Origin of the sequence: Dactylosporangium sp. NBC_01737, assembly GCF_035963215.1 — a bacterium.
Classification (GTDB): domain Bacteria; phylum Actinomycetota; class Actinomycetes; order Mycobacteriales; family Micromonosporaceae; genus Dactylosporangium.
Window position 1 is genome coordinate 10,184,640 of sequence record NZ_CP109153.1, and the last position, 56,908, is coordinate 10,241,547.

General features: G+C 70.4%; 55 protein-coding genes and 4 pseudogenes (1 of these 59 running past the window's edge). 24 read left to right on the plus strand and 35 right to left on the minus strand.

The annotated features are described in order from the left end of the window. The first annotated feature begins 173 nt into the window (after positions 1-173). Both OHA72_RS46710 and OHA72_RS46715 read left to right on the plus strand, forming a co-directional pair. Positions 174-575: a hypothetical protein gene (locus OHA72_RS46710; RefSeq protein WP_327002550.1), complete on the plus strand. Its 402-nt coding sequence runs from the start codon at positions 174-176 to the stop codon at positions 573-575. Positions 576-818: 243 nt separating this feature from the next. Then, positions 819-1,735, plus strand: a pseudogene (locus OHA72_RS46715) (ABC transporter permease); the annotation flags it as partial. A gap of 131 nt (positions 1,736-1,866) precedes the next feature. Here the strand turns inward: OHA72_RS46715 and OHA72_RS46720 are convergent. Further along, complete coding sequence (locus OHA72_RS46720) at positions 1,867-3,051, minus strand: GAF domain-containing sensor histidine kinase (RefSeq protein ID WP_327002551.1); 1,185 nt, start codon at positions 3,049-3,051, stop codon at positions 1,867-1,869. Between the two features lie 162 nt (positions 3,052-3,213). Continuing rightward, on the minus strand, positions 3,214-3,570 hold the full coding sequence (locus OHA72_RS46725; RefSeq protein WP_327002552.1) for a response regulator: 357 nt from the start codon (positions 3,568-3,570) through the stop codon (positions 3,214-3,216). Positions 3,571-4,131: 561 nt separating this feature from the next. Here OHA72_RS46725 and OHA72_RS46730 point away from each other — a divergent pair. From OHA72_RS46730 to OHA72_RS46750, 5 genes and pseudogenes are all read left to right on the plus strand, one after another. Next, on the plus strand, positions 4,132-4,803 hold the full coding sequence (locus OHA72_RS46730; protein WP_327002553.1) for a response regulator transcription factor: 672 nt from the start codon (positions 4,132-4,134) through the stop codon (positions 4,801-4,803). A gap of 46 nt (positions 4,804-4,849) precedes the next feature. Continuing rightward, positions 4,850-8,659 carry a HAMP domain-containing protein gene (locus OHA72_RS46735; RefSeq protein WP_442788390.1) on the plus strand — a complete coding sequence of 1,270 codons (3,810 nt, stop codon included), beginning with the start codon at positions 4,850-4,852 and terminating at the stop codon, positions 8,657-8,659. Between the two features lie 450 nt (positions 8,660-9,109). Continuing rightward, positions 9,110-9,424, plus strand: coding sequence for a hypothetical protein (locus tag OHA72_RS46740; RefSeq protein WP_327002554.1), 315 nt, complete (start codon positions 9,110-9,112; stop codon positions 9,422-9,424). Continuing rightward, positions 9,376-10,245: pseudogene (locus tag OHA72_RS46745) on the plus strand (NAD(P)/FAD-dependent oxidoreductase); the annotation flags it as partial. The gene OHA72_RS46740 and the pseudogene OHA72_RS46745, both read left to right, overlap by 49 nt. Positions 10,246-10,504: 259 nt before the next feature. Then, entirely contained in the window at positions 10,505-10,804 is a 300-nt protein-coding gene (locus OHA72_RS46750; RefSeq protein WP_327002555.1) for a hypothetical protein, read from the plus strand. A gap of 38 nt (positions 10,805-10,842) precedes the next feature. On the opposite strand, the gene OHA72_RS46755 is transcribed toward OHA72_RS46750, so the two are convergent. From OHA72_RS46755 to OHA72_RS65175, 10 genes and pseudogenes are all read right to left on the minus strand, one after another. Continuing rightward, positions 10,843-11,529, minus strand: coding sequence for a phosphoribosyltransferase (locus tag OHA72_RS46755; RefSeq protein ID WP_327002556.1), 687 nt, complete (start codon positions 11,527-11,529; stop codon positions 10,843-10,845). Further along, on the minus strand, positions 11,526-12,179 hold the full coding sequence (locus OHA72_RS46760) for a dienelactone hydrolase family protein (RefSeq protein ID WP_327011794.1): 654 nt from the start codon (positions 12,177-12,179) through the stop codon (positions 11,526-11,528). Before OHA72_RS46760 ends, OHA72_RS46755 begins: the two co-directional genes overlap by 4 nt. A 24-nt stretch (positions 12,180-12,203) precedes the next feature. Next, a complete protein-coding gene (locus tag OHA72_RS46765) occupies positions 12,204-13,514 on the minus strand; it encodes an erythromycin esterase family protein (protein WP_442788391.1) in 1,311 nt (436 codons plus the stop codon). A gap of 312 nt (positions 13,515-13,826) precedes the next feature. Continuing rightward, positions 13,827-14,075, minus strand: a complete 249-nt coding sequence (locus tag OHA72_RS46770) for a phosphatase PAP2 family protein (protein ID WP_327002557.1) — start codon at positions 14,073-14,075, stop codon at positions 13,827-13,829. Beyond that, a complete protein-coding gene (locus tag OHA72_RS46775; RefSeq protein WP_327011972.1) occupies positions 14,003-14,320 on the minus strand; it encodes a phosphatase PAP2 family protein in 318 nt (105 codons plus the stop codon). Before OHA72_RS46775 ends, OHA72_RS46770 begins: the two co-directional genes overlap by 73 nt. A 270-nt stretch (positions 14,321-14,590) precedes the next feature. After that, on the minus strand, positions 14,591-15,265 hold the full coding sequence (locus OHA72_RS46780) for a DUF6766 family protein (protein WP_327002558.1): 675 nt from the start codon (positions 15,263-15,265) through the stop codon (positions 14,591-14,593). A 102-nt stretch (positions 15,266-15,367) separates the two neighbouring features. Continuing rightward, positions 15,368-15,775, minus strand: a complete 408-nt coding sequence (locus OHA72_RS46785) for a hypothetical protein (RefSeq protein ID WP_327002559.1) — start codon at positions 15,773-15,775, stop codon at positions 15,368-15,370. Positions 15,776-15,859: 84 nt separating this feature from the next. Further along, the gene (locus tag OHA72_RS46790) at positions 15,860-16,255 is read right to left on the minus strand and encodes a (R)-mandelonitrile lyase (RefSeq protein ID WP_327002560.1); all 396 of its coding nucleotides are present in this window, start codon (positions 16,253-16,255) and stop codon (positions 15,860-15,862) included. A 12-nt stretch (positions 16,256-16,267) separates the two neighbouring features. Continuing rightward, entirely contained in the window at positions 16,268-17,290 is a 1,023-nt protein-coding gene (locus tag OHA72_RS46795; protein ID WP_327002561.1) for a zinc-dependent alcohol dehydrogenase family protein, read from the minus strand. Between the two features lie 119 nt (positions 17,291-17,409). Continuing rightward, positions 17,410-17,553, minus strand: a pseudogene (locus OHA72_RS65175) (SDR family oxidoreductase); the annotation flags it as partial. 106 nt (positions 17,554-17,659) lie between these two features. Between OHA72_RS65175 and OHA72_RS46800 the strand changes: the two are divergent. Beyond that, positions 17,660-18,589 carry a helix-turn-helix transcriptional regulator gene (locus tag OHA72_RS46800; protein WP_327002562.1) on the plus strand — a complete coding sequence of 310 codons (930 nt, stop codon included), beginning with the start codon at positions 17,660-17,662 and terminating at the stop codon, positions 18,587-18,589. A gap of 175 nt (positions 18,590-18,764) precedes the next feature. Here OHA72_RS46800 and clpB read toward each other — a convergent pair whose 3' ends face one another. The 7 genes from clpB to OHA72_RS46835 all read right to left on the minus strand — a co-directional run bounded on the left by clpB (position 18,765) and on the right by OHA72_RS46835 (position 24,974). After that, the gene (gene clpB, locus OHA72_RS46805) at positions 18,765-21,401 is read right to left on the minus strand and encodes an ATP-dependent chaperone ClpB (protein ID WP_327002563.1); all 2,637 of its coding nucleotides are present in this window, start codon (positions 21,399-21,401) and stop codon (positions 18,765-18,767) included. Beyond that, complete coding sequence (locus OHA72_RS46810) at positions 21,392-21,682, minus strand: chaperone modulator CbpM (RefSeq protein ID WP_327002564.1); 291 nt, start codon at positions 21,680-21,682, stop codon at positions 21,392-21,394. The genes clpB and OHA72_RS46810 overlap by 10 nt, the downstream gene beginning before the upstream one ends. Continuing rightward, a complete protein-coding gene (locus OHA72_RS46815) occupies positions 21,679-22,662 on the minus strand; it encodes a DnaJ C-terminal domain-containing protein (RefSeq protein ID WP_327002565.1) in 984 nt (327 codons plus the stop codon). Before OHA72_RS46815 ends, OHA72_RS46810 begins: the two co-directional genes overlap by 4 nt. Then, positions 22,652-23,230 carry a nucleotide exchange factor GrpE gene (locus tag OHA72_RS46820; RefSeq protein ID WP_327002566.1) on the minus strand — a complete coding sequence of 193 codons (579 nt, stop codon included), beginning with the start codon at positions 23,228-23,230 and terminating at the stop codon, positions 22,652-22,654. Before OHA72_RS46820 ends, OHA72_RS46815 begins: the two co-directional genes overlap by 11 nt. A gap of 3 nt (positions 23,231-23,233) precedes the next feature. Further along, the gene (locus OHA72_RS46825) at positions 23,234-24,145 is read right to left on the minus strand and encodes an Hsp70 family protein (protein WP_327002567.1); all 912 of its coding nucleotides are present in this window, start codon (positions 24,143-24,145) and stop codon (positions 23,234-23,236) included. A 33-nt stretch (positions 24,146-24,178) separates the two neighbouring features. Further along, positions 24,179-24,610 carry a DUF2267 domain-containing protein gene (locus OHA72_RS46830; RefSeq protein ID WP_327002568.1) on the minus strand — a complete coding sequence of 144 codons (432 nt, stop codon included), beginning with the start codon at positions 24,608-24,610 and terminating at the stop codon, positions 24,179-24,181. Positions 24,611-24,740: 130 nt separating this feature from the next. Next, on the minus strand, positions 24,741-24,974 hold the full coding sequence (locus OHA72_RS46835; RefSeq protein ID WP_327002569.1) for a hypothetical protein: 234 nt from the start codon (positions 24,972-24,974) through the stop codon (positions 24,741-24,743). On the opposite strand from OHA72_RS46835, the gene OHA72_RS46840 reads away from it, so the two are divergent. Beyond that, positions 24,961-25,404 carry a hypothetical protein gene (locus OHA72_RS46840; protein ID WP_327002570.1) on the plus strand — a complete coding sequence of 148 codons (444 nt, stop codon included), beginning with the start codon at positions 24,961-24,963 and terminating at the stop codon, positions 25,402-25,404. The genes OHA72_RS46835 and OHA72_RS46840 overlap by 14 nt on opposite strands. A 425-nt stretch (positions 25,405-25,829) precedes the next feature. Here the strand turns inward: OHA72_RS46840 and OHA72_RS46845 are convergent, their stop codons facing one another. The 4 genes from OHA72_RS46845 to OHA72_RS46860 all read right to left on the minus strand — a co-directional run bounded on the left by OHA72_RS46845 (position 25,830) and on the right by OHA72_RS46860 (position 27,927). Beyond that, positions 25,830-26,291, minus strand: a complete 462-nt coding sequence (locus tag OHA72_RS46845) for an SRPBCC family protein (protein WP_327002571.1) — start codon at positions 26,289-26,291, stop codon at positions 25,830-25,832. Further along, on the minus strand, positions 26,284-26,622 hold the full coding sequence (locus tag OHA72_RS46850) for an ArsR/SmtB family transcription factor (protein ID WP_327002572.1): 339 nt from the start codon (positions 26,620-26,622) through the stop codon (positions 26,284-26,286). The genes OHA72_RS46845 and OHA72_RS46850 overlap by 8 nt, the downstream gene beginning before the upstream one ends. Positions 26,623-26,935: 313 nt before the next feature. Then, a complete protein-coding gene (locus OHA72_RS46855; RefSeq protein WP_327002573.1) occupies positions 26,936-27,406 on the minus strand; it encodes a hypothetical protein in 471 nt (156 codons plus the stop codon). Next, a complete protein-coding gene (locus OHA72_RS46860; protein WP_327002574.1) occupies positions 27,403-27,927 on the minus strand; it encodes a DUF1772 domain-containing protein in 525 nt (174 codons plus the stop codon). The genes OHA72_RS46855 and OHA72_RS46860 overlap by 4 nt, the downstream gene beginning before the upstream one ends. 195 nt (positions 27,928-28,122) lie before the next feature. Between OHA72_RS46860 and OHA72_RS46865 the strand changes: the two genes are divergently transcribed. The 6 genes from OHA72_RS46865 (at position 28,123) to OHA72_RS46890 (ending at position 33,653) form a co-directional block, all read left to right on the plus strand. Beyond that, complete coding sequence (locus OHA72_RS46865; protein ID WP_327002575.1) at positions 28,123-29,271, plus strand: sensor histidine kinase; 1,149 nt, start codon at positions 28,123-28,125, stop codon at positions 29,269-29,271. Further along, positions 29,268-29,930, plus strand: a complete 663-nt coding sequence (locus OHA72_RS46870) for a response regulator (protein WP_327002576.1) — start codon at positions 29,268-29,270, stop codon at positions 29,928-29,930. The genes OHA72_RS46865 and OHA72_RS46870 overlap by 4 nt, the downstream gene beginning before the upstream one ends. A gap of 234 nt (positions 29,931-30,164) precedes the next feature. Continuing rightward, positions 30,165-30,302: a hypothetical protein gene (locus OHA72_RS46875; protein ID WP_327002577.1), complete on the plus strand. Its 138-nt coding sequence runs from the start codon at positions 30,165-30,167 to the stop codon at positions 30,300-30,302. A gap of 488 nt (positions 30,303-30,790) precedes the next feature. Further along, the gene (locus tag OHA72_RS46880) at positions 30,791-31,444 is read left to right on the plus strand and encodes a glycosyltransferase family 2 protein (protein ID WP_327011796.1); all 654 of its coding nucleotides are present in this window, start codon (positions 30,791-30,793) and stop codon (positions 31,442-31,444) included. Further along, the gene (locus OHA72_RS46885; RefSeq protein WP_327002578.1) at positions 31,441-32,109 is read left to right on the plus strand and encodes a TIGR04282 family arsenosugar biosynthesis glycosyltransferase; all 669 of its coding nucleotides are present in this window, start codon (positions 31,441-31,443) and stop codon (positions 32,107-32,109) included. Before OHA72_RS46880 ends, OHA72_RS46885 begins: the two co-directional genes overlap by 4 nt. A gap of 122 nt (positions 32,110-32,231) precedes the next feature. Further along, positions 32,232-33,653, plus strand: coding sequence for a glycosyltransferase 87 family protein (locus OHA72_RS46890; protein WP_327002579.1), 1,422 nt, complete (start codon positions 32,232-32,234; stop codon positions 33,651-33,653). Here OHA72_RS46890 and OHA72_RS46895 read toward each other — a convergent pair. The 3 genes from OHA72_RS46895 to OHA72_RS46905 form a co-directional block, all read right to left on the minus strand. Next, a complete protein-coding gene (locus tag OHA72_RS46895) occupies positions 33,580-34,104 on the minus strand; it encodes a hypothetical protein (RefSeq protein ID WP_327002580.1) in 525 nt (174 codons plus the stop codon). The two genes, OHA72_RS46890 and OHA72_RS46895, sit on opposite strands and share 74 nt — an antisense overlap. Positions 34,105-34,106: 2 nt before the next feature. Beyond that, the gene (locus OHA72_RS46900) at positions 34,107-35,294 is read right to left on the minus strand and encodes a molybdopterin-dependent oxidoreductase (protein ID WP_327002581.1); all 1,188 of its coding nucleotides are present in this window, start codon (positions 35,292-35,294) and stop codon (positions 34,107-34,109) included. Between the two features lie 829 nt (positions 35,295-36,123). Further along, a complete protein-coding gene (locus tag OHA72_RS46905; protein ID WP_327002582.1) occupies positions 36,124-39,402 on the minus strand; it encodes a BTAD domain-containing putative transcriptional regulator in 3,279 nt (1,092 codons plus the stop codon). A 161-nt stretch (positions 39,403-39,563) separates the two neighbouring features. On the opposite strand from OHA72_RS46905, the gene OHA72_RS46910 reads away from it, so the two are divergent. Then, a complete protein-coding gene (locus tag OHA72_RS46910; protein WP_327002583.1) occupies positions 39,564-40,094 on the plus strand; it encodes a GNAT family N-acetyltransferase in 531 nt (176 codons plus the stop codon). On the opposite strand, the gene OHA72_RS46915 is transcribed toward OHA72_RS46910, so the two are convergent. Next, positions 40,075-43,086 carry a putative bifunctional diguanylate cyclase/phosphodiesterase gene (locus OHA72_RS46915; protein WP_327002584.1) on the minus strand — a complete coding sequence of 1,004 codons (3,012 nt, stop codon included), beginning with the start codon at positions 43,084-43,086 and terminating at the stop codon, positions 40,075-40,077. The genes OHA72_RS46910 and OHA72_RS46915 overlap by 20 nt on opposite strands. 130 nt (positions 43,087-43,216) lie before the next feature. Here OHA72_RS46915 and OHA72_RS46920 point away from each other — a divergent pair, with 130 nt between their 5' ends. Further along, positions 43,217-43,963 carry an N-acetyltransferase gene (locus OHA72_RS46920; protein WP_327002585.1) on the plus strand — a complete coding sequence of 249 codons (747 nt, stop codon included), beginning with the start codon at positions 43,217-43,219 and terminating at the stop codon, positions 43,961-43,963. A gap of 85 nt (positions 43,964-44,048) precedes the next feature. Here the strand turns inward: OHA72_RS46920 and OHA72_RS46925 are convergent, their stop codons facing one another. The 3 genes from OHA72_RS46925 to OHA72_RS46935 all read right to left on the minus strand — a co-directional run bounded on the left by OHA72_RS46925 (position 44,049) and on the right by OHA72_RS46935 (position 47,314). Beyond that, a complete protein-coding gene (locus OHA72_RS46925; protein ID WP_327002586.1) occupies positions 44,049-44,753 on the minus strand; it encodes a GGDEF domain-containing protein in 705 nt (234 codons plus the stop codon). After that, positions 44,740-45,648, minus strand: a complete 909-nt coding sequence (locus tag OHA72_RS46930; RefSeq protein ID WP_327002587.1) for a serine/threonine-protein kinase — start codon at positions 45,646-45,648, stop codon at positions 44,740-44,742. Before OHA72_RS46930 ends, OHA72_RS46925 begins: the two co-directional genes overlap by 14 nt. Before the next feature lie 886 nt (positions 45,649-46,534). Beyond that, positions 46,535-47,314, minus strand: a complete 780-nt coding sequence (locus tag OHA72_RS46935; protein WP_327002588.1) for a maleylpyruvate isomerase family mycothiol-dependent enzyme — start codon at positions 47,312-47,314, stop codon at positions 46,535-46,537. 69 nt (positions 47,315-47,383) lie between these two features. Between OHA72_RS46935 and OHA72_RS46940 the strand changes: the two genes are divergently transcribed. Continuing rightward, complete coding sequence (locus OHA72_RS46940; protein ID WP_327002589.1) at positions 47,384-47,656, plus strand: hypothetical protein; 273 nt, start codon at positions 47,384-47,386, stop codon at positions 47,654-47,656. Here the strand turns inward: OHA72_RS46940 and OHA72_RS46945 are convergent. From OHA72_RS46945 to OHA72_RS46960, 5 genes are all read right to left on the minus strand, one after another. After that, positions 47,640-49,049, minus strand: a complete 1,410-nt coding sequence (locus OHA72_RS46945; protein WP_327002590.1) for a GTPase family protein — start codon at positions 49,047-49,049, stop codon at positions 47,640-47,642. The two genes, OHA72_RS46940 and OHA72_RS46945, sit on opposite strands and share 17 nt — an antisense overlap. 53 nt (positions 49,050-49,102) lie before the next feature. Further along, the gene (locus OHA72_RS46950) at positions 49,103-49,789 is read right to left on the minus strand and encodes an integrase core domain-containing protein (protein WP_327002591.1); all 687 of its coding nucleotides are present in this window, start codon (positions 49,787-49,789) and stop codon (positions 49,103-49,105) included. 431 nt (positions 49,790-50,220) lie between these two features. After that, a complete protein-coding gene (locus OHA72_RS46955; RefSeq protein WP_327002592.1) occupies positions 50,221-50,643 on the minus strand; it encodes a transposase in 423 nt (140 codons plus the stop codon). 34 nt (positions 50,644-50,677) lie between these two features. Continuing rightward, positions 50,678-50,782 carry a hypothetical protein gene (locus OHA72_RS65180; RefSeq protein WP_442788393.1) on the minus strand — a complete coding sequence of 35 codons (105 nt, stop codon included), beginning with the start codon at positions 50,780-50,782 and terminating at the stop codon, positions 50,678-50,680. 18 nt (positions 50,783-50,800) lie between these two features. Continuing rightward, positions 50,801-50,977, minus strand: a complete 177-nt coding sequence (locus OHA72_RS46960) for a hypothetical protein (protein ID WP_327002593.1) — start codon at positions 50,975-50,977, stop codon at positions 50,801-50,803. Positions 50,978-51,265: 288 nt separating this feature from the next. Between OHA72_RS46960 and OHA72_RS46965 the strand changes: the two genes are divergently transcribed. From OHA72_RS46965 to OHA72_RS46990, 6 genes and pseudogenes are all read left to right on the plus strand, one after another. Further along, positions 51,266-52,402 (plus strand): polysaccharide deacetylase family protein, encoded by a 1,137-nt coding sequence (locus OHA72_RS46965; protein WP_327002594.1) that lies wholly within the window; start codon positions 51,266-51,268, stop codon positions 52,400-52,402. 153 nt (positions 52,403-52,555) lie between these two features. After that, the gene (locus tag OHA72_RS46970) at positions 52,556-52,798 is read left to right on the plus strand and encodes a hypothetical protein (RefSeq protein ID WP_327002595.1); all 243 of its coding nucleotides are present in this window, start codon (positions 52,556-52,558) and stop codon (positions 52,796-52,798) included. 283 nt (positions 52,799-53,081) lie between these two features. Continuing rightward, the gene (locus OHA72_RS46975; protein ID WP_327002596.1) at positions 53,082-53,963 is read left to right on the plus strand and encodes a transcriptional regulator; all 882 of its coding nucleotides are present in this window, start codon (positions 53,082-53,084) and stop codon (positions 53,961-53,963) included. Positions 53,964-54,250: 287 nt separating this feature from the next. Continuing rightward, positions 54,251-54,634 (plus strand): annotated as a pseudogene (locus OHA72_RS46980) (IS1634 family transposase); the annotation flags it as partial. Positions 54,635-55,352: 718 nt separating this feature from the next. Beyond that, entirely contained in the window at positions 55,353-56,447 is a 1,095-nt protein-coding gene (locus OHA72_RS46985) for a CapA family protein (protein WP_327002598.1), read from the plus strand. Between the two features lie 325 nt (positions 56,448-56,772). Next, positions 56,773-56,908 carry the beginning of a 2'-5' RNA ligase family protein gene (locus OHA72_RS46990; protein ID WP_327002599.1) on the plus strand. It continues 389 nt past the right edge of the window, so only the first 136 of its 525 coding nucleotides appear in the window; it begins with the start codon at positions 56,773-56,775; its stop codon lies beyond the right edge, outside the window.

Sequence of the window (56,908 nt, forward strand, 5' to 3'; positions counted from 1 at the left end):
ACGTCTTCAAGGCGCCACTGACGCGGCGCACCGTGGCGCCACGGGGTCGCTCCGCGCCCAGCCCGCTCCGGCTTCAGCTGCGCGCAGGCAGGCCCCGGCGCCCGCACCGGTGTCAGCGGCACAAGATCAACCAGCCGACACCGTGGAGGTACTGTTGCTGAGGAGACCACGACATGACTGCATCGAACACCGCCAGCGGCGCGACCAAGAGCGCCCCCGTGGCGACGAGCCTCGCACCTGCGCTGAGTGACCTGCGAGAAGCCGCCCTGCGGTACGCCGCTGCGAAGGCGTCGCGGAAGGTGGAGGACTGGGCCGACGATCTGAACGATTTTGTGGCAAGCCGAGGGCCCACCACGCAGGCGGTCTTCGAGGGGCTGAAAGCCAAGCTACGGGGAAAGAACCCTGTCTGGGCTGCAATCAAGGGCGCTTGGTCGGGGGCAAGCCCCGCGCTGAAACTTGCCGTGGTGTTGATCTTGACACTGGCGCTATTGCTGGTTCCTGTTGTACTGCTCGTGCTCGTGCTCGGGCTACTGATTGCCGCGCTCGTCGCAGGCATTCGAGCCGCCACACGGTGATCAGGTTCCGGATCCTCGGACGATCACAGCCAGTCCGCGGTGCTTGCGGTCGGCGGTAGGTTGTGCCGGTGGCCCCACCCGAACCGAACGTCGCCGAGATGTGGCAGGCCCATTGTGGCCGCCGGTTTCCACCTCTTCTGCGGGGCGCCGACGTCGGGGACACCGATGTGGTTCTGCTCGACGCCGATGTTGCCGGCTGCGTCAGTACGTGGCTAGGCAACGACGGTCATCTCGACGCCGAAAGGTCACGTACCCTCGCAGCCGTATAGAGGACCTCGACTCGACACCACCGAGCGCGACCAGCGGCATGACATGCCGGCAGCCCAGACCGGCAGTATCGCGGCGCTGGCCGCCCGGACCGACCTCCTCGACGCTGTCCACGCCACAGTGGCCCGCGGCACCTGGCTCAACGCGGCGACCGAGACCTATCCGGCCGTCGTGCTCGGCGCCACTGCGGCCGGCGGCTCGGCATCATCGCGCCCAGCCCCGAGGTCAAGGTGTGGCTCAACCACCAATGGTTCACCGTGATCGGCCTGCTCGACGCGGTGCCCCTCGCGCCCGAACTGGACAACGCCGCGCTGATCGGCTGGCCGGTGGCGATCGCGCAGCTGGGCTTCGACGGCCACCCGACGACCGTCTACACCCGCACCCGCGACGACGCGGTCGTGCCGGTCCAGGCGATCCTGGCCAGGACGGCGAACCCGGAACACCCGAACGAGGTGAAGGTGTCGCGGCCGTCGGACGCGCTGGCCGCGAAGGCCGCGACCGACAGCACGCTCTCGGGGCTCCTGCTCGGGCTCGGCGCCGTTGCCCTGCTGGTCGGCGGCGTCGGCGTGGCGAACACCATGGTGATCTCAGTACTGGAACGGCGCTCCGAGATCGGCCTGCGCCGGGCCCTGGGCGCGACCCGGGGACACATCCGGCTGCAGTTCCTCACCGAGTCTCAGCTGCTGTCGGCCCTCGGCGGCGTCGGCGGCATCCTGGTGGGCATCGCACTCACCGGCGCCTACGCGGCCTACCAGGGTTGGCCCACAGTCGTGCCGGCCTGGGCAACGGTCGGAGGGGCGCTCGCCACGCTGGTGATCGGCGGCTGCGCCGGCATCTATCCCGCAGGGCGCGCCTCCCGCCTTTCACCGACCGAAGCACTGGCCGCGCCGTAACGTTCACCCTTGATCACCTGGTCCCGGCCCGGAACCCGGGGCGCTGTGCCGCTCGGGGCCGGTCGTCCCGAGCCGTTGAGGTGTGTGTTGGCCCCGACGCCGAGGTGTGCGGCTGGTAGATGGTTGCCGCCCTACGCGACCAGACCCGCCGGCAGGTCGAGTTGTTCGATGGGTAGCTCGGCCTGCAGATGGGTGCCGCGTCCGGGCGGGCTGCTGATCGTAATGGTTCCGCCGAGCGCTTCGACGCGGTCGGTGAGCCCGATGAGGCCGGAGCCGCGTGCCGGATCGGCGCCGCCCACCCCGTCGTCTGCAATGGACAGCCGGAGCCAACCGTCGTGGACTGCCGTCTTGATGCTTACGTGCGTGGCGTGCGCGTGCTTGGTCGCGTTCGCGAGTGCTTCCGCAGCGATGTAGTAGGCCGCCACCTCGACGGGTTCGGGGAGTCGGCCGTCGACGTAGAGGTCGACGTCCACCGGGACGGCGCACCGGCGCGCCAGGGTCTTGAGCGCGGGCCGTAGGCCGCCTTCGGACAGGATCGCAGGATGGATGCCGCGTGAGATCTCCCGTAGGTCGTCCAGCACGCTTGTCAGCCCGCCCGTCACCGCGGACAGCCGCTCCCGGACGTCGGACATCTCAGACGGGATCCGCGGCTCGGTCTCGCGGAGTTGCAGCGCGAGCGCGACAAGATGCTGTTGGATGCCATCGTGCAGGTTGCGTTCAATTTGCCGCCTGGCCTGGTCGGCGGTGACCATGACCCGGGTCCGGGAGGCGGCCAGGTCGGCGTGGGCCTGGGCGCTGGCGATGGCGGCGGCGACGAGGTCGGTGTAGTCCGCGAGCCGGGCTTCGATGTCGCCGGTCAGTGGTGTCGGCTGTGTCGTACAGGCTGCCACGACGCCCCAGAGGCGTTCCTCGACATAGACGGGGGCGCCGATCGCCGAGCGGATGCCGTGCTCGCGCAGCAGCGCGGCGAGCGGTCCGGGGGCGTTCGTGTAGCTGTCGATTCGAGCCGGGCGGCCGGTGTGCCGGACCGTCGCTGATACGTTGCGGCCCTCCAGCGACAGGCTTGTACCGACCGGGATCGGCACATCGTGCCACCAGCCCCAGGCCGCGACCACGGTGGCCGTGCCGTCGTCCTCGTAGCGAACGATGTTCGCGCCGTCGGTTCCGATGAGCTGTCCCAGTTCCGCGGCGACGGCATTGAAGAGCTCAGCCGAGGGGACGCCCCGCGCGATGAGGGTGGCGATGTGCCGCAGCGCGGACAGCGCCTCGGCAACTTGGGTGAGCGCATCGGCGCTCTGCTTACGTAGATCCTCCATGATGACGCTCCGCTTATGTGAGCCCTCCAAGATGCGACATGTTGAATGAGCGTGCCGGCGCCTCACCCACGCCGAACTCGGACGTACGCTGCGAGCACGCGACGTGAACTGACGCGACGGTCGTCATCGGCAGAGGGCTGGACGATGACCCAGGTCGAATACTCACCGACAACGCGGCGCGAGGAGATTCCGGATGGCCTGCGCGGACAGTGCCACCTTCTCCAGGTAACCTGCGGCAGGGCTGTCCTCGACGAGATCCCGCAAGTCCTCCTCGGTGCGGGTGGAGATCAGTATGGTCTCCGTTGGCCACCCGTTCGAGCCGTTGTGGCCTGCGATGCGTTCGGCCAAGTCGAACCCGCTTTCGTCGCCCAGACCGACATCCACCAGGATCACGTCCGGCCGCAGTACGTCCAATTGGGTGAGCGCCTGCGAGCTGTCGAAGGCGACACCAACCACGCCGACCCCCTGTTCGGTGAGCAACTGCTGCGCAACCGTGAGGAACTTGGCCGAGTCGTCCACGATGAGACACCGAATGCCCATCCACCAACCTTTACAACTGGCCATTCAGACCGCGTTGCCGCTACCGGGAAGCGCGTACGGCCGGTAGGACCAAACCGTCCCGGTCGATCACCCAACCGGTACAGCCGAACTGTCATCTGTCCAGGTGCCCGCTTCGCGCTGATTCCCTGCTACCCCCGCGCCGCTCGCTGGTAGGCCGGGACCATGCCCAGTGTGTTGCCGGTCGCTCAGGATGAGGATGTAGAAGTCACTGAAGATGAGGACGTACGGGCCGGAGTTCGGGGCCTGGCGTCAGCATGGTGATGTCTACGTGCTCACGGTGGCGGGTGTTGGTGGTCAAGGTGACGCCGGATCGCGGGCGCAGAGACCCCCTGGATGGCCCTGTGGATCAGCTCGCAGGTGCGGGCAGGAGCAGGCGTCCGCGGGTGAACATGCCGATCAGCGCCCACGCCTCGGTGGGTCGGTTGAACCGGCGTCGCCAGCCCGGCGCGGGAGGCGCGACTGAGTGGCCCCACCCTCGCTGACCTGCTGTTCCATGATCTGGTGGACTAAGCTCTGCGTATGGACCAGACGAGGCACACTCGTGTGTTCTTGGTCGACGACCATGAGGTCACGAGGTATGGCATTGTCGCGCTTCTTGAGACCGCACCCGACCTGGAGGTGGTCGGCGAGGCGTCTTCTGTGCGAGAGGCGCTGGTTCGGGTGCCCGCCGCGTGCCCCGATGTCGCCGTGCTCGACATACGGCTGCCCGATGGCAACGGCATCGAACTGTGCCGCGACCTGCGCGCCCAGCTTCCGGGGTTACGGTGTCTGATGCTGACCTCCTTCGCCGATCACGAAGCTCTGTTCGACGCGATCGTGGCGGGGGCGAACGGATTCACGCTCAAAGAGGCGCTGGCGTCCGACGTGGTCGACGCGATTCGCACAATCGGGGCCGGCGGGTCGCTACTGGATCCGAAGACCACGACAGGGCTGCTGCGATGGCTGTATCGCCAGCAGGAACAGATCGATCCGGTGCATCGGCTAAGCGAGCCGGAGCGGATGGTGCTGGAGCTGATCGGTGAGGGGCTCACGAACCGGCAGATCGCCGAGCGGCTCCACGCCAGGGAGAGGACGGTCAAGTCTCACGTCTCCAAGCTTCTGGAAAAGCTTGACATGCAGCGGCGGACGCAGGCCGCCGCATTCGCCGCGCGGCTTCGCCAGGACGACCACTCCCGCGGCATGCAATTTTGAACCCCTTCTGACAGCCAGGCTCATTCGTACGGCCCCGGGGGACGCCGTGACTCAACAACTGTTCGACCGGGCATCAGCGCAGCGCACGCTCGACCGGATGCTCGTCGCGATGGAGGATCTGCGGGACGGTAACTTCCGCCGCCGCTTGGTGATCGCCGGCGACGGCGTACCGGGCAGGATCGCCGCCGCGTTCAACGAGATTGCCCAGCGTAACCAGGAGCTGGTCGGCGAGCTCGCACGAGTGCGGGCGGAGGCCACGCAAGGGCGGCTTGGCGTGCGGCTCGCGTTGCCCGGCGCCTCTGGCGGCTGGGCGTTCGCCGAGGATTCGGTGAACGGCCTGGTCGAGAGCACGATGCGCCCGACAACCGAGCTCAGCCGTGTGCTGGCGGCTGCGGCCGAGGGTGACCTGTCGCTGCGCATGTCCGTGCCCGGCGACAGCCGGTATAGGGAGTTCCGCGGGCTGGCCACCACCGTCAACGGCCTGCTCGACCAGCTTTCGGCGTTCGCTGCCGAGGTGACCCGGGTGGCCCGCGAGGTGGGCTCGGAGGGCCGCCTGGGTGGTCAGGCGCAGGTGCCGGGTGCGGCCGGCACCTGGAAGGACCTCACCGACAACGTCAACATCATGGCGGAGAACCTGACGGCGCAGGTACGCAACATCGCGCAGGTGACCACGGCGGTGGCCCGCGGCGACCTGAGCCAGAAGATCAACGTCGACGCCCGCGGGGAGATCCTGGAACTGAAAAGCACGATCAACACGATGGTGGATCAGCTGTCGGCGTTCGCTGACGAGGTGACCCGGGTGGCCCGCGAGGTGGGCTCGGAGGGCCGCCTGGGTGGTCAGGCGCAGGTGCCGGGTGCGGCCGGCACCTGGAAGGACCTCACCGACAACGTCAACATCATGGCGGAGAACCTGACGGCGCAGGTACGCAACATCGCGCAGGTGACCACGGCGGTGGCCCGCGGCGACCTGAGCCAGAAGATCAACGTCGACGCCCGCGGGGAGATCCTGGAACTGAAGGCCACGATCAACACGATGGTGGATCAGCTTTCGGCGTTCGCTGACGAGGTGACCCGGGTGGCCCGCGAGGTCGGCACCGACGGCAAGCTCGGCGGCCAGGCCCGCGTCCGCGGCGTCGACGGCACCTGGAAGGACCTCACCGACAACGTCAACATCATGGCGGAGAACCTCACCAACCAGGTCCGTAGCATCGCGACCGTGGCCACCGCGGTCGCCGACGGCAACCTCTCGAAGAAGATCATGGTCGCGGCAAAAGGCGAGGTCGCGGCCCTGACCGACACGATCAACGAGATGGTCGACACGCTGGGCGCGTTCGCCGCCGAGGTCACCCGGGTGGCCCGCGAGGTCGGCACCGAGGGCATCCTCGGCGGCCAGGCCCGCGTCCCCGGAGGCGCGGGCACCTGGAAGGACCTCACCGACAACGTCAACTCGATGGCCCAGAACCTGACCAGCCAGGTCCGCAACATCGCGCAGGTCACCACCGCCGTCGCCCGCGGCGACCTGTCCAAGAAGATCGATGTCGATGCCCGCGGGGAGATCCTGGAGCTGAAGACCACGATCAACACCATGGTCGACCAGCTGTCGGCGTTCGCCGCCGAGGTCACGAGGGTCGCCCGTGAGGTCGGCACCGAGGGCAAGCTCGGGGGCCAAGCCGAGGTCCTCGACGTCTCCGGCACGTGGCATCGGCTCACCGAGAGCGTCAACCACCTCGCCGGCAATCTCACCACCCAGGTACGCGCGATCGCCGCGGTCGCCACCGCGGTCACCATGGGCGACCTCACCCGCCAGATCACCGTGGACGCCTCCGGCGAGGTCGCCGACCTCAAGGACAACATCAACCAGATGATCGCGAACCTGAAGGAAACCACCCACGCCAACCAGGAACAGGACTGGCTGAAGACCAACCTCGCGCGGATCTCCGGCCTCATGCAGGGCCACCGCGACCTCGCCGCGCTGACCTCGCTCATCATGAGCGAGCTGGCGCCGCTCGTCTCAGCGCAGCACGGCACGTTCTTCCTCGCCGTCACCGACGGCCCAGACGGCCCGGTCACGCTCGAGCGCACCGCCAGCTACGGCGCCCAGCCTGGAAGCGATTCGCCCACGCGGTTCCGGCTCGGGGAGTCGCTGATTGGTCAGGCCGCACGGGACAAGAAGACGATCATGATGGCCGGCGGCCCGCCAGGCTACATCAAAATCTCCTCGTCGCTGGGCTCGGCCGACCCGGTGAACGTGATCGTGCTTCCGGTGCTGTTCGAAGGCGAGGTGCTCGGCGTGATCGAGCTGTCGTCGGTCCATGAGTTCGGAGGCGTGTACCGCGATCTGCTCGAACAGCTCAAGGAGACCATCGGCGTCAATGTCAACACGATCCTGGCGACCTCACGCACCGAGGGGCTGCTGACCGAGTCGCAGCGCCTCGCGCAGGAGCTGCGGGCGCAGCGGGAAGAACTGCAGCGCTCCAATACCGAGCTGGCCGAGAAGGCCGAGCTCCTGGCCCAGCAGAACCGCGACATCGAGGCCAAGAACATCAAGATCGAGCAGGCAAGCCAGCTGGAGGAGCGGGCGCGGCAGATCGCCCTCGCCTCTAAGTACAAGTCCGAGTTCCTCGCCAACATGTCGCACGAGCTGCGCACGCCGCTCAACAGCGTTCTGATCATGGCCAAGCTGCTCGCTGACAACCTCGACGGCAACCTGAGCACCAAGCAGGTCGAGCTGGCCAAAACGATCTACCGCGCCGGCAACGACCTGCTCCAACTCATCAACAACGTGCTCGACCTGGCCAAGATCGAGGCCGGGCGGATGGAGGTGCTACCAGTCCCCGTCGAGCTGACCGAGCTGGTCGACTACATCGAGTCGCTGCACCGCCCGCTCGCCGCCGAGAAGGCATTGGACTTCACGGTGGTCATCGAGCCGAACGTCCCGGCCAGCCTGGAGACCGACAAGTACCGCCTCCAGCAGATTCTGCGGAACCTGTTGTCCAACGCGGTCAAATTCACCCACACCGGGGGCGTCGCCCTGCGCATCCGGCTCGCCGACAAGTCGGAAGTGACCCGCTCGTCACTGCGGTCTGCCGGCCGGTGGATCGCGTTCGACGTGGAAGACAGCGGCATCGGCATCCCCGCCGACAAACTCTCCCTCGTTTTCGAGGCATTCCAACAGGCCGACGGCACGACCAGCCGCACGTACGGCGGCAGCGGCCTGGGCCTGTCCATCACCCGCGAGCTGACCCGCCTGCTCGGCGGTGAACTCCAGGTACACAGCGAACCAGACAACGGCAGCACCTTCACCCTTTACCTGCCCACCGACACCAGCACCGCCATGCTGGCCACCGGTCCGGCCCCCGTCCTCCAGGCGCCATCCGAGCCTGACGAGGCCATCGCTTCCACATCGGATGAGCCGGCTGAGCCGCCGACCGAAGCGATGGAGGAGGCTCCCGCGGAGCTGCCTACCACTAAGCAGGTCAAGCGCTTCCACGGGGAGAAGGTGCTCATCGTCGACGACGACACCCGCAACACCCTCGCGCTGGCGACCCTGCTGGAGGCACACGGCCTGCAAGTGGCCCAGGCCGACAGCGGCATCGCCGCCCTGCGCGCGCTGGAACGCACTGGCGACATCGCGTTGGTTCTGATGGACGTGATGATGCCCGAACTGGACGGCAACACCACCACCGCCCGGATCCGCAAGATGCCCGAATACTGCGACCTGCCGATCATCGCCGTCACAGCAAAGGCCATGAATGGCGACCGGGACAGATCCCTGGCCTGCGGAGCCACGGACTACGTCACCAAGCCGGTCGACGTGAACCACCTGCTCCACTTGATCGCCCGACACCTCGGATAGCCAACGGAAGACCAGCCGCGACGAGACCGCGCCCGCCGGGCGGAGCACCTCGATCCGGCCTTCGTTCGTGGCCACCACGCCAACGTGCCGCACCTCGGCCGCGACCAACACAGCCGACATCGCGCCGGACCGATCAACGCCTCCGGCCGGTTCCACCGTGCGCCACAGCGTGCCGGTGCGGTCCCGGTCCGCCAGCGCGGCGTTGACCTCACGCTGCACCCCGGCGACGTCGCCGGGACGGCGATCAGCCGCAGCCGGTGCTGGGCCGGGGCCATGCTCGCTGGCTGGCTGTTCCGCCGCGGCTGCTGCGCTCACCCGAACTCCCTCGATCCGACATGCGGCAAAGACCCCGGCAGGCGGAGGAGGAAGGCAAGGCCCGCCACGACATCGTCGACGGCGCCTGAGCACCACCTACGCCACCTCGCCGGTGCGTGCCGTCGCGGCCGGGGCTTGGACGCGCTGTTCGCCGTCCACCTGGTCAAGGAGAACGACCTGGTGCTGCCACTGCCGGTCAGTGCACCGCATGTCTCCCCGGCCGAGATCCTGGCCGGGATGCACGAATTGCTCGGCGCCGACGACGTCTCCGCGGCGCCCAGCGCCCCGGCCGGGGTGCTCAGAATGGCCGACGACGGTGAGGACCCGGAGCGCGGTCTTTCGTCTGGCTCGACGACGAGCCAAGGGACGCGGAGGGGTCAATATTCGCCCGCCCGTCCGCAGAACTCGCCGACGCCGCCGAGGACCCCGCCGAACGTTCGGCAAGGATGACGTTCGTCGTCGTCGGCGCCGGTTACACCGGCGCCGAGGTCGCCGCGCAAGGCCAGCTGCTCACCGCCGACATCGCCGCCCGCCACCCCCGGCTGCGCGGCACCCGGCCACGGTGGATGCTGCTGGACACCGCCGACCAGGTACTGCCCGGCATGGACGCCCGGATGGCCGCCGATGCGCAGCGCGTGTTGCAGGGTCGTGGCGTCGAGATCCGGCTGGGCACATCGGTCCGGGAGGCCGCCGGCGATGGGCTGCGCCTGACCGACGACCGGTTCGTGCCGTCGCGGACGCTCGTGTGGTGCGTCGGGGTCCGCCCGGACCCGGTCCTGGAGAAGGCGGGACTGCCCACCGAGAAGGGCCGGTTGTGCGTGGACGAGCACCTCACGGTCCGCGGCCATCCGGACGTCTACGCCTGCGGTGACGGCGCCGCGGTGCCGGATCCGCAGCATCCCGGGCAGGCGACACCGATGACCGCGCAGCACGCCGTGCGGCAGGGCAAACTCGCCGCGCACAACATCGCCGCCTCCTACGGCATCGGCACCCGGCGGCCGTACCGGCACCGGGACCTCGGCTTCGTCGTCGACCTCGGCGGTTGGCAGGCTGTCGCCAATCCGCTGCACCTGCCGCTGTCCGGACCTCTCGCCAGGGTCGTCGCCCGCGGCTACCACCTGGCCGCGCTGCCCACGAACCGGCTGCGGACCGCGGCTGACTGGCTGTTCACCGCCACCGGTCGCCGTCAGGGCATCCAGCTCGGTCTCGTGCCCCGCCCGGCGGTGCCGCTGGACACCGACGCACCGGAACTCACGCGTCACGAGCGGTGAAACGGGCTCGACCCCGCCCGTGCGACAGGGGCGGGGCCGGCCGGACATTGTCGGCGCGGCGTGGGCTACCAGGCGCCGGGCTGGTCGCGGTAGCTGGAGGTGTAGTAGTCGCCGACGCGGTCGCGGTACTCCGGAGTGGCCTCGACCTTGTACCCGGCGAGATCCGCGTCCGTTCGATCCATGTTGAGGAGGGGTACGTCAGCGTCATGGACGACCTTGCGCACCCGTCTCGTACCTCGCCCTGCCGACCGGACTGCCGGTGTACGACCGTGACGGCACCCGGATCGGTGTCGTCGAGCACGTGCTGGCCGACGAGGGCAGCGACATCTTCCACGGCCTGGTCGTCCGGGCCGGGTATCTGATGGACCGGCCGGTCTTCGCCGCGCGCGGCCAGGTCGACACCGTCTATGAGCGCGGTGTCACCCTGACCGTCACCGCCGAGAAGCTGCAGGAGCCGGCCGAGGACCCGATCGCCGCCGATGCGACCGACGACTCGGCGGCGGAGCAGGCCCGCGAGGGACTCCGCCGCGCGTGGGAGTGGCTGCAGCGCCCGCGGTGACTCCGCTGTCGATCCGTTCACCGTGCGCGGGTCCGGTTTCACCGAGCGTGGGCGTGGCGGAACTGTTCGAGGATCTGCTCGACGTCGGTGTCGGTGAGCTGGCGGAAGTCGGCGTACCAGGTGCCGACGGCGGTGAACGGCTCCGGCGCACGCAGGCAGATCACGGTGTCGGCGTCGGTGGTCATGGCGTCGCGGGCCGCACGCGAGCAGACGGGGACGGCGAGCAGGACGTGCTGTGGCTGCCGGGTGCGGAGCCAGCGCAGGGCGGCGCGGGCGGTGACGCCGGTGGCGAGGCCGTCATCGACGAGGACGACGGTGCGCCCGGCGGTCTGCGGTGCGGGCCGTTCGCCTCGGTACCGGCGGAGGCGCCGGCTGATCTCGGCGCGTTCGTGGGCGACGGCGCCGGCCAGGTCCTCCTCGACGAGGTCCAGATACTGCAGTGCTTCGGTGTTGAACACGGGCGGCCCGTCCTCAGCCAGCGCGCCGACGCCGTACTCCGGGTGGTGAGGTGCGCCGATCTTGCGGGCGATGACGATGTCGAGGTCGCCGTCGATCACGTCGGCGACGCGGGCGGCGACCGGGACGCCGCCGCGCGGCAGGGCGAGCACCAACGGCCGGCCACCGTCGCCGGTGACACCGGTGAGGTGCCGGGCGACCTCGGCGGCCAACGCCCGGCCGGCGTCGGCCCGGTCGGCGAACATGGCCCGCGCCGCTCCCCAGGTCATCGCCGTGCTCCGAGGTGCTGGCCGAACCAGTCCGAGGCCAGCACCGTCACCTGTTCCAGCGTGCCCGGCTCCTCGAACAGGTGCGTTGCGCCGGGGACGATACGCAGCTGTGTCGGCGCGGTCATCGCCGCGGCGGCCTGCCGGTTGAGCTCGAGCACCGGCGCGTCGAGCGCGCCGACGATGAACAGGGTCGGCGCCGCCACGTCCGGCAGCGCCGCACCGGCGAGGTCCGGCCGGCCGCCGCGGGACACCACCGTCCGCACGTCGGTCGGTCGTTGCGCGGCGGCGACGAGGGCGGCTGCCGCGCCGGTGCTCGCCCCGAACAGCCCGATCGGCAGACCGGTAAGGGTCGGCTCGGCACGGATCCAGTCGATCGTTCCGGCGAGCCGGCCCGCGAGCAGGGCGATGTCGAAGCGCCACTGCCGGGTCAGCGCGTCAAGTCGTTCCTCGTCCGTGGTGAGCAGATCGATCAGGACCGTCGCCAGTCCATGCCGCTGGAACGCCTCGGCGACGGCACGGTTGCGTGGACTGTGTCGGGAACTGCCGCTACCGTGCGCGAACAGCACGACTCCCACAGCCGATTCCGGCACGGTGACGTCACCGGCGAGCTGGACGTCGCCGACGGTGACCAATTGGGCGGTGGCGTTCACAGACACGTCGGACCTCCTACGATCTCAGACGCCGGACGGGAAGGTCTCCGGCTCGAACACGTCGACGGCGCGGGTCAGCAGGGGGCGGACGCCGTGGGACTCGTCGAACCAGCAGAACGCGTCATACCGGTCGCCGAGCACGGTCGGCACGTAGTTGCCCCAATGTTCCCGTTCCGGGTCGTACACCACCCCGATCGCCCGATGGCCGAGCTCGTCGGTGAGCAGGTCCGGGCGATCCCGCGGAGGGAAGACGAACAGCGCCTGCGGCGGCGCCGCGGTGTGCAGGACGTCTTCGACGGAGCCGCGCCGTGCCGGCGGCACCGGCATCAGCTCCATCGGCTCGCCCCACGCCGCCCCGGCCATGACGGTGCCGCGATGTGTGCCGAAGCCGACCAGCACGACCTGGCCGGCGCCGTAGCGCTGCCGGGCGAGCTGACCGATGTTGACCTCGCCGACGTCGGCCATGTCGGTGGCGCGGGCGTCGCCGACGTGCGTGTTGTGCGCCCACACGACCGCCTTCGCGCCGGTGCCGTCTTGGCTTCCGTCTTGGCTTCCGTAATGGCGCAGCAACCGGTCGAGGGTGTCGTCCATGTGCCGGTCGCGGACGTTCCACGACTCCCGGCCACCACGAACCATCGCCCGGTAGTACCGCTCCGCGCCGGCGACGACCTCGGCGTTCTGCCACACCCCGAACCGGCCCGCACCGTCGGCCGCAGCGTGCTGCCGTAGCTGGATCAGCAGGTCGACGACCTCGTTCTCGCAGCTGACCGGCACGAACCGGGTGGCGAGCGCGTAGTTCTGGGCGTCCTCGGCGAACGGCTCGAAGCACCGGTACGCCGCCAGCGCCGCCGGCACCTGCGCCGGGTCGTGCTCACGCAGGTACGTGACGATCTCCCGCAACGACTCCCACAACGAATACACGTCCAGACCGTGGAACCCGACCCGCGCGGCCGGGTCGACCGACGCGTTGTGCGTCCGCAGCCACCGGCAGAAGTCCATGACCTCCTCATTGGCCCACATCCAGGTCGGCCACCGCTCGAACGCCGCCAGCGCCGCACGAGGATCGTCGGGCGCGTCGGTGGCGCACCGGACACTGCGGTCGACCCGGTCGCAGTCGGGCCAGTCGCCCTCGACCGCCACGAACGAGAAGCCCAGCTCCTCGACCAGCCGGCGGGTGAGCGCCGCCCGCCAACGGTAGAACTCATGCGTGCCGTGGCTCGCCTCGCCCAGCATCACGACCCGCGCGGCGCCAACCCGGTCCAGCAGCACGTCAAAGTCACCGGGGACGGTCAGCGGCGCGGCCAGGGCCGCGACCTCGTCGCCGTAGCGTCTCACCACGTCACCGTCCCGCCAGATTCCGCGAACCCGGCGCACCCGGCGCACCCGCCAGGTCCGCCGGTGGCGGGCCGGGTTCCTCTCCCTGCTGGTTCCTCTTCACGGTGCTGCGCCGGCGTCGGCGCAGGGGCCGGCAAGTCGGTGAGGTCGATCGGGCGTTCGATGTCCGGCTGGCCGGCCGGGTCATGCACCGTCATGCTGTTCTCCCGTACCCCAGATCGGGTGCCCAGGCCGCCGGGTCCTGCTGTGACCGGGCAGCGGTCACCACTGTGGTCACCTACCCGGCGCCCTGGCGTCTACCCATCAATTCCGTCAGTCGTGGAGCGTCTCGGACCTGCCGGTGCGCACAGTAACGGGTTTGACAATGCGCCGGGTGCAGGCGAGCCACAGCACGGCGAGCAGGACGCTGCCGGCGATGTCGGTCGGGTGGTGCCCGCCGCGGTACAGGCGCGCAGCGGCCACCGCGGCGGGCAGCAGCACCATCGCGCTCACGGTGAGCCACCGTGCCGCCAGGCGGGTGGTGCCGTACCAGGCGAGGAGCGCGGCGGCGCCGTACGGCACAGCGTGGCGGCGACATGCCCGGACGGAGCGCTGGCCATGGGTGGCAGGTCCGGCTGCAGCGGCTGAAGCTGCGGCCGGGCCCGGCTCACCACGGTAGCGGTGACCAGGAACAGCACCACCTCGCCGGGCACGGCGATCCACAGGAGCAGCACAGGCCGCCAACGACGGAACACGGTCGGCGCCAGGACTCCGGCGGCGATGGCACCGGCGACGATCCACAGGGTGTCACTGGCCCGGTTGGCCACGGTCGCGGTCGCGGTCCAGGCGGGACTGCGATGCTCAGCGAACCAGGCGACGATCGCGCGGTCGGCACGCCCGAGGCCGGTGTCGTCCAGGATTGCCGCCGGTTACGCCACCGCCGGTGTGAGGGCTAATGGTCGTCGGTTTGTGTCGCGGCCCAGCGTCCGGGGTAGCCGACAGGCATGATCACAACGGCACTGCGGCATCCCGACCCAGCCATCAGCCCCCGGCAGATGAACACCCAGTGACCAATACTTGGTCTGCGGGTGGTGTTCTCAACCTTCAACGCCGGTGGACGTGTGCGGGGCCCCGACGGGCTTGGACTCCGGGGATCCGCGTTGACGTAGGTAGATGGCGAGTACGGCCATGGAGAACACGGCCAGGAGCTCGGACTGCCAGTTCTGCAGGGTCCGGTTCCAGAAGTCCGGTTCGGTCAGGTAGTCGAGCCAGGTCACTGGCTCCTGCAGCTGGCTGAGTTGCCGTTCGTTGAACGTGACGACGCCGGCGATGGACTGTGCGAGCCAGGACAGTAGAAAGACTGTGCCCATGACAAGGCCGAGGGAGTTGGACAGCAGGTGCCGCCGCCAGCCGGCGGCCTTCGCCCAGCCCGGGGAGTCGTCGCGGGCATGCGGGCCGACGAGCTGGTCCTCGTCGGATTCGGTGCCGGCCTGGTCCAGAGATTTCGACTCCGGTGAGCCTTTCTGCAGCAGCCAGACGGTGAGCACGATGTAGAGGAAGAACTGCAGGTACTCCGACTGCCAGTTCTCCGCCACATCCACGGCGAAGGACGCCGAGGTGAGGTAGCGGCCCATCGAAACCGTCGGCAGACCGTCGGCGAGCTGCTGCTGGTTGAAGTCCGCGTGCCCGGCGAACGCCTGCCCGGTCAGGGCGAGCAGGAACAACACACCGAACACCAGCCCGAGAGAGTTCTCCCGCACGACCTTGCGCATCGAACCACCTTCGCTGCTCATCGGTGCAGCAACCCGATCGTGATGAAGTAGGCGAGACCGACACCGACGACGACCAGGCACAGCACGAACAACGTCCGCATCTCAGCCTCCCTGGAGCACACAGTCGTACGGGCGTTCGCCCAGCGGCCGGCAGCCGGAGGCGACCCGCCAGCCGCCCCGGAACACCGCCAGGAACAGGGTGTCGTCGTCGAGGACCACCCGAGCCCACTGGCCGTACACGTCGACCCGACGCACTGTGCCCGGCTCGGGCAGATTCTCGTCGAGGATCGCTTCGGCGCAGCCGACGTTCATGGACTGCTCGAGCGCAGCGATGGTGCTCGGCGCGAGGAGCACGCACGCGGCCGTACCGTCACGGTCGTGGACGGCGGTGAGCAGGCCAACCGCCGCGTCGGCGGCCGCATCTCGGCGTGCCCCGCTGTCCCCGCACCCTCCCAACGACACGGCGACGGCCACCAGCACCGCAGCCGGCGACGCCCGCCTGGATCGCATACCGATCATCGTTCCCATCCGCGACACAGGGCACACATGACCCAACCCGCCAGCAGTGGCACAGCGTTTGGTCCTGGCCGTGACTCAGATGGCGTTGTACGCCTCGTCGGTGACGTGTTCGAGCCATTCGACGACCTGTCCGTCGCGGACACTCGTGAGGGCGAGGTGGGTCATCGGGCCGTCGGGGCCGGCACCGTGCCAGTGTCTGACGCCGGGCGGGCACCAGATCACGTCGCCGGCTCGGAGCTCCTCGACCGGTCCGCCCCACTGCTGGGTGCGACCGACGCCGTCGGTGACGACGAGCCGTTGCCCGCCGGGGTGGATGTGCCATGCGGTTCGCGCGCCGGCGGTGAAGGTGACGGCCGCGCCCGTGTACGGCGCGGCGTCCTCCGCTCCGAACAGCGGCTGAATCGTCACGTCGCCGGTGAAGGACTCGGCCGGACCCGGGGTGGAGGGCTGTGCACCACTTCGTGTGATCATCGTTCGGCTCCTTTACGGCCGCAGCAGCACCTTGATCGCGCGGCGCTCGTCCATGGCCCGGTACCCGTCGGGGGCCTGGTCGAGCGGCAGCGTCAGGTCGAACACCTTGCCGGGGTCGATCTCGCGCTTGAGGATGAGCTCGATGAGCTCGGGCAGGAAGCGACGCACCGGGGCGGGGCCGCCGTGCAGGTGGACGTGGGAGAAGAACAGGTCCATGCCGGGCAGGGCGACGTCGTGGGTGACGCCGACGTAGCCGACGTGCCCGCCGGGCCTGGTCGACCGGATCGCCTGCATCATCGACTCCTGGGTGCCGACCGCCTCGATGACCGAGTGCGCGCCGAGCCCGCCGGTGAGGTCCTTGACCCGGGCGACCCCGTCGTCGCCGCGTTCGGTGACGATGTCGGTCGCGCCGTACTCGATGGCGAGTTTCTGCCGGTCGGCGTGGCGGCTCATGGCGATGATCCGCTCCGCGCCGAGCTGCCTGGCGGCCAGGACGCCGAGGAGGCCGACGGCGCCGTCACCGACGACAGCGACGGTCTTGCCCGGGCCGACTTCGGCGGCGACGGCGGCGAACCAGCCGGTGCCCAGCACGTCGGAGGCGGCGAGCAGCCCCGGGACGAGGTCGTCGGCGGGCGGCTCCGGAGTGGCGACGAGGGTGCCGTCGGCGAACGGGACCCGCAGGTACTGCGCCTGGGCGCCGTTCGCGCCGACCGGTTGGCGGTGCACGCACGAGGACTGGTACCCGGCGCGGCAGATCTCGCAGGTGTTGTCGGAGGCGAAGAACGAGCCGACGACGAACTGGCCGGGCCGCACCGTGCGGACCTCGGCGCCGACCTCCTCGACGATGCCGACGTACTCGTGGCCCATCGGCGACGGCCCGTTGATCTGTTCGATGCCGCGGTACGGCCACAGGTCGGAGCCGCAGACGCAGGTGGCGGAGACCCGGATGACAGCGTCGGTCGGCTCGACGATCCGGGGATCCTCACGCTCCTCGACGCGGACGTCGCCGGGCGCGTACAACATGGTGCCTCGCATGGAAGGTCGGTCCTTTCCCTGGTGGTTGTCAGAGCTTCTCGACGGTGACGCTGCCCGTCCACGGGGTTGATCCTGATCCCGCGGAGTGCGTACTCGAGGGCGGCGCTGCTGGTCAGGCCGAGCACGCCGTGCTCGGAAGCGTGGTACGCGGCGCGTCCGGGCAGGCCGACGAGACCACCGAGGGAGGAGCAGTTGACGATGGCACCGCTGCCTGCTCGCGCATCAGGGCCAGCTCGTGTGACCGGTGAGGTCGTAGGTGGGATTCACACCACCAGCAAACCGCGACCGAGTGGGCGGGGGGAGTCTCTGCTGATAGGTGTACTACCAGGGCACCCCAGAGATCGGTTGCCTGCCCGTACCGTCGAAGGCATGGACAACCGCGCCGAAGTCCGTGACTTCCTCGTCTCCCGGCGGGCCAGGATCACACCGGAGCAGGCCGGGCTGCCGGAGATCGGCAACCGGCGCGTGCCGGGTCTGCGCCGCGGCGAAGTCGCGACCCTCGCCGGCGTCAGTATCGAGTACTACTCGAAGCTCGAGCGGGGCGCAATCGTCGGGGTGTCCGCCTCCGTGCTCGATGCGCTCGCCCGGGCGTTGCAACTCGACGACGCCGAGCGGGCGCACCTGTTCCACCTCGCTCACGCCGCCGACGGCACCAGTGCCGGCATGCGGCCCCGCCGCCGCCCGTCGAAGCGGTGGACACCCCGGCCCAGCCTGCAGTGGGTGCTCGACCGGTTCGCCGCGCCGGCGATCATCCGCAACGGGCGGATGGACCTGCTCGCCGCCAACCACCTCGGCCGCGCCATGCACGCCACGGTCCACGACACCGCGCCCGACGGCCGGCCCAACTTCGCCCGCTTCACGTTCCTGCACCTCGACGCCGCCCGCGACTTCTACCCCGACTGGGAAACCGCCGCCGACACCTGCGTCGCCATACTGCACACCGAGGCCGGCCGCGACCCGCACGACAAGGACCTGCACGACCTCATCGGCGAACTGTCCACCCGCAGCGACGCGTTCCGCCGACGCTGGAGCGCACACAACGTCCGCGCGCACGGCGCCGGAACGAAACGCTTCCACCACCGCGACGTCGGCGACCTCGAACTCGCCTACGAGAGCATGGACCTCGTCTCCGAACCCGGGCTCTCCCTCACCCTCTACGCCGCCGAACCCGCCTCACCGACCGCCCACGCCCTCGACCTCCTCGCATCCTGGACCGCCGTGCGAACCGACGCCGACGATGCCGCCACGACCGCGATGAACACGAGCACACGCGCACAGACACGGAACGCCGAACGGTGAGACCAGCTGTTGAATGCGGCCACTGCCCCTCGCACTGAAACTTGCCGCGCGGGCAAGTACCGATGACCGCCGAGGTTCATCGAACGGTTTCGGATGGGCGCGGGGTGCGCGCGTTCGCGGCGGACGATGCGGCGGCGCCCCGCGTCCTGCTCATCGGGGCCGTCAGGCTGGGCGGTCAGGCGGCCGCCGTGGCGGTCGCCGGCTCGTTGCTCCAGTCGATGTCGATCCCGTCGGGCGCCCGGTCGACGGTGATGGTGGCGCCGTCGAGGACGTCGCCGGTCAGTAGCGTGCGGGCGATGCGGGTTTCGACCTCGCGCTGCAGGAAGCGGCGCAGTGGCCGGGCGCCGAAGACCGGGTCGAATCCCGCTTCGGCGATGAAGCGCCGGGCCGCCTCAGTGACCTCGACGGTGATCCGCCGGTCCGTGAGGCGGGCGCGGAGGTCGTCGAGGAGCAGGTCGACGATCCGCTCGATCTCCGGCAGGGTCAGCGGCTTGAACAGCACCGTCTCGTCGATGCGGTTGAGGAACTCGGGGCGGAAGTATTCGCGCAGCGCTGTCATGACCGCGGTGCGGGCCTGGTCGGTGAGCTGCCCGTCCGGTGTGACACCCTGCAGGAGGTGCTGTGATCCGAGGTTGCTGGTCATGATGATGACCGTGTTGCGGAAGTCGACGGTGCGCCCTTGGGCGTCGGTGAGCCGTCCGTCGTCGAGCAGCTGCAGCAGGGTGTTGAACACGTCGGGGTGGGCCTTCTCGATCTCGTCGAGCAGGACGACCGAGTAGGGCTTGCGGCGCACTGCCTCGGTCAGCTGGCCGCCCTCCTCGTAGCCGACGTAGCCGGGCGGCGCCCCGACGAGCCGGGAGACGGTGTGCCGTTCCTGGTATTCGCTCATGTCGAGCCGGACAAGGTTGTCCTCGGTGTCGAACAGTGCCGCGGCGAGGGTCTTGGCCAGTTCGGTCTTGCCGACGCCGGTGGGGCCGAGGAACAGGAACGAGCCGATCGGGCGGCGGGGGTCCTTGATGCCGGAGCGGGCGCGGATGACGGCGTCGGCGACGAGCTGGACGGCCTCGTCCTGGCCGATGACCCGCTCGTGCAGGATGTCCTCGAGGCGCAGCAGCTTGTCCCGTTCGCCTTCCAGCAGCCGGTTGACGGGGATGCCGGTCCAGCGGGCCACGATCCCGGCGATCTCGTCGGGTGTGACGACCTCGCGCAGCAGCCGGTGGCCGCCCTGTTTGGCGGTGAGCCGTTCCTCCTCGGCGCGCAGCCGGCGCTCCAGCTCCGGCAGCCTGCCCAGGCGCAGCTCCGCGGCGCGGTCGAGGTCGTAGCCGCGTTCGGCTGCCTCCGCTTCCCGCCGGATCCGTTCGGTCTCCTCGCGCAGTTCCTGCACCTTGCGGATCGCCTGGCGTTCGGCGTTCCACTGGGCGCGCATCGCGTCGACCTCGCCGCGCAGGTCGGCGATCTCCCGGCGGATCTGGTCCAGCCGGGCGGTGCTGGCCGGGTCGTCCTCCTTGGACAGCGCGGCCTCCTCCATCTCCAGCCGCAGCAGGCGGCGGGCGGCCTCGTCGAGTTCGGCCGGCTGCGAGTCGATCTCGGTACGCAGCATCGCGCAGGCCTCGTCGACGAGGTCGATGGCCTTGTCCGGCAGGAACCGGTCGGCGATGTACCGGTGGGACAGCTGGACCGCGGCGATCAGTGCTCCGTCCTGGATGCGCACGCCGTGGAACACCTCGAGGCGTTCACGCAGCCCGCGCAGGATGGTGACCGCGTCGTCCGGGGTGGGCTCCGGCACCAGGATGGGCTGGACCCGGCGTTCGAACGCGGCGTCCTTCTCGATGTGCTTGCGGTACTCGTCCAGAGTGGTCGCCCCGATCATGCGCAGTTCGCCGCGGGCGAGCATCGGCTTGAGCATGTTGCCGGCGTCCATCGAACCCTCGGCGGCGCCGGCGCCCAGCACGGTGTGCAGCTCGTCGACGAACACCAGGATCCGGCCCTGCGCGGCGGTCACCTCGGCGAGCACGGCCTTGAGCCGCTCCTCGAACTCGCCGCGGTACTTCGCCCCGGCCACCAGGGAGCCCATGTCCAGTGCGAAGATCGTCTTGTCGCGCAGCCCTTCCGGCACGTCGTTGTTGACGATCCGTTGGGCGAGGCCCTCGACGATCGCGGTCTTGCCCACGCCCGGGTCGCCGATGAGGACGGGGTTGTTCTTCGTCTTGCGCGACACGATCTGCACGACGCGGCGGATCTCCTCGTCGCGGCCGATGACGGGGTCGAGCCGGCCGGCGCGGGCGTCGGCGACGAGGTCCCGGCCGTACTTGGTGAGGGCCTCGTAGGCGGCCTCCGGGTTCGCGGAGGTGACCCGCTGCGCCCCGCGCAGCTCGGTGAGCTGGTTGAGCAGCCGCTCCCGGGTGACGCCGAGGTCGTGCAGGGCCCGGCCGGCGTCGGTGGAGGCACCCTCGTCGACGAGCGCGAGGAGCAGGTGCTCGACGGAGATGTACTCGTCCTTGAGCCGGCCGGCCTCGCGTTCGGCGGCGTCGAGGTCCGCGGCGAGCCGTCGGGTGACCGTCACCTGGCCGGGCTGTGCGCCCGGCCCGGTCACGCTCGGCCGGCGCCGCAGGTCGCGTTCGAGGCGTTCGCGCAGCTGTTCGACGTCAACGCCCAGGCCGGTGAGCAGCCGCACCGCGACACCGTCGGGCTGGTCGAGCAGGCCGAGCAGCAGGTGCTCGCCGTCGACGTCGGTGTGGCCGTGCCGCATCGCTTTGGTCTGGGCGTCGTGCAGTGCCTGCTGGGACTTCTCGGTGAGTCGGTTCAGGTCCATGTCCGCCTCCTGAGTTGCGCCTCGAGTTGGTCGATGCGGGTGAGCAGGTCGAGCACGATGCCGACCGCCGCGTAGTTCAGCGGCAGCTCGGCTTGCAGCCGGCGGATCCGGGCCAGCTGGACGAGCTGCGTCTGGGCGAACCAGCGGTTGCCGAGCTCGTCGACGTGTGGTTCCAGCAGGCCGAGCGCGACCAGCCGGGAGATCAGGTCCGGGTGCAGGCCGGCCGCGGCGGCGAACGCGTCCGTGGACAGGTACGGGCGGCGCATCAGGGCGTACGTCATCGGTCACCTCGCGGGTTGTACGACGACACCGTCGCCAGCTCCTCGAACAGTCGCCGTTCGGCGTCGCTCAGCTGCGCCGGCACCATGATCTTGGTCTGGACGTACAGGTCGCCCGGGGCGCCGCGCGGGTTCGGCAGGCCCCGGCCGCGCAGCCGCAGCCGCCGCCCCGACGACGTGCCGGGCGGGACGTCGACCCGCACGACGCCACCGGGCGTCTCGACGGGCACTGAGGCGCCCAAGGCCGCCTCCCACGGCGCCAGCGGGATCTCCAGCGTGATGTCGCGCCCACTGAGCTTGTATCGAGGGTGCGGCGCGATGTGCACCACCAGGTACAGGTCGCCGGACGGGCCGCCGCGGGCACCGCCGGAGCCCTGCCCCGCGAGCCGGATCCGCTGCCCCTCGGTGACCCCTGCCGGGATGTTGACCTCGTACTCGCGGGTGCGGCCGCCGAGGCCGCCGGGCAGCGTGATCCGGCGCCGGCCGCCGTGGTAGGCGTCCTCGACACTAATGGTGATCTCGGCCTGGGTGTCAGCGCCGGGCACCGGCCCGCGTCCGAAACGGTCCCCGCCACGGCCCTGTCCCCCGCCGAAGATGCTGCCGAGCAGGTCCTCGACATCAACCTCCTCACCGAAGCCGCCCCGACCGCCGAAACCGGCGCCCTGGCCGGGGAAACCGGCGCCCTGGCCGGGGAACCCGGCGCCGGCCGGCGCGCGCTGCCGTGCCCCGGCCCGCTGCTCGACGTCGTCGGGCACCTGCCGCCACTGGGCGCCGAACCGGTCGTATTTGCGGCGGCTCTTGGGATCCGAAAGGACGTCGTAGGCCTCGGTGATGTCTTTGAAACGGTCCTCGGCGCCCGGCTCCTTGTTGACGTCAGGGTGGTTGCGGCGGGCCAGCGTGCGGTACGCGCGCTGGATCTCCTCCGCCGTCGCGGTCCGCGGGACGCCGAGGACTTCATAGAAGTCGCGTCGCTCAGCCGCCATCGGATCCCCGATCCGTGTCCGATCCGTCGGACCCCTCACCAACGCTGCCGGCGCGGGCCACGGCTACGACGGCCGGGCGCAGCAGGAGCGTGTCGCCGCCGTAGCCCGGGCGGATGACCCGCACGATCGTGCCGGCTGGCACGCCCGGCTCCTCGACCGCCTCGGCCGCCTCGTGCCGGGCCGGGTCGAACGGCTCACCGACCGCACCGACCGGGCCGAAGCCGAGCCGGGCCAGGACGTCTCCGGCCTGTTCCCTGACCTGCGCCACACCCTGCACGATCGTCTCGGGGTCCGCGCCGGCGTGGCGCAGCGCGAGGTCCAGGTTGTCCAGCACGGGCAGCCACGCCGCGGCGACCCGCTGCCGCTCGGCGGTGACCCGTTCGACTGCCGTCCGCTCGGCCCGCTTGCGGGCGTTGTCGGCGTCGGCGATCGCCCGCTGCGCCCGCTCCCGCACTTCGGCGAGCGCCGGGTCCTCCGGCTGCGCCGCCCCCTGACCCTCGGGCCGGTTCGCCTGCTGGGCCGGGTCATCGGTGGAGGCCTTGATCCCCTCGCCGTTCGGCTCGGCCATGGCTCACCCTCCGCTGAAGTCGGCGTCGATGACGTCATCTGCCGGGGTCGATCGGCCGGACCGCCCAGCCGCCTGCCCGGCCTCCTGGCCCTGGCCCGCGGCCTGTCCCCCGCCGGCCTGCTGCGCGGTGGACTCCAGCGCGAACAGGATCTGCCGGAGGTCGTTGGTGAGGTTCTGCACCCGATCCATCGGCGCCTTCCCGTCGACGGCCTGCCGGGCCTCCTGCACGAGCATCCCGGCGCGGGCCCGCTCATGCTCGGGGACCTGATCGCCGAGCTCGTCGAGGCGGCGCTGCACCTGGTGCGCGACGCTGTCCAGCTCGTTGCGGGCGTCGATCTCCTGACGCGCCTGCTGGTCGGCGGCGCGGTGCTGCTCGGCCTCGCGCACCATCCGCTCGACCTCGCCCTTGTCCAGCGTGCCGCTCTCGGCGACGGTGATCTGCTGCTCGGCGCCGGTGTCCTTGTCGCGTGCGGACACGTTGACCGTCGCCGTGAGGTGCTTCGGGCCGGATGCGTCGGCGGTGATGAACGGCAGGTTCACCTGGGCCTGCGTCACCGACGACAGCATTCGCAGTGCGTCGAGCATGCCGTGCAGATGCGCAACGGCGGTCTCGATGTCGAAGTAGTGCTGCTGGGCCGCGCGGACCTCCGCCGACAGCACACCGCAGCGGTGGACCGCGGTGAAGTCCCCGTACGGGAACCGGTACCGGGCCTTGCGCCCCTGCGGGACCTCGGGATCGACTCCGAGGCGCCAGCGGCCGTACTCGGCCCCGCCGTGCTCTTCGATGAACGCGTTCTCCCGGCGCGCGGAGGGCTGGTGCTCGCTCCACGCGGCCCTGTCGTCGAGCACGGACCGCCCCGCCTCGATGAGCTGCCTGGCATGCCGGTATGCGGCGTCGTTGAGTGTGGCCGCCACCCGCCTCATCTCCTTCGGTCGCGCCGCGGTCCGTCAGGGCATCACGGCAGCGAGCTGCTTGGGCATGTTGGCCTTGACCTCCGCCCACTTGGCCGCGGTGCCGAAGCGCTTCAGCGCGTTGAGCACGACGGCGATGAGGTGTTCGATGCCGCCCTCGACGTCGAACGGGAACTCCTGCCGCACCCGCGCCTCGAACTCGGCGCGGTGCATCTTCACCGGCACCCGGCTCGGGTCCCAGCCGTCGTAGTAGATGCCGCGCACCAGCATCGGTAGCTGCGCCGCGAGTTGCGCGGACTCGTCGACCGGCAGACGGTCGCGGAGGGCGTGCAACACCGCTCTGAGTGCGGCATACGAATGGTTGCGCCGCGTCTTGGGCCACCCGAACTCACGCTCGATGTCGTGCAACAACTGGTTCGTCTTGTCCACGGTGGTGTCGAACGAGTCGTAGCCCGTACCGCCACTCATTTGGTCCTCCTCCGGTTGGTAGGAGCGTGCACTACCCTGCCAGGGCCGGGCCATACGGACGACGCTCCTCCCGTGCAGCTTTTGCCTCCAGAGCGGCAGGCGGTGCCGGCGAACAGAGCGGCGGGTGCGCTCAGCTCTGGCGCTGATCGATAATCTCGTCCGGCTGGTAGAGGTACGCTGCCTGCCGAACCGACTCGTCGCTCTCCAGGCCGGCGCGCAGTGCGCCGCCGATCGTGGCCACCGAGCACGCCAACCAGGCGATGGCCAGGAAGTCACCGGTGCCGGCTGGACGGCCGAGCGCGTCGGTCAAGCCGGCCTCGGGCACCAGCAGCTGTACGCCGCCGGGCGGTGTGCCGGTCGTCACCGGCGAGCACGGCGGTGACGAGCCGGACGGTCGTCTCACGCGCACGACTGGCGACAGCGATCGGGCCGAGCGCCGGAATCGACAGCACCGCGACCGAATGGGTGGCGCTGGCGTGCGCGACAACCGGCCGCCGGGACGTCTGCAATGGCAGATCGGTCAAGCACACCGTGAGCTGCCAACCCTCGTGCAACATGCGGCGACGGGCGGCGTCGATCAGCTGGGACAGCTCGGCGGGGCGGTCGACGAGCCGGTCGATGAGGACGCAAACGGTCCAAGCGACGCCCGGCGAACTGGTGGCGAGCATGTCCGGAAGCTGGTCGACGACCTGGCGGGCCAGGTCCGCGGCCGGTCCGGGCGACGCGACCAGCCCGACGATCACCGGGTCAGCCTCGCGACGTCGCGGCGGGCCCTCACGTACCGGGCGTACTGACAACCGCATCGGTCCAGCACAACCGCCATCCGTCCGCGCGCTCCTGACCGGAGACCCCCTCGGTGGCGGCCCGCGGAAGATCGCGCTCGCCGAGGTGCCGGCCGCGGGACGCCGGTCGCCGCCCCGGGGACACGGTTCCTGCGCCCACAGTGCGAGCAGACGATCTCGCCGCTCATGCGCGGGACCTACCCATAGCCGTGGCGGTCATACACGGTGTACGCCCACGCCAGATCCCCGGCGTGGCGACCCGTCCCGCCTGGCCACGCGTACGCCCGGTCCTACGGTCACAGCTCCTGGGGTGCACGGGAGACCGATTGGGTGCTCGGTCACGAGAATCCCGGTGAGGTGATCGAGGTCAGAGCACCTCGAGCGGAGCAGGGCCGTGGATCAGTACGTACGTGCCCGGGCCCCTGAGCGTGTTCTGTTCACGATCGGCCCCGCTGGTCGAACTCCTCCGGGCTGGCTCCACCGGGCAGCCGGGTCTGGAAGTCCAGCACGCCGACCCAGGTCGGGCGGACCGCGATGCGGAACATCCTCGTGCCCGGGTGGTCGACCGCAGCGATATTGGCGGCGCCCTGCTCCGAACCGGCATAGCGGTAGTGAGCCAGGATGTACTCCGGAACGATCCCGTCGACCTCGGTGACCTCGGCCGGGCCGCGAATGAGCAGCACCTCGGGCGGTGTGGAAGCGGCGTCGATGGTGATCGCGACCGCCGGCCGGGCGCGCAGGGCAGCGACCTTGGCTCCGCCGAACGTGGAGAGCACCAACTCGGTCCCGGTCCAATGGTCGGTCCACGCCCTGAAGACCAGGCGGCGTGGTGCCTCGAAGACCCGGGTGATGGTGAACTCTCGGGTGGGTGTGCTGTTGGCGGCCGAAGTCTCAGCCATTCGTATCGCCTTTCTGTATGTCTTGGAGGTGAGCGGAGAGGCGATCGAAGCTGCCCTCCCAGAGTTGCCGGTAGCGCTCCAACCAGTCGGTGGCTTCGCGCAGCGGTGCGGGCTCCAGGCGGCACGGACGCCACTGGGCGGTGCGCCCGCGGCTGATGAGTCCGGCTTGCTCAAGCACCTTGAGGTGCCTGGAGACCGCCTGCAAGGTGAGCGGCAACGGCTCGGCCAGTTCGTTGACGGTGGCCTCGCCCTCAGCCAGCCTGGCGAGGATCGCCCGGCGGGTCGGATCGGCCAAGGCGGCGAAGGTCGTGCTGAGCTGCTTGGTATCCATGTCCTATTCAATCGAGATGCTAATTAACCAACTCGTTGAATATACAGGTGGATGCCGCGACGTCAAGACGACTACGGGCGGCGCAAGCAACGTGATGCTCCGACGGCTCCCGTTCCACCAGACCCACCGGACCTGCTCGACGGCACCCGCCGAGCTCCCCCAGCAACCCACGCGCCTTGCTCAGCGTCAGAGACGACGACCTTCAAATCGACACACCGAAGACGCTCGGCATTCATCCGCAACTGCCGACCACAGCCAACGCAAACAGAGGCTCGGACCGATGCGCAGCCTGCGCACTGCCGGAGTTGGCACACTATCGACCGGCGTTGTACGGCCGCTCGGGGTGGCCCGGCACGAGGCGGCACAGCAGCGCCGCCACGGCGCCGGTGACCGCGCCGACGATCGTTCCGGTGACGAGGCTGGACACCGCGGCGACGGTGCGGACGATGCCGCTCTGCACCGTGGGGCCGACGTCGGTGAGGTTCCCGCCGAGGGTCGGGGTGTTCCCGTCGAAGGCGGTGTCCCACAGCAGTTGATGGCCCGCTGCAAGGAACACGCCGTAGAGCGCACCGATGACCAGGACGGTCACGAACGGGTGTGCCGGCCGCTTCAGTAGGACCGCGGCGATCCAGCACAGCGGTGGCAGGAAGACCAGCAGTCCGTTGACGAAGCTGCCTTCCTCGATGACGCCGAGGTCGTGCAGCGCGACCCGGGGAGCGGCCAGTGCGGCCAGGCCGACCAGCACCGGCCAGGAGAACCCGAGCGCGCGGCGCGGCCGGGTCATCGCGCGACCTCTGCGACGGCTGCCGCGCGGGCCGTGTCGCGGGTGAAGCGCAGCAGTGCGGTGAAGGCGAGCGCGGCGGTGACCGCGCCGCCGGCGAGGCGCACCCAGTGCCCGGCGACGAACTCCTCGGCGACCTGCCGCAGGTGCTCCGGGGAGTGGGTACCGACCGGGTCGACGAACATGATCTCGTTGCGTGGCCAGAAGAACACCGCGGAGAACGCGAACTCGCAGGCGATGAAGACGCCGGCCGCGCCGGTGATCCACCATCGCAGCCGCGGGTCGCGCCACGTGAGCAGCACCGCGGCGAGGCTGCTGAGCACCACCGTGGCGCCCAGCGGCGGGAAGTAGTCGCTCGGGCCGGCCGCGACCATGAACTCGCGGGCTCGCTCCAGCGACGCCGGGGCGTCGCCGAAGATGTTCGGGTAGAGCATCACCGTCTCAGCCGCAACGCCACCGAACGACAGCATCGCCGTCCACACGAGCACCACCAGCACGATCCAGGTCACTTTGGTACGGGACACGTTCGAGTCCTCCTGCGTCGATGCGCGCCGTCCCAGGCGCGATCCATGTGGTCGTCAACCATGCTGCGGTCCGTGAGCGTTGCCGTCTGCCGCCTGCGGGAGCGGACCGGAGTCGCTTCCTGGCGTACGCGGCGCCGGGGACCTGACGCTCCACGGCGACAGCGCAAGCACGGCGCGCCGTTCTACGCTGCTGGTGTGCGTTGCCGACCCACCCGCACCGATGCGTTGCTCGGTGTCGCCACCTTCTGCCTGGTCGCGGCGGCCGCGGTCACCGACGGCGGGCCGCCCGGCCGGGCTGTGCTCGCCTACGGCTTCGCGGTCGGCTTCGGCGCGCTGCTGCTGTGCAGCGGCCAGTGGCCGGTCCCCGCGCTGCTGGCCACCGCGGTCGGCATCGTCGTGTACTACTCGCTGGATCTCCCGGCGATCGGCCTGGCCGCTCCGACGGCCGCCGTGCTGTACACGGCGGCGGAGCGCGGCAGGGTGTTGCCGGCTGCGGTCGTCGGCGGCGGCCTGCTGGCGCTGTCGGTGGGCATGCGGCTGGTCGAGGGCGACGACGTCTCGATCGTCGTGGGCTTCGACCTCGGCTCCGAGGCCGCGCTGATGCTCGCCGTCATCACCCTCGGCGACGCGGTCCGCAGCAGGAGGTCGCTGCGGGCCGAGATGGCCCGGCAGGCCGCTGCCGCCGCCGAGGACCGTCGCCGGGAGGCCGCCCGGCAGGTCGAGGCCGAGCGGCTGCGCATCGCCAGGGAGGTGCACGACACCCTCGGCCACACGATGTCGGTCATCACCCTGCAGTCGGCGGTGGCACAGGAGGCCCTCGCCGACAACGCACCCGGCCAGGCCAGGACCGCGCTCGCCGCGATCAGCTCAGCCGGTGGCAGCGCGATGGCCGAGCTACGCGCCACCCTGCAGACCCTCCGCCACGACTCCGGCGCCCGCGAACCCGCGCCGGGCTTCGACCAACTGCACACCCTCGTCGACGGCGTGCGCCACAGCGGCCTGCCCGTCGAGCTGCGCGTCACCGGCCACGTCGACGCCCTGCCCGCCGTCGTGGCCACGACCGCTTACCGGATCGTCCAGGAAGCGCTCACCAACACCCTGCGGCACGCACACGCCAGCCAGGTGCACGTCACTGTCCAGGCGACAGGACCCCGGCTGTCGCTCGAGATCGTGGACGACGGCCGAGGCGTACCGCCCGGCGCACCGCTGGACACCAACGGCCAGGGCCTGCGCGGAATGTCCGAGCGGGTCTCACTGCTCGGCGGTACCGTCGAAGCCGGCAACAGCGAGCGCGGCGGATTCCGCGTGCACGCACGCCTGCCGCTGGCCGGGAGCACAGCATGACGGACGTCCGGGTGGTCGTTGTCGACGACCAGCACCTCGTCCGCGCCGGGCTCCGCGCGCTGCTCGACCGCGCACCGGACATCACCGTCGTCGGCGAGGCCGGTAACGGCGCAACGGGTCTGGACACCGTCCGCACCGAGCGACCCGACGTGGTGCTCATGGACGTGCGAATGCCCGGCACGGACGGCATCGAGGCCGCCCGGCGCATCCTGACCGACCCGCAGCTCACCGACGTCCAGGTCGTCATGCTGACCACCTTCGACGACGACGAGTACCTCTTTGAGGCTATCCGCGCCGGCGCGGCCGGCTTCCTCCTCAAGGACACCCCACCCGACGCCCTGCGTGACGCCGTCCGCACCGTGGCCGGCGGCGACGCACTGCTCTCCCCCGCCGTCACCCGGCGCGTCCTTGCCGCCGCGGCCCGCTCCCCCATGGCGGACTCCCGACGGCTCGCCGGGCTCACCGAACGCGAACGTGACGTCCTGACACAGGTCGGCACCGGACGGTCGAACGCGGAGATCGGCGCCGAACTGCACCTCAGCCCGGACACCGCCCGCACCTACGTCAGTCGCCTGCTGACCAAACTCGACGCCCGCGACCGCGCCCAACTCGTGGTCATCGCCTACGAAACCGGACTCGTCATCCCTGGAAGCACCTGACCGGATGCACCATGCGACCTGTGCGGCGGGGCGGGGTGCCCAAGGACCGGATCACCGCGATCACCGGTCGGGTGATGGACGGGGTCAACGAGTATCAGTGGCCGCCTCCGGATCGGCTGCCGCCCTGCAGGTGGGTGTGTCGGTGGATCCAGGTCGCCGTGGTTCATCAAGCTGGGCGGCGCCACGCACATCACGCAGACCTGCCACGGCCGCCGCCTCAGCGATGCCATCGACATGTACGACCGGCGGCACACGGTGCGCGGCCTCGACGCCGTCCTGCGAGCGGCGGTCGCTGGATGGTGGGTGCGGGAGCCGGACGCATTCCAGCCGCCCCTGCCCGGGGACGGCGCCGGTTCCGGGGCGGCCGCCTGAACGCTGCCGCCTCGGACACGACGTCGGCGTTATGCGGCGTGGAGGCGGGCGACGCCCGAGCTCACCGTGTAGCCGGCGACCCTGCGCGCCGTCGTGGTGCGGCTGGTCCGGTCCCGGACGTGGAACCAGTCCATCCGGCACGACTCGGGCCGAACCTCGACACACCGAAACCGTGGCCTTCCAGTTCGGCCCACTGCACGTGCGGGTTCGCCGCGCGGACGAGGGACGCCGCCGCAGGGCCGACGAACCCGGCCGGGATGCCCAGGAAATCGTTGAGGTTGTCGCTGGTGATCGACGGCACGACGAATTCGACCGCCGTCGGTGAGGCCTGCGTCGAGCGGGTGACCAGCTCGTTGTACCCGGTTGCCGGCGCCGACGGTGACCAGGGCCCGCACCCACCGATTCTTCCGGCAACGGGTGCGGTTCGCAGCGTTTTCACCTTCACCGTACGGTGCCCGTCGCAATGCCGCCTGGGTAGCGTCGAGGTCGTGACGGATGTGGTGCTGCCCTGTCTCAACGAGGCGCCCGCGCTGCCCTGGGTACTGTCGCGCATGCCCGCCGGATACCGCCCGATCGTCGCGGACAACGGCTCCACCGACGGCTCCGCGCAGATCGCCGCGGCCCACGGCGCTGTCGTGGTACACGTGCCGCAACGCGGGTTCGGCGCCGCCGCGCACACCGGGCTGCTCGCCGCCACCGCCGACATCGTGTGCATATGCGACGCCGACGGCTCCTTCGACCCCGAGCAGCTGCGCCGGGTCGCGGAGCCGGTCCGGCTCGGCGCCGCCGACCTGGTCCTCGGAAGGCGCCGCCCCACGACGCTGCGGGCCTGGCCGCTGCACGCCCGCCTCGCCAACGCACTGCTCGCCCGGCGGCTGCGCCGCGCGACCGGCGTGCCGGTGCACGACCTCGGGCCGATGCGCGCCGCGCGCCGCGCGGACCTGCTCGCCCTGGACCTGCGCGACCGGCGCTTCGGCTACCCCCTCGAAATGGTCATGGCGGCGGCGCGCGCCGGCTGGCGCATCCAGGAGACCGACGTCGACTACGCTCCCCGCGCTGACGGCACACAATCCAAGGTGACCGGCACGGTGCGGGGCACCGCCCGGGCCGTGCACGACATGGCGAAGGTCCTCGCCAGGTGAGCGTCCAGCTGCTGGTCTTCGCCAAAGCGCCGGTGCCCGGGCGGGTCAAGACCCGGCTGTGCCCGCCCGCAAGCGCCGCGCAGGCCGCCGCGATCGCTGCCGCCGCCCTGGCCGACACCATCGACGTGCTCGACGTGACCCCCGCCGTCCGGCGCACCCTCGTCCTCAGCGGACAGTATCCGGTGCCGCCCGGCTGGCGCACCGTGGCCCAGCACGGCACCGGCCTCGCCCAGCGTCTCGTCCACGCCTACACCGACACCGCCCTGCCGGGCACCGCCACGCTGCTGCTGGGTATGGACACCCCGCAACTGACCACGGTGTTGCTGGGCTCCGCCGTTGAGGCCCTCGACAGCGGCGCCGACGCCGTGCTCGGCCCGGCCCACGATGGGGGCTGGTGGACGCTGGGACTGCCCGACCCGGCGGCCGCCGCCGCACTGCACGACGTACCGATGTCCACCCCCGACACCGGCAGACACACCCTCACCGCGCTGCGCCGTCGTGGTCTGGCCGTCACCCTGATGGGCACCCTGCGCGACGTCGACACCGTCGAGGACGCCTACGCTGTCGCCGAGCAGTGCCACGGTGGCCGCTTCGCCGCCGCCGTCCGGGCCAACCTGCCCGCCCGCGACCCGGCCGCGTCACGCTCCGGCCCCGGTTGGGGATGACCCCGCCGCTGCCGGCCGACGGCCGCGAAACGACGGCCGACAACGCTGGGCCGACAACGCGTGGCCCGCGCTCGATGTGGTGCCGACGACCCGTCCGGCACGGCCTTGCCACCGCGGGTGCGGTGCTGGCCGGCGCCGTGCTCGCCGTGCTGGTGGCCCAGCCGGCCGAGGTGCTGCCGCGACTCGCCGGACCGGTCCGCGCGGTCGTGTTCGTCGGTGGCGCCTGGCTGGTCTTCGCCGCCGGCGGCTGGCTGGTGCGCCGGCTTCCGGTCCGGACCGCAAGCATCCTGATCGTCCTCGGCGGCGCCGCGCTGCCGTTGGCGGCCGCGTCCGCGCCGCCGCGCAGCAGCGACGACATGTACCGCTACATCTGGGACGGCCGGGTACAGGCAGCCGGCATCGACGCCTACCGCTACGTCCCGGCGGCACCCGAGCTGGCTGGGCAACGCGACGACTTCCTGTGGCCCGCACGGGCCACCTGGTGCGTGCCGGCCGATGCCGTCGATCCCGATCGTGGCCGTCCGCTCGCGGCTGGATGCACGCTGATCAATCGGCCGACCGTCCACACCGTCTATCCGCCCGTCGCGCAGGCGCTGTTCTGGGCTACCCAGCAGGTGTCGCCACCGCACAGCCGGGAACGGCCACTCCAGCTGGTGATGACCGCGTTCGCCCTGGCCACGACGATTCTGCTGCTGGTCGGGCTGCGGTCAGGCCGGGCCGATCCGCGGCTGGCGGTCCTGTGGGCGTGGTGCCCGACCGTCGCGCTGGAGGCGGGCAACAACGCCCACGTCGACGTCGTCGCCGTGTTTGTCACCGGCCTGGCCCTGCTGGTCCTCGCCCGGGCGGGCTCCCGCCGCGCCACCGCGCTCGGCGGTGTGCTGCTCGGGCTCGCGGTGGCCACCAAACTCACTCCGATACTCGTCGCGCCCGCCGTGCTGCGCCGGCGCCCGGTCCTCGTCGCCACAGCCACCGCCGCCGCGGTCGCCGTGGTCTACCTTCCTCACCTGGCGGTCGTCGGCGCCGACGCGATCGGATACCTCCCGGGTTACCTCAACGAGGAGGGCTACCTCACCGGTCCACGGTTCGCCCTGCTGACGCTGGTCCTGCCGGACGCCTGGGCCGGGCCTGCCGCGGTCGCCGTCCTCGCCGCCGTCGCGCTGCTGGCTGCCCGCACCGCACAACCCGACCGACCGTGGCTGGCTGCCACCACCATGACCGGTGCTGCCCTCATCGTCGCCGCTCCCAGCTACCCCTGGTACGCGCTGCTGCTCGTGCTGCTCGTCGCCCTGTCCGGTCGCACGGAATGGCTGGCCGTCGCCTTCGCCGCATATCTCGCGCAGTACGCCGCCGGTGTACACCTCGCCACCGGCACCGCGCAGCGCATCGGGTACGGCGCTGCCCTCATCGCAGTCGTGGTGGCCGCCATCCGCCGAAAGCGGGCAAGGGGCTCGGCCTCGGCACCTCCATTCGTCATTGCGGCCCGCCGTGCTGCGGCTCGTCGTCGCCGCGGCCGGGTGCGCGGCGGCGCTCTTGAGTGCCGATGACCCGGCGGGCCCGGCGAAGCGACAGGGCGAAGGCGACCGCTGCCGCGCCGAACAGGACAGCGGTGACCGCCAGCCATCGACCGAGATAGACGTCCAGCGACAGCCCGGTGGCGTCGTGGAATCCGTTGACCATCCTGAAGATCAGGGGGAACCAGACGAGGAGGAGCAGGCCGGACAGGAATGCCGGGACGCGCAGGTAGTTGACCCAGGGCACGGCCGGCAAACGGTCGGCGCGATGGTGCAACACCGATTGGGCCGACCGGTCGGCGATGGTGTACAGGGGGAACAGGATGAGGTCGTGGCCTATCGCTGCGCCGACGAACCAGACGGCCACGCCGAGCGGTTGGACGGCGAAGAGCCGCACGGCCGCATAGGCTGCCACGGCGAAGGAGCAGATGAGCGCGAGCAGATGCAGGGGGTTCGCGCCGTACCAGCGCACGAATCGGGCCATCGTCACGTCCGGAAGGTCAGTGCCGCCACCCATTTGGTGTTGTTCACACCAGGGTTGGCCGGGACGATGACACGGGCGGGGTAGCCGTGGTCGAGCGAGAGCTCCGCGCCGTTCACCCGGAGCGCGAGCAGGGAGCGCGGGTCGCGGATCTGGTTGTCGCGCAGGACAGCGGACCGGAAGGACCCGGTCTGTTGCACGGACTCCACGAGGACGTTCGCCACGTCGGGCGGGCCGACGAGGGCGGCCAGGACGGCAAGCCGTACTCCGCTCCATTGCTGATCTTCGGTGGACCACCCTTCGACGCAGGCGATCGGCAATGCGGAGGTGTGCTGCGGCAGGTTCAGGACCTGTGCCCGGGTCAGGCTCAGTTCGCGATCGTCGCCACGCACCACCAGCCGCCACGTGGTGTCGACGTCGGCAGCGGCGATGCCGACAGCAGCGGCCGTCCTGTTGATCTGGAAGCCGTTGGGCCCGCTGCCGGGGTTGCGGTTGCGGGGCGCCAGCAGCGCCGTGCGCCGAAGCGGTCCCCCGAGACTCTGTCCGACCGTGAGCGCGAACAGGACCAGTGAGCCGGCGCCTACCATCCCCAGTGCGCCCCTGCGTGTCATCGTCGGCGCGGCCGGTTCGGCCGGCACCAGGCCGTCGGGGTCCGGGGGCTCCGGCCGGGTGTGGGACAGGTCGGTGCGCAGTTCGTCGCGCAGTCTGCGAGAGCGCAGGGCACGTGTCATCCGGCCGATCTTCAGGGCCACGTGGGCGACGAACGCGGCGATGAACACCCAGGCGCCGTAGAAGTGCAGGCTGTAGAAGGAGCCGGGAAAGACGTAGAAGAGCTGGATGTTGAGGATCCCGGTCACGAACTCGAAGATCGCCCCACCCACCAGCAGGAGCAGCGACAGCCGTTCCAGGGCCTGCGCGGGGCTACGCACGGGTGGCCAGTCGAACAGCTTTGGGATGACCGACCACAGCTTGGCCAGCAGCACTGGAACGAGTACCACGCCGAGCGTGACGTGGACTCCCTGCGTGAGCCGGTACAGCCAGGCCGGGTGTGTCGGCCAGTCGAACAGGTAGAACCCCAGCAACCCCTTGTCCGGGGTGGTGTCGTTCCCCAGATCGGGGTTGTAGGCGGCGTAGGACAGCAGACCGGTCACGAACACCACCGTGACGCCGGCCAGCAGCAGCAGACCGAACACCGAGGTGAGCCACGGGCCACGGATCGGACTGCGCCAGAACTCGCGACGGAACGGACCTGGTGGCGCAGCGCCTGCGGCGACCTTCCACACCAGCTTCCGGAGCCGGGCTCCCGGCACGGTCCACCGGCGCCGCGCCGGTTCCGCATCTCGTCCGGGTCGCCCCGCCACGCCCGGGCCGGTGTGATCGTCGGGCACTCCGCACCTGCCTTCCGTGCATCGGCCAGAGCCGGACCGATGTTCGCGCCGTCCCTGCAGCCCCTGCCAACCCACGGTTGCCGCCAGGCAGGTAGCCCGTGCCACGGGCCGATGGACGCGCTTCAGCAGGTCATGGCCAGGTCGAGCCCAGCATGCCGCGCCCTACGTGCCCGTTCGGCCGGATGGCAAACGTGATACCGAGTTGAACCGAGGACGGTCAGGCCTGTGGTCACGTCGTACCGTTCGTTGGTATGAGGCTCAGACCGTATGCCGAAGCGGACCGCTGACTGACCATCGAGCTCAACGTGATGGCCCACAATCACCGGGCGATCGGCTTGTATGAGCGCATTGAGCCGCCCCCGCTTTCACGGAGCTGACCTCACCAACGAACCCCTGGGCGCCGCGCCCCCGCAGCGCGGCGCCCAAGCCCCCGCACCCCTGCAAGCTTTCAGGGTGAGGCTTAGCGGCGGCTACGCCGTGACCCGGACCGTCCGGTGCAGGCCAGGCCGCACCGTGATGCGCGACCGGCAGGTCGGGACGCGTCGAACTGCCGGATCCGGCGACGGCGCAGGGCGGCTGGTCGGGCACACCGTTGGTCTTCTGAACCGCCGCTGACGAGGCCCGGCGGCGGCCGTCACCTTGCGTCCAGTTCGGTCGCCTCGCGGGTCGCGCCCAGTGCTGCGTACAGGTCGCGGGCCTCCGTCCACGAGGCGCGGGCCGCTGCGGGGTCGGTCGCCGACTGCGCGTCGCCGAGGGTGCGCAGGGCCGCCGCCAGGAAGGACGGCCATCCTCGGGTCCGCCACAGGCGCACCGACTCCGTCAGATGGGCAAGCGCGTCGGCCTGGCGACCGTCGGCCAGGTCGAACTCGCCCAGCAACCCCAGGGCGTCGGCCACGTGGTGGGACATGTTGTACTCACGGCCCATCGCCAGGGCGGCCTCGGCGGCGGACCGGGCCCGCGGGTCGGCCTGCTTGGAGTACACCCGCGACAAGGCGAGCATCGTCAGCGCCTCCGCGTAGTGGTCGCGGTAGCGCTGGGAGATGGCCCGCGACTCGTCGAGGTAGTCCAGCGCCTCGTCGAGGAGGCCCGCCTCGCCGTGGCCGATGCCGAGGAACTGCAGGACCGTGGCCTCGTAGCGCGGGTTGCCCAGGGCGCGGGCGTCGTCGAGGGCGGCATACAGGTGGTCCAGGATGCCGTCGAAGCGGCCCTGCTCGCGGTACGCGAGGGCGATGGCCACGCGTGCGCGTGCCCGGCCGCCCAGATGACCGGCGTCGGTCGCCAGGCGCAGTCCGCGTTCGGCCGCAGCCAGGGCCGCCGGCAGGGCGCCGCGGGCGGAGAGGCCCCACGAGAGCATGACCTCCGCGTCGGCCATCCCACGTGGCTCGTCCAGGGCGGTGAACATCACCAGCAGCCGTCGACCGTCCGCCTCGAAGGCCGCCATGGCGTCGGCGTTGGTGCTGTTCCAGGTGCGCACCTCGGCCAGGCCGCGGAGCATCACCGCCTCGCCGAGCGTGTTGCCGGTGCCCTGGCACAGCAGCATGACCCGCTCGTTGGTGGCACGCCACGACTCGTACATGCCGCGCAGGTCGAAGTACTTCTCCAGCGAGGCGGCCAGGCCGAACGCCAGGTCGTCGAGGCCGTGCTCGCACGCCTGCCGCACCGAGGCCAGCAGCGCTGATCGTTCGGCGTCGAACCACTCCAGGGGGTCGAAGCGGATCAGCTCGGGCACCGGCGGGCGCGGGGCCGGGCCGGACAGCACTGCGAAGCACGGACCCGGCACGGCGACGGCCATCCGTTCGGCCAGGGCCAGCCATGTGCCCAGGCCGCGGGCCAGCGCGCTCGCGGATTCGACCGGCTCCGCGAGCGAACGGGCGTAGAGCCGGACCAGGTCGTGCAGCCGGTAGCGCACCTGCCCGATCGCGTCGCTGCGAGCGAGCATCAGCAACTGCGCGTCCACGAGCGCGTCGAGGTGATCGATCGCGTCGTCGAGTGGCACCTCCAGCAGGCAGGCGGCCAGCCAGACCGGCACATCGGGCGCGTCGAACAGGCCGAGCATCCGCAGCAGCCGCTGCGGCACGTCGCTCAGGCCGCGGTAGCTCAACGCCAGCGATGCGCGCACCTCCAGGTCGCCGGCGGCGAGCCGGTCGAGGCGGCGGCGTTCGTCGGCGAGCAGCGCGGTGAGGTCGGCCAGGCGCCAGCCCGGCCGGGCGGCGAGCCGGGCGCCGGCGACACGGACGGCGAGGGGCCGTCCGCACAGGTGCACGAGGTCGGCCGCGGTGGCGGGCTCGGCCGCGACCCGGTCCGCGCCAGCGACCTCACTCAGCAGGCGCAGCGCGTCGGTGAGCGCGAAGTCGCCGAGGTCGAACCAGCGGACGCCCTCGACGCCGGCCAGCCGCGCCCGGCCGGTGACGATGACCGCGCAGGTCGCCGAGCCCGGCAGCAGCGGCCGTACCTGGTCCTCGGCGGCGGCGTTGTCGAGCACGACGAGGATGCGCCGCCCGGCGACACGGCTGCGGTACAGCGCGGAGGCCTCGACCGGGTCGTCGGGCACCGCGTGGCTGTCGACGCCGAGCGCGCGCAGGAACCAGCCCAGCACCTCGATCGGCGGCGGCCGGGACGGGTCGTTGCCGCGCAGGTTCACATACAACTGGCCGTCCGGGTATTCGGCGGCCAACCTGTGCGCGACGTGCACCGCGAACGCTGTCTTGCCGACCCCGCCCATGCCCGCGACCCCGACGACGACCAGCGCTTGCTTGCTCGCAGCGAGCAGTTTCCCGGCGGCGGACACCTCGGCCGCCCGCCCGGTGAAGTCGGGGATGTCCGGCGGGAGCAGGGCCGGGACCGGCGCGACCATCGATGGCCGGGCCGCCTCGACCGTCGCGTGCGCCTGCGGCACCTCGCCGCGCAGCACCCGTACGTGCGCGGCCTGCATCTCCTGCGACGGCTCCACCCCGAGCTCATCGACCAGCCGGGCGCGCACCTCGGCGTACAGGCGCAGCGCATCGGCCCGCTCGCCGCCACCGGCCAGCAGGAGCATCAGGCGGGTGTACAGCCCTTCATGGAACGGCTCGTCGCGGGTCAGGTGCCGCAGCGGCGCGACTGCCCGCTCGTACAGCCGCAGCTCGATCGCCAGGTCGGCGAGGCGCAGCGCCGCAGCGAGCCTCTGCTGCCCGAGCGCGGTTGCCGACGGGTGCCCACGCAAGCGGGCGTTGGCGTCGGCGAGCACGGGCCCGCGCCAGCATCGCAATGCCTCCTCGAGCAGGCCCAGCGCCTCCGCCGGCAGCGACGCCTCAACCTTCGTCGCCGCCGCGACCAGCCCGACGAACCGTGTCACGTCCACCGCGTCGTTGCCGATGCGGAGTCGGTACCCGCTGTGCGTCAACGGCAGGACGCCGTCCGCCGAGCGCTGGCCGCGATCCGGCTCCAGGACCGCGCGGAGCCGCCCGACGGCCGCGTGGACCTGGGTCACGGCGGTCTTCGGCGGCCGGGCACCCCATAGGGCCTCGACGATCTCGTCCCGCGACACCGGCCGGCCGGCCTGCAGGGCCAGCAAGCCGAGCAGCCCGCGCTGGGCCGACGTGGCGATCCCGATCGGCTGTCCGCCCCGGGACACCGTCAGCGGACCGAGCACGTCGACCCGGGTCGTCTCGCGCCGCTCGCGGCCGCTGCGGTCGAGCACCTCGAGCAGTTCGCCGAGTTCCTCCGCAGACAGCCCGAGCGCCGCGGCGAGGCGGCGCAGGGACCCGGTGTGCGGGTGCCGCACCCGGTCCCGTTCGATGTCGCGCAGCGCCCGGACGCTGATCCCGCTGCGCTCGGCGAGTGACTCCTGAGTGAGTCCGGCCTTCCGCCGGTGCCGTTCGATGAGCATTCCGACGGAGACCGGACGGTGCCCCGCCTGGGCGGACGACTGCATGCGATACCTCTGGACCGGGTGCCGAACGGCACGACGCCGGCAGAAATCTGCCGGCGCCGATTCTGCCGGTTCACCGGCGCCCGGTCCAATGCGGTCTCGGCGATCATCAGGTGCTGTTGATGTCATGCCGGCAGTGCGCTGAGGTCGTACCGTTCGTTGGTATGAGGCTCAGGCCGTATGCCGAAGAGGACCGCTGGCTGACCATGGAGCTCGAAGGCGATCCCGAGGTCATGCAGCACCTTGGTGGTGCCGCGCCGGACGGGCGGGCCGACCGGGTGCACGAGCAGCGCCTCAACGGCGGCTCCATGGCGTGGTATCGCACCATCTTGGACGGCCCCGGTGATTCGCCTGCGGGCGTGGTGGCCGTGTTTCACAGCACCTGGGGCGGCCGGACGATAGCCGAGCTGGGCATCATGCTGCGGCCTGGGCTTGGGCAGCGGCACGGGCTCGGGGCGGGCGCGGTACGGCTCATCGTCGCTGAGGTACAGGCCTCGAAACTGGTGCGGGAGATCCACGCGTTCATCGGGACCGGGAACAGAGCGGCGGCGGCGGTGGCGCGGCGGACCGGGTTCGTCAAAACCGGTCCGTGTGACGTGGACTACGAAGGCGTCCCGATGCGCTCGGAGCATTGGCTCCTGGACCTGACCGAGACGCCACCGAAGCCCAGTGATGTCAGAGCACCGGGTCCTTGACCGGGCTGAGTGCCGAGAAGGTGGTCTGCAGCCAGGTGAGGACCTCGGCGTACGGCAGGGGCCGGGTGAACAGATAGCCCTGGCCGTAGCCGCAGCCGAGGTCGGCCAGGAGCTCGCGGTGGGCGGCGACTTCGATGCCTTCGGCGACCACGTCGAGGTCCAGGGTGTGAGCCAGTTGGACGATGCCGTTGACCAGGTCATGCTGCCGGCGTGAGGTCCCGATCGTGTCCACGAACGACTTGTCGAGCTTGAGCGCGTCAACAGGGACGCGGTGCAGATAGGACAGCGACGAGTAGCCGGTGCCGAAGTCGTCGATTGAGATCCGTACACCCGCGGAACGCAAGGTGGCCAGGTCGGTGTGGATGTGCTCGTCGTCGCCGAGGAGCAGGCTCTCGGTGATCTCCACCGTGAGGGCGTCGGCGGGTAGCCGGGCCTGCGCCAGCTCGGTGAGGACGCGCTGGACGAAGCCGGGTGAGCGGAACTGACGGACGGAGACGTTGACGCTCATTGTCTGGGCGTGCTGCGGGTACAGCTGGCGGAACTTGACTGCGGCGGCGATGGCGTTGCGCATCACCCAGTCCCCGAGCGGGACGATCAGGCCGCATTCCTCGGCGATCTCGATGAACTCCAGCGGTGGCACCAGACCCAGCGACGGGTGCTGCCAACGCACGAGGGCTTCGCAGCCGTGCGGCCGGCCGGTTCCGAGGTCGACGATCGGCTGGTAGTGCAGGACGAATGCGTCGTCGGCGAGTGCCTGGTCGAGGTCGGCGCGCAGCCGCATGCGGCGCATGGTGTCGGCGTGCATCGCGGACTCGTAACGGCGCCAGCGCTCGCCGGTGCCCTTGGCGCTGTCCAGGGCAACGTCGGCCTCGCCGAGCAGTTGGGCAACGTCGGCCACATCGGCGGCGAGCGCGATGCCGATACTCGGTTGGGCGCTGACCACGCTGCCGCCGACGACGAACGGCGGACGAAATTCGTCGACGATCCGCTGGGCGAGTTCCTCGATCCCAGCGACGTCTGCGGGGGCGATGAGCACGCCGAATTCATCGGCGCCGAGTCGGGTCACGGTTGCTGGGCGCGGGCAGACCTCGACGAGGCGGCGGGCGAAAGCCTGCAACAGCTCGTCGCCGACGTCCTGGCCCATGGTGTCGTTGACGGTTCGGAACCCGTCGATGTCGACGAGCAGTACGGCAACGGAATCGTCGCCTGCGAGGGCGATGTGGACGTGGTCCTGGAACCTCAGGCGATTGCCCAGGCCGGTGAGCGGGTCGAGGTATGCCCGGTCGAGCAGCTCACGTTCGAGGCGGCGACGTTCTGTGACGTCGTGCAGCGTCAGCACCCGCCCGGCGACGGTCGGTTCCGCGGTGAGGTCGCGCACGGTCACCTCGACCTCGGCGGTGCTGCCGTCTGGCCGGGAGATGAGGTGCGGGCGGCCGGCGACGGCAGTGGGGTCGGCGAAGTCCGCCTGATCATCGACGTCGGCCGGTCGGAGCAGGTCTGTGACAGGGCGGCCGTTGATGATGGCGCCGAGCAGCGGCCGGGCCGACGGGCTGGCGTATGTGACGCGGTCATCTTCGCCGACGATGAGGATCACGTCAGCGGCGTTCAGCACCAGGGTTCTGAAGTATGCCTCGCTGTCCCGCCGAGTGATCTCTCGGTTCAACACGATGTGGTCGATCATGCTGGCCGCCTGTCCGGCGAGGACGCGACCTGACTCCTGCAGCGTGATCAGGGCACGCTCGTGGGCTGCCACCCACAGTTCGCCGAGGCGGACACCGCCGATCGACAGCGGACAGTGCAGCGCCAGCTCGAAGCCGTCCAGCTCGCGGGCCAGGCCGGCGCGGCCGCCCTTCAGCTGGGCAACGTAGCGCATGCTCATCGATGGGTCCCGGTCTTCAGCGGCGGGCACGGCGCCCGGCGGGTGAACGACGAGGACTGTGCGGTGGGCGGTCCCGCTGCGCAGCAGGGCGCTGACCGCCTGTTTGACGACTCGTTCGACGGCAACCACATCGGTCGCCGACAGTAGGGCCTCGCAGGCTCGGCGCAGTTCCCGCTCGCGGGTCAGGGCGTGTCCGACGCTGCGGGCTGCGAGCCAGACCCGGCTCAGCGACAGTGCGACGAGTGCGGCCGAACCGACGGAGATGACGAGGCCGTTGCGGACCGGCCCGGACAGCGCCTCGGCGAACAGGATGCCGGGCGCGACGAGCGAGGCGATGCCAAGTGCTGCCCGTCGGGGCTTGAGTTCGGTGGTGCCGATGACTCGTGGTTCAGTGAGCTGGACCATTGACGGGTGCAGTGCGGCGAGACCACCGGTCGCGAAGAAGAGGATCCAGCCGAGATCGACGAAACTGCCGAGGCCCCAATCGCCGTTGAGGCGACGCAGGCTGAAAACGACGTCGGAGACGAGGAGCACCGCTCCGGAGGTCAGCAGTAGCGCCACGCTCCAGCTGCGCCGCGCCGACAGCGCCATCCGCACCATGATCGAGAGCAGGAGGACGTCGCAGAGCGGATAGGCGATGGAGACGGCTTTCTGGGCGGTGTTCAGGCCGGGGTCGCCCAGGTAAGGGTCAATGAGGAATACCCAGGCGAGGAGGCCGGCGCCGGCGGTGAAGATGAGCGAGTCGATGACGGTTACCCAGTCGCGGTTCACCGCGCCGGAGCGGCTCAGCCGCAGCAGGCCGAGCAGCAGCAGCGGGAACGTGGTGCCGAGCGACACTGCGTCGACGATCGAGGGGTACGCTGTGGACTGCAGCACGTCGGTCTGCACGACCGCGGTCGCCGTGCCGATTGCGAGCATGAGCGAGCCGGCAGCCCACAGCAACCAGGACAGACGGTGGCGGGGCCGGTGCCGGACGACGCCGTACATCATGGCGGCGAGCGTGCTCAGCACCAGGCCGGCAAAGCAGAGCAGACCGGCCGCGGGCAGCAGGACATAACCGACGGCGAGGGTCAGCGCACACAGCGCATATGCCCACGTCACCTGCCTTGTCACGCTCGCTCCTTCGTCGCTCCGAGCTACTGTCTCCGCTGATCGCCAAGCGGGCAAGTACCGGCCGCCTGCATCCTCATCGGCGCAGGACGTCGCCGGGTGAAGGTTCCGGCTGATCTGGCAAGGTGCCGATATGGACTTTGCCTGGCTTGAGGTGACCACTCTGGCCGAACGGCCGGACCGACTACCACTGACCGCGCAGTTCGACGACCCGACTGTCGCGCCGTTCCTGTATCAGGATCCGGTCTCCGCTGCGTTGTTCCCCGAGCTGGTGGCGCGGCACCCGGAGTACACGCTGCTCGCCATTGAGCGCGGCACCGGCCGCCCCGCAGCGATGCTGTGCACCCTGCCGTTCACTGCCGGCGAGGCCCTGCCACTCGGCGGCTACGACGCGGTACTGCTCGCCGCGGCCGCCGACACGCTCGCTGGGCGGGCCGGGCCGGACGTGTCGGCGCTGTTCGCCACGGTGCGTCCCGATCTGCGTGGCCGCGGAGTATCCGCGCACCTGCTGGCGCTGGCGCGACGCAATACAGCGCGGCTCGGGCACACCGCGCTGCATGCGCCGGTCCGCCCGACGCACAAACATCTCCAGCCGTTGGTGCCGCTGGAGGTCTACATCACCCGACGCCGCCCGGACAGCTCCGCCGAGGACCCTTGGCTGCGAGTGCACGAGCGCGCCGGCGGCCGCTTCGTCGCCGTTGCGCCGTACTCGATGACCATTACCGCGGGCCTGGAGCAGTGGCGGGAGTGGACCGGACAACCATTCGACGTGCCGGGGCCGGTCGTGGTCGACGGCGGCCTGGGGCCGGTGCTGTGCGATCCCGAGCGGGGCATCGCCACATACATCGAGGCGAACGCCTGGTACCGGCACGACCTCTAGCGCCGCCACCTGACGTTCACCGGGATGGTGGTGTTGTGCTTCCTTACCCCACGCTGTCTCGGCCGGTTACGGCTGCGGCCGGGCGTCAGCCGACGACGACCCGGTTCCGGCCGCCCTGCTTCGCCCGGTAGAGCGCCGCGTCGGCCCGGGCGAGCGCGTCTTCGACGATGCTGTCGGTCGTTTGCAACTGGGTGACGCCGACGCTGACCGTGACCTCGAGCCGGCCGGTCCGGGTCGGGATCGGCGTGACCGTGACGGCGTGCCGGAGCCGCTCGGCGAGGTGCGCCGCGTCGGCCGCGGTCGTCCCCGGCAGCAGCAGCACGAACTCCTCGCCGCCATAGCGGCCCAGCAGGTCGTCGTGGCGCAGCACGCCTCGTAGGCGCGCGGCGACCTCCTTGATGACATCGTCGCCGACGGCGTGGCCGTGGGCGTCGTTGACCCGCTTGAAGTGATCGATGTCCACCATGATCGCCGCGGTCGGCTCGTCGCCGCGGACGGCCGCGGTGAACCGCGCCGCGCTCAGCTCGAAGAACGTCCGCCGGTTGTGCAGGCCGGTCAGTGGGTCGGTGCTGGCCAGCCGCTGCACCTGGCAGTACAGCACCGCGTTGTCGTAGGCGACCATGCCCTGCTCGGCGAGAGCGTTCGCGACGCGGAACTGCCCGTCGTCGTACCGGTCGCCGGCGGAGAGCAGCAGCAGGCCGACCCGCCGTTCCCGGCTGGTCAACGGGATCGCCAGCCAGGCCCGCGCCGCCGGCAGCAGGGCGACGACCGGCGCATCAGGACCGTCCACCACACCGAAGCGGGGCCGCCGGATCTCGTCGCAGGCGGCGCCCAGCCACGAACCCCGCGAGCAGCAGCCAGATCGTGGACACGATCAGCAGCGGGTTGGTGGGCAGGCGGTGCCCCGCTTCGGCCAGGGCTCGCCGGACCGTGCTGACCGCCTCCGCCGCCGCGAAGTCATGCTGTTGAGCCTCGGCGACGAGGCCGAGCAGCTCGGCGCGGCGGACCGGATCGGGCTCACCCGCACACGCCGCCTCCAGGCTCAGCCGTGCGGCGTCGAACGGGCGGGTGCCGGTGAGACACTCGAAGAGCACCACGCCCAGCGAATACAGGTCAGCGCGGCCGTCGACGGTACGACTGAGCATGCCGGTCTGCTCCGGCGCGCAGTACGCGAACGTGCCGGCGGTCTCGTCGTGCGCAGAGCGCTGGCTGTGCACCGCGAGCCCGAAGTCGACCAGCTTCGGTTGATCACCGGCGATCACCATGATGTTCTGCGGTTTGACATCGCGGTGCACGACCCCGACCCGGTGCGCCGCGGCGAGCGCGCCGGCCAGATCGGCGGCGAGCCGGATGGTCCGCGGCACCGGCAGCGGACCGGCGTCAAGGATCTCCGTCAGCGAGCGCCCGTCCAGCAACTCCATGACCAGGTAGGGCGTACCGTCGACAGCACCCACCTCATAGACCCGCCCGACGCAGGGATCATCCACACAGGCCAGCAGGCCGGCCTCACGACGGATCGCCGCAGCCGCATCCTCCTGCCCGGGAAGGTCACTGCGCAGCATCTTCAGGGCATAGTCACAGCCGTCGCGCCGGGCACGGAAGACGATCGCGTGGGCGCCTCGACCGATCTCATCGAGGATCTCCAGCCCGTCGACAGCCAACGCTCGGGTCGAGCTGCCGACCATCGCCACCTCCGTGTCCCCGCCGCCGGTGTACGGCGACAGCTCGCGTGCCCTGGTGCCGTCCTGTCCAGTCGGCAGTCCTCAGCCCGACCTGAGCCGAAACGCCTCGCGCCGGCGAAGCTCCCTGCTGGCCAGCGACAACCACCGCACGCATTGGGCAGCATGCGACCTCCTCGTGGATCGCCTGCGCGGTCAGCCGTCCCCACGGATACGGCGGTGTGGCCGGCGTACGCGAGCGGACGCGGCCCGAACGGTCCTGGCATCGCGGCGCCGTCGCCGACGACGGCGTCCCGACCGGGACAGCGACGGGGAACCGGACGAAGAAGTCCGGGCCATGCCGCCGCCGATGGCACCCGTCATACCAGCGCAGCCAGAACGGCTGAGACGAGTACCCGACCACGCCAGAATCGAAGTCCAACAGCATCGCGTGGTCCGTTCCAGCCGCGACTCATACCCCACATGCCGCCGGGAAGTAGCCGACCACCGCAGACCCTGGAAATGGGCCTGACCTCACACCGACGGGAACGACCGCACCGGCGGCGCGTCCTCGAACCGCACATCCCAACGTCAACAGGCTGCCCAGCCGGACCCGGCCATGGCCATGGCCATGACAATCAGCCATAGAGGTCCAATCCGTCACCCGTTGGCGACAGCCCCCACGACTCGAGAATGACAGATCACTGGTGCGGCCATGGCGGACGCCGGCCGATGGGCCAGCGTGGTCTTGCCCGATCCGGGCAGCCCGTTGACCAGGACGAGACAGCCCGCCATGCCGCGTACCGGGTGGTGACGCCGGGGGTCACGGGCTTCCTGCCGGCCTCGGTGAACGCGCCGGGCGCCGGGATGGCACGCCGTGCTCCTGTCCGGCGGGGCGGCGCGGCATCGGGTCCTACACCTCCGGATCCCAGGCGATGAGCTGGTCGAAGATGCCCCGGTCGCCCTCGATCCGCAGCGACTCCATCAAAATCCGGCCGTAGAAGAACATGACCAGCTCGTTGGCGGTGCCCCAGGCGGCGACGTCCGCCGCCTCCGGGCCCTCCCCGGCGGCAGCGCCGCGCGGGAGCCGGGCGGCGCGCGCGCCGTCGGCGGAGAGCCAGAGGCGCCAGGAGTGCCCCTCGGTGGCGTGGTAGTCGACGACCGCCGGCTGGTGCGGCCACGGGGCCGCCGTCGCGCAGCAGGTGGTCAGGAACTCGTCGACCCCGTCGAGCGCCACCTCGCCGGACAGCGGCTGCGCGGCGCCCACCGCGACGTGGGCGTCGTAGGTGTGCACGGCGAGCTGCTGGAGCTGATGCCGGGCGACGGCACCGCTGGTCTGCGGCGACTGCGACGTGCCCCACCACGTCCAGCAGCCACGGTCCGGTCCGGCCTCCCGCAGCGCGTCCAACAGCTCCCGCACCGAGGCGGCGAACCAGGCCAGCACGGCCTCACGCTCCCGCGGCGCCACCGGGGCGGAAACGGCCGCAGGAGCGTCGGCAGGCCCCGCGGCGACGATGGCGGCCCATTTGTGACGCCCCTCCACCAGATGCTGCACCAGGTCGAACAACGTCCACTCGGGGCACGTCGGCACCCGCACGTCCAGGCTGGACGCAGCAGCGACCGCGGCCTGGAAGGCAGTCGATCGTTCGTCCATCAGGCGCAGCAGGTCGGCGAACTCCAAAGTCTTTTCCACCGCGGCTTTGTATCACCACACACCGACAACCGACAGCGGGTTTCACCGCCGGCGCGGCCGTGCGGTGCGATGATCGGGTTTGTGTCGATGGGTGACAACAGCGACGAGCGGGACGGGCTCGAGGATCAGCGCCCGTCGGACGCGATCGTCGCGTTCCTCGGAGTGGGCTTGCCGTCGCCGCCGTCGCGAGCGGCGATGGTGTCGGCGTTGGCCGACGCGCGTCGTGCGGTGAAGGAGCAGTGCCGTGACGCTGCAGTTCGTGCGGGAGTCGCGCCCGGCGAGCGGCGCAACCGAGCCGCCCGTTCCGGTGTTCGAGCAGCCGGAGCTACCTGGGCAGTGTGACGAGCAGCGCCTCGGCGTCACGGGCGCACGACCGCAACCGGCCGGCGCGCTGCCGGGTCGCCTCGATGCGGGTGGTGAGCTCATGCAGCTGGGCGCGGTGGCGCTGGTCGTGGCGCCGGACGGCGGCGAGGTCGGCCGACAGGAGCCGGTTGATGTGGTTGACCCAGTGCTCCAGGTGCCGGCCGACCTGGTTGAGCTGGTCGTAGGCGTGCCGGCTCAGCTGCGCCCGGGCAGCGGCGAGGTCCCGGGCGGCGAGGTCGGCGATGCTGCCCAGCGCGAGGCTCCAGCCCTGCTTGATCCGGTGCGACAGGCCCGAGATCCGGCGCTTCGCCGCGGCGGTGGTGCGTACGTCCGGACGCAGCACGCGGTCGTCGAGCAGGATCGGTGACAGCAGGCCGGGGATGACGAACTTGCGGCGCAGCTCCTTGTGATGCTCCTCGGCGACGCTGCGGATACCGGTCACCGCTCGGTGCAGGGCATCGGGGTACTCCTCGGCGAGGTACCGGCGGAAGTCCTTGTCCCTGCGCAGCTGGTCGATGCTGCTCAGCAACGTGGTGCGCTCGCTGGCGACGGCGGTGCGGATGCTGCCGACCGCCCGGGCGACGGCGGTGCGGGCCGCGGCGTGGCCGGCGAGATTGGAGCGGCCCCGCTGGCGGGCCTCGTCGGCGTGGCGTTGCAGTTCCTCGTGCTCCAGCCGCAGCTCCTGCGACCGTTGCGCGCAGAACCGGGCCAGGTCCCCGATGACGGCGGCAGACATCCGGCCGCGGGCGAGCCAGGTGTCGCGGTCGACGCCGGCGCCGCCGAGATGCTCGACCTGCTTCCACAGGTCCTCCACCTGATGCCGAAGCTGCGGCGGCGCCTGCCGGGACAACGCCAATGGCAGGATGGACGGCATCGCCGCGGGGTCGGTCTCCAGTTCCTCGGTGAGCAGGGCGGCGGCCCGGCGGTGCGAGACGGCGACGAAGTCCTCGACGAGAGCGGGGGTCGCCTCGTCGAAGTCGTGGTCGGCGAGGTGGCTGCGCAGGGCGCGGTCGGCGTGGGTGAGGCCGACGACGAGCCGCACACGGTCGTAGCCCGCGAGGATCGGGCGGACGGCGGCGAGCGCGTCGTGGCTCGGGGGGCTGTCGGGTCTGCGGGCGTCGAGCAGTACGACGAGGATGTCCGGGCGCCGCTGCAGCAGCTCGGCCGACAGCTGGTCGTGCAGCGGTGACGGGGAGCCGAACCCGGCGGTGTCGATGACGGTGACCCCGTCGAGCCGGGGGTGCGGCAGCCGGCACACGGCACGGGACACCCGCAGCGCCTGCACTGGATCGGTGACGGCGGTGGCGAAGGCGCGGGCGTCGTCGTCATCGGTGAGGTCGAAACGCAGCGGCGGTACCTGTGCGAAGGTCACGTCGATCCGGCCGGTCCGCCAGGCAGCCTGTGGGGCTCGTAAAACGGGTTCGGTTACGCTGCCTGCGAATATTCGTTGATGATGCCGCCGAGGATCGGGTGTCGTTGGACTCGGGCGGTGGTGAGGTCGACGACCTGCGGCCGCGGGTTCGGTGGTCGCTGGTCGAGTGATCGGTGTGGCCTGTGGCCGTTGTAGTGCGCGGTGTACTCGTCAAGGACGCTCGCCAGGTGCCGTTCGCCGGCGATGAGGATCCGGTCGGTGTACTCGCGCCGTACGGTGCCGACCCAGCGTTCCGTGTAGGCGTTCGCCCGTGGGGCTTGTGGTGGTGTGCGGAGCACGTCGATGCCCGCTGCGGTGAACACCATATCGAACGCGGTGGTGAACTTGGTGTCCCGGTCGCGCAGCAGGAACCGCAGTTCGTCGGCGCGTTGGTCGAGGTTCATGAGCAGGTTCCTGGCCTGCTGCGCCGCCCAGGCGCCGGTCGGGTGGGCGGTGACGCCGACGATGTGAACCTGCCGGGTGGCGAGTTCGACGAAGAACAGCACGTAGATCCGCTTCAGGAACACGGTGTCGACGGTGAAGAAGTCGCAGGCGAGGATCGTGTGGGCCTGGGCGGTGAGGAACTGTTTCCAGGTCGGTCCGGTTCGGCGGGGTGCCGGGTCGACGCCGGCGTGGTGCAGGATCTTCCAGACGGTGCTGGCCGCGATCTGGTAGCCCAGACGAGCCAGCTCGCCCTGCACGCGGCGGTGGCCCCAGGTCGGATTCTCTGCTGCCAGGCGCAGCACCAACTCGCGAAGACCCGTACCGACCGGTGGCCGGCCGGGTCGCGTGTGTGTGGATAGGTCCAGTGTCGGGCGATCAGCTGCCGGTGCCAGCGCAGCAGGGTCGCGGGGGTGACGAAGAACGCCGTCCAGTGTTGCCGGGGCAGCAGCCGCGACAGCGCCGCCAGCACCACCCGGTCAGCGGGCTGCAGGTCGGGGCGGTGCACCTGCCGGCGCAGCACCGCCACCTGATGCCGTAACACCAGCAGCTCGACGTCCTTCGCGCCACCGTCCCGGGCGAGCTGGATCAACATCTGCAGAATCTGACGCAGGAGCAGGTACACCAGCGACGCACTCATGGCCTGGATTATCGTCGACGTCGTCCGGTGGATCTCGCACAAAACCGCACGTCACAGCCCTCGAACCAGATTTACGAGCCCCACACCCTTTTCCTCGGTCAACGCCTGCTCCAGCGCGTCCAGGGTCTCACCAGCAACCGCCAGACCAGCCGACTCCTGATGCGCCCGCACCACCGTGGAGTCCACACTGACCAGTTCCAGCCCGACCAACCCCCGCGCCGCGGCCTCAGCGATCAGCGCGTCCATCAGACCCTGGAACACCCCGGCCCAGGCCCAAGCATTGAACCTCGAATAGATCGTCGACCAGGACCCGTACCGCTCAGGCACATCACCCCGCCCAGACCCGGTACGGAACCGCCACAGGACCCCGTTGAACTGATCCCGCGCCCGCCACGGCAACGGCCTCGTAGCCGCCACCGGCAGACACGGCTCGATCAACGCCCACTCGGCATCCGTCACATCGAAACGCGCCACAGCCGAGTTCTACCAGCCACCGCCAGCCCAACCATCAACCCCGCCTAGATCCGAACCCCGAACAGCTCCTACAGCGCTGGTCGTACGCCATGGAGCCGCAGTAGAAGCGCCCGTCGGGGTCGCAGCCGCCGTCATTCATCCGGACACCGCCGCCGGTCTACAGCTGCGGCAGGTGGGTGATCGTGCCGGCGGGGTTCTCCAGCGCGAACCCGCGCTCGACGCCGATGACGGCGCCGCCCCGCGTGCGGGGACGCACGACCACCACGACGGTGCCGACGTGCCGGCGGGTGACCGTCGCGTCGGCCGCCAGCGACAGGATGTCACCGGCCAGCATGTCCACCCAGCGGCGCCCGCCCCAGGTCGTGGACCAGACCGGTCCTTCGCCGTGGTACGTGATCGGTTCAGCGCGCGCTCCTCCGCTCTGACACAACGACGTCCACGTCCGCTCGGTTGACGAGGACGACGGTGCCGCGTACCGCGGGCGTGGCGGGGCTGAGCTGGGGTTTCGAAAGCTTTGACACCGTCGCGGAGGTCACCCAATACTGGGCCCCATCGACATCTGTCAAAACCGGACGCCGACCGGTTCGTTGCACGCTGCCCTATAAGGAGGAACGCGCGCGCCATGAATATGCGTAGTCGTCTGCTCGCCACCGCAGTCGCTGTCTCGGCAGCCGCGGCCATCACCACCGTCGTCGCCTGGGCCGCCTCCCCGGCGAACGCCGCGACCTGCAACGGGTACGTCGGGCTCACGTTCGACGACGGCCCCGGCAACAACACCGGCAACCTGCTCAACGCGCTGCGCCAGAACGGGCTGCGGGCCACGATGTTCAACGAGGGCCAGTACGCCGCCCAGTACCCGGCCCAGGTCCGTGCGCAGGTCGACGCCGGGATGTGGGTCGGCAACCACAGCTACACCCACCCGCACCTGACCCAGCAGAGCCAGGCCCAGATCGACTCGGAGGTCTCCCGCACCCAGCAGGCCATCGCCAACGCCGGCGGCGGCACCCCGAAGCTCTTCCGGCCGCCGTACGGCGAGACCAACTCCACCCTGCAGTCGGTCCTGTCGCGCTACGGCCTGACCCAGATCATCTGGGACGTCGACTCGCAGGACTGGAACAACGCCAGCGTCGACGCGATCGTCCAGGCCAACGCCCGCCTCACCAACGGCCAGATCATCCTCATGCACGACTGGCCCGCCAACACGGTCGCCGCGATCCCGCGCATCGCCCAGGGCCTGGCGGCACGCAACCTCTGCGCCGGCATGATCTCCCCGCAGACCGGCCGGGCGGTCGCCCCCGACGGCACCAACCCGACCAGCCCGCCGCCGAGCTCGCCGTCCTCGTCGCCGTCGACCCCGGCATCATCCTCGCCGCCCCCGCCGTCCGGTGCCAAGCGCATCGTCGGCGCGCAGTCGGGTCGGTGCGTCGACGTGCCGAACTCCTCGCACAACAACGGCACCCGCGTGCAGCTGTACGACTGCCACAGCGGGACGAACCAGCAGTGGACGCTCACGTCCAGCCGGCAGCTGACCGTCTACGGCAACATGTGCCTGGACGCCGCAGGGTCCGGCAACGGCGCGGCCGTGCAGATCTACAGCTGCAACGGCCAGGCCAACCAGCAGTGGAACGTCAACAGCAACGGCACCATCACCGGCGTGCAGTCCGGGCGCTGCCTCGACGTCTGGGGCACCGGCAACGGCCAGCAGATCCAGCTCTACGACTGCAACGGCCAGGCCAACCAACGCTTCAGCCTCAACTGACCCGCCATGTCGCCGGTGGTCGAACGGCCACCGGCACGACGCCGCTGACGGCGAGCATCGAGGCAACAACACACCGCAGAACGACACGTTTGTAGTTACGTGATCTACACCATGCGCCCTTGACCTGGGAAAACAGCTGCCGAACCAGGAACTGTGGCGGTCACGGTGCTGTACGCGGGAGGCTGGCGGGTCGAGTCTGCGGTCTTCGACCGCGACGGGACCGGCGAACGCACCTGGAACCACATCGTCGACCCTCACGGCGCGGAGTACTGGCGCACGACCAGCGGCCTGTACAAGCTGCTGCACCGCCATGGACTGGACATCGGCGACCTCACCCTCTCGGCGCCCGACCCGACGCCGCTCCGCCTCACCGACCTACACGACGGATGCGAGTGACGGCGACCGGCCGCCCACCCACGGCATTGCCGGCGCCGGTCGCCGCGATGCTCGCCACGTCCGCGCCGCCACCGACTGGCAGCGGCTGGTCCTACGAGCTGAAGTTCGACGGAAGGCAGTGGGTTCCGAGAAACCAACACAGCTATCCGCCCGAACTCTGTGGGTGCCGATAATCACGTCCGCCCTGGTAATGGCCACTTCGGGTCGCGTGATGCGATCTCATCGCGGTCAGCCTTGCTACGCCGCGGCAGATCGCCATCGATCACTGGGCGAGGATCGCGCCATGCTTCTGCGCCTGGCGTACCTCGGTGTGACCAACGCGCTTGCGATGCTCCGCCTGCTGCCCGTAAGCGACCGGGCCAAGGATGTTGAGATCTTGGCGCTCCGGCATCAGGTTGCCGTGCTCGAACGGCAGTTGCACGGCGAGAAGGTCCGGTTCGACCCGGCCGATCGAGCGTTCCTGGCCGCGCTACTGCATCGCCTGCCCCGCGACGTGCTACGCCGCGTCCGGCTGCTGGTTCGCGCCGACACCGTGCTCCGGTGGCACCCGCGACCTGCTCGCCCAACGGCACGCAGCGCGCTCACGACCCAAACGCGCCGGGCGGCCACCCACGGTCCGGTCCATCCGCGCCCTGGTGTTGCGCCTGGCCCGGGAGAACAGCACGTGGGGGTACCGAAGGATCCACGGCGAGCTGCTCGTCCTGTGCATCAAGGTCGCCGCGTCGACCGTCTGGGAGATCTTGCACGCTGCGGGGATCGACCCGGCCCCGAACGTACCTCGGACACCTGGGCATCGTTTCTGCGCTCGCAGGCCGAGGCCATCCTCGCCATGGACTTCTTCGAGACGGTCACCGTGACCGGGGCCCACCTGTACGTCCTGGCCGCGATCGATCACGCCACCCGCCGCGTCCGCGTCCTGGGCGCCACTGCGCGCCCGACCGCCGCCTGGGTCACCCAGGCTGTCCGCAACCTGGCCATGGACCTGCAAGACGCCGGCTGCCGAACCAAGTACCTCATCCGCGACCGCGACGGCAAGTACCCCGCGCTGGTGGACACAATCCTCGCTGACACCGGGATCGAGGCCGTGCTCAGTGGCGTCCGCATGCCCCGGATGAATTCCGTGATGGAGCGTTGGGTGCAAACTGTTAGACGACGCTCAGGATGAGGACGTGGGGCGGGTCCGCGTCGTTGCCGAGGAGCGCGTGCCAACCGACCTGATAGCCCTCGTGCGCGGCGCCAGGGTGAGCGGGCAGCCCGACAGTGTGAGCGCCCAGCGGCGACGGGCAGTGCGACCGGCGGCGGGCGCCGACCCCTCCATGTTCCCGGTGACGGTGAAGTGCGTCGATCACGTCTGTCGCATGTGGACGGTGTTCGGCGTCGTTCGGCAACGCGAGTTGGCCCCTGGACCGGCCCGGGTGTGGTAGGCATGCTCACCGACGTGCGAGGAGCCCGCTGCTCCGCACATCCGACCCGACACTGTCCACAGAGGACATCGCACTCGGCTACAAGCAACTCCTCGAGGTCGAACGCGGCTGGCGCACCATGAAACAGGTCATCGACCTCCGCCCCGTCTATCACCGCAAGGAAGACCGCATCCGCGCCCACGTCATCCTCTGCTGGCTCGCCCTGCTCCTCATCCGCATCGCTGAGACCGCCACCGGCCGGACCTGGCCCGCCATCCGCGACGAACTGCAACGCCTCCACGCGATCACCTACACCGGCCCCGCCGGCACGTTCCGCCAGACCACCACACCCACCAAGACCCAACGCGACCTCTTCACCGCCCTCGACGTCGAACCACCCAAGAAGATCCTGGACCTAGCCACACACCGCTGACCAGCGCAAACACCCACGCCTAGTGACACGCCCCGTCACCAGGCCACGCCGTGTTTCCCCAGCTCAACCCCCACTTTCACGCCCTAGACCCGACACGCATCTGTGGAACCCGGGCGTCGATGAAACCCCGAGTGCTGGGCCACGTCGGTTGGACGCCACGCGGGTTGCCGAACGGGTCGAGCCTGCGGCGGGTCGTCGCCTGGGTGGCAGGGTCGGGTAGCCGGAAGGATTTCGCCCTCCGGCTCCCGCAGATCCCGGCGTGACAGTCTCCTGTCACCGGGCTCTTGTCATCCTGCTCACCAGGCGGTCGTGACCCACGGCCAGTGCGCGTAGAGTTGATCAAGGCGCCTTGTCGGCGGGTTGATTTTTCTTGGGACACCCGGCTCGCGGGGGCAGGGACTGGGCTCGCGCCGAGGGTCGGGCCAACCGGCCCTACGTCGCTGCGAGTTCGGCCGGCGGGCGGGCTCAGCCCTCCCGGCCGTGGAACCACTTCGAGTCGTCGAACGGCATGCCGACGGTCACCGCGAACCCGCCGCCGACGTCCCGGCTCGAGCACCAGTAGGTCCGGTCGGCGTGTCGGTGTATTTCTCATGAGCGGGGTACTTCCTCGTCGACATGAAGACCTGTCGCGCACTCGCAGCCGTCGGGTCAGCATCTTGCGCCCCTGCACCTCTGGTGATCCGGTATGTCTGATATGGGCGCCCGACGGGATGGCCTGTTGACGTTGTTCCTGAGCGGCGACGTGATGCTGGGTCGCGGGATCGACCAGATCCTGCCGCACCCCGGTGACCCGGCACTGCGGGAGCGATACATGGACGACGCGCGTGACTACGTCGCCCTGGCGGAGGCGGCGAACGGCCCGATTCCCCGTTCCGCCGGCTTCTCCTGGCCGTGGGGCGACGTACTGGGAGTGCTCGCCGACTCAGCGCCCGATGCCCGCATTGTGAACCTGGAGACGAGCGTCACCCGAAACGACCAGTTCGCACCCAACAAGGCCGTGCATTACCGGATGAGCCCTGCCAACCTTCCCTGCCTTGTCGCTCCCCGACCGGACGTGTGTGCTCTGGCCAACAACCACGTACTGGACCTCGGCCAGCATGGCCTCGAAGAGACACTCGACGAGCTGGCCGACGCAGGGCTGCAGGTGGCCGGCGCCGGGCTGAACGCGGAGCAGGCAAGGCAACCCGCGGCTGTCGCCGTCGGCCGTGGCGGCCGTGTTCTGGTGTTCTCGTTCGGGATGGCATCCAGCGGCATTCCACCGTGGTGGGTCGCAACCGACAATCGCGCGGGCGTCGACTTCGTACCCGAACTCTCCGAAGACAGTGCCGCGCAGATCACCAGCCGGATACGGCGACATATACGCCCCGGTGACATCGTGGTCGCCTCTGTCCACTGGGGATCCAACTGGGGCTATGACATCCCGGACGAGCAGATCCGCTTCGCGCACGCACTCATCGACGACGGCGTCGACATCGTGCACGGGCACTCCTCGCATCATCCCCGGCCGATCGAGGTCTACCGGGACCGGCTCATCCTGTACGGCTGCGGCGACCTCATCAACGACTACGAAGGCATCGGCGGCTACGAGGAGTACCGCGCCGACCTGCGGCTGATGTACCTGGTGTCCGTTGAGTCCACGGGCGCGCTGACCGGCCTGCGAATGGTGCCCATGCACACCAGACGCATGCGGCTGCACCGCGCCTCACCCGAAAACGCTGAGTGGCTGCGGGAAGTCCTTGACTCGGTCAGCGGCGAGTTCGGCGTACGGATCGATGCAACTGCACATGGCATGCTCGCGCTGCGCCGGCAATGATCGCACCGCCACGCCCGACATTACCCCCACGACCAGCGCGACCGGCGGCACCCCTTCGATGTCGATCGGCGTCGGCCAGCAGCGGCGTGAATCAGTGCACCCAGCTGATCATGGTCTGACCGCCACCAACACCGCCGAGCACCCGGACCGAATCGTTCCGCGCCCAACCGACCGCGTCGAAGTGGCCGACGACGTCCTGCACGCCACGCTGCCCGCCGTGTCATGGACGGCGGTCCGGCTCGCCACCGTCTGATCCGACCTTCTGGACACCCGGACCGAGCGGGAGCAGGCCGCTGTCTCGACCGGAGGGAGCTACCGTCGAGCGGTGGCCTTGGCTGTCTGCCTGCTCTTCGACGGTCGCACCGAACGTGCCCTGACGAAGCTGTGGAACAGGCTCGAGGAGCAGGGCGTCGCGACACTTCGCTCGCACACCCACGGGATGCATCACCCCCATCTGTCGT

Excerpts from the sequence above, each read along its gene's own strand:
- OHA72_RS46710 (WP_327002550.1), top strand. The coding sequence starts at position 174 with ATGACTGCATCGAACACCGCCAGCGGCGCGACCAAGAGCGCCCCCGTG.
- OHA72_RS46720 (WP_327002551.1), bottom strand. The coding sequence starts at position 3,051 with ATGGAGGATCTACGTAAGCAGAGCGCCGATGCGCTCACCCAAGTTGCC.
- OHA72_RS46730 (WP_327002553.1), top strand. The coding sequence starts at position 4,132 with ATGGACCAGACGAGGCACACTCGTGTGTTCTTGGTCGACGACCATGAG.
- OHA72_RS46755 (WP_327002556.1), bottom strand. The coding sequence starts at position 11,529 with ATGACCTGGGGAGCGGCGCGGGCCATGTTCGCCGACCGGGCCGACGCC.
- OHA72_RS46780 (WP_327002558.1), bottom strand. The coding sequence starts at position 15,265 with ATGCGCAAGGTCGTGCGGGAGAACTCTCTCGGGCTGGTGTTCGGTGTG.
- OHA72_RS46785 (WP_327002559.1), bottom strand. The coding sequence starts at position 15,775 with ATGCGATCCAGGCGGGCGTCGCCGGCTGCGGTGCTGGTGGCCGTCGCC.
- OHA72_RS46790 (WP_327002560.1), bottom strand. The coding sequence starts at position 16,255 with ATGATCACACGAAGTGGTGCACAGCCCTCCACCCCGGGTCCGGCCGAG.
- OHA72_RS46795 (WP_327002561.1), bottom strand. The coding sequence starts at position 17,290 with ATGCGAGGCACCATGTTGTACGCGCCCGGCGACGTCCGCGTCGAGGAG.
- OHA72_RS46800 (WP_327002562.1), top strand. The coding sequence starts at position 17,660 with ATGGACAACCGCGCCGAAGTCCGTGACTTCCTCGTCTCCCGGCGGGCC.
- clpB (WP_327002563.1), bottom strand. The coding sequence starts at position 21,401 with ATGGACCTGAACCGACTCACCGAGAAGTCCCAGCAGGCACTGCACGAC.
- OHA72_RS46810 (WP_327002564.1), bottom strand. The coding sequence starts at position 21,682 with ATGACGTACGCCCTGATGCGCCGCCCGTACCTGTCCACGGACGCGTTC.
- OHA72_RS46815 (WP_327002565.1), bottom strand. The coding sequence starts at position 22,662 with ATGGCGGCTGAGCGACGCGACTTCTATGAAGTCCTCGGCGTCCCGCGG.
- OHA72_RS46820 (WP_327002566.1), bottom strand. The coding sequence starts at position 23,230 with ATGGCCGAGCCGAACGGCGAGGGGATCAAGGCCTCCACCGATGACCCG.
- OHA72_RS46830 (WP_327002568.1), bottom strand. The coding sequence starts at position 24,610 with ATGAGTGGCGGTACGGGCTACGACTCGTTCGACACCACCGTGGACAAG.
- OHA72_RS46845 (WP_327002571.1), bottom strand. The coding sequence starts at position 26,291 with ATGGCTGAGACTTCGGCCGCCAACAGCACACCCACCCGAGAGTTCACC.
- OHA72_RS46850 (WP_327002572.1), bottom strand. The coding sequence starts at position 26,622 with ATGGATACCAAGCAGCTCAGCACGACCTTCGCCGCCTTGGCCGATCCG.
- OHA72_RS46855 (WP_327002573.1), bottom strand. The coding sequence starts at position 27,406 with ATGACCCGGCCGCGCCGCGCGCTCGGGTTCTCCTGGCCGGTGCTGGTC.
- OHA72_RS46870 (WP_327002576.1), top strand. The coding sequence starts at position 29,268 with ATGACGGACGTCCGGGTGGTCGTTGTCGACGACCAGCACCTCGTCCGC.
- OHA72_RS46875 (WP_327002577.1), top strand. The coding sequence starts at position 30,165 with ATGTACGACCGGCGGCACACGGTGCGCGGCCTCGACGCCGTCCTGCGA.
- OHA72_RS46895 (WP_327002580.1), bottom strand. The coding sequence starts at position 34,104 with ATGGCCCGATTCGTGCGCTGGTACGGCGCGAACCCCCTGCATCTGCTC.
- OHA72_RS46905 (WP_327002582.1), bottom strand. The coding sequence starts at position 39,402 with ATGCAGTCGTCCGCCCAGGCGGGGCACCGTCCGGTCTCCGTCGGAATG.
- OHA72_RS46910 (WP_327002583.1), top strand. The coding sequence starts at position 39,564 with ATGAGGCTCAGGCCGTATGCCGAAGAGGACCGCTGGCTGACCATGGAG.
- OHA72_RS46920 (WP_327002585.1), top strand. The coding sequence starts at position 43,217 with ATGGACTTTGCCTGGCTTGAGGTGACCACTCTGGCCGAACGGCCGGAC.
- OHA72_RS46930 (WP_327002587.1), bottom strand. The coding sequence starts at position 45,648 with ATGGTCGGCAGCTCGACCCGAGCGTTGGCTGTCGACGGGCTGGAGATC.
- OHA72_RS46940 (WP_327002589.1), top strand. The coding sequence starts at position 47,384 with ATGATCGGGTTTGTGTCGATGGGTGACAACAGCGACGAGCGGGACGGG.
- OHA72_RS65180 (WP_442788393.1), bottom strand. The coding sequence starts at position 50,782 with ATGAATGACGGCGGCTGCGACCCCGACGGGCGCTTCTACTGCGGCTCC.
- OHA72_RS46960 (WP_327002593.1), bottom strand. The coding sequence starts at position 50,977 with ATGCTGGCCGGTGACATCCTGTCGCTGGCGGCCGACGCGACGGTCACC.
- OHA72_RS46965 (WP_327002594.1), top strand. The coding sequence starts at position 51,266 with ATGAATATGCGTAGTCGTCTGCTCGCCACCGCAGTCGCTGTCTCGGCA.
- OHA72_RS46975 (WP_327002596.1), top strand. The coding sequence starts at position 53,082 with ATGCTTCTGCGCCTGGCGTACCTCGGTGTGACCAACGCGCTTGCGATG.